This is a genomic window from Dyadobacter bucti, from assembly GCF_005869225.1.
Lineage (GTDB): Bacteria > Bacteroidota > Bacteroidia > Cytophagales > Spirosomataceae > Dyadobacter > Dyadobacter bucti.
The window spans coordinates 576,717-634,387 of record NZ_SWFP01000001.1; the positions used below are offsets into that span (position 1 = coordinate 576,717).

The 57,671-nt window shown below is 47.9% G+C and carries 49 protein-coding genes and 1 pseudogene (2 of these 50 cut by a window edge); 30 read left to right on the forward strand and 20 right to left on the reverse strand.

What is annotated here, in order from left to right; translation table 11 throughout:
- A protein-coding gene (locus tag FBF61_RS02120) for a gamma-glutamyltransferase family protein (RefSeq protein ID WP_138475513.1) crosses the window boundary here: on the reverse strand, window positions 1-1,070 show its 5' portion. Its footprint begins 799 nt before the window's first position; the window shows 1,070 of its 1,869 coding nt (coding positions 1-1,070); its start codon is at window positions 1,068-1,070; the stop codon falls past the left edge of the window.
- Between the two features lie 540 nt (window positions 1,071-1,610).
- Between FBF61_RS02120 and FBF61_RS02130 the strand changes: the two genes are divergently transcribed.
- The 4 genes from FBF61_RS02130 (at window position 1,611) to FBF61_RS02145 (ending at window position 12,164) form a co-directional block, all read left to right on the forward strand.
- Window positions 1,611-5,786, forward strand: coding sequence for a hybrid sensor histidine kinase/response regulator transcription factor (locus FBF61_RS02130; RefSeq protein WP_229214882.1), 4,176 nt, complete (start codon window positions 1,611-1,613; stop codon window positions 5,784-5,786).
- 221 nt (window positions 5,787-6,007) lie between these two features.
- Window positions 6,008-9,196, forward strand: a complete 3,189-nt coding sequence (locus FBF61_RS02135; protein WP_138475515.1) for a SusC/RagA family TonB-linked outer membrane protein — start codon at window positions 6,008-6,010, stop codon at window positions 9,194-9,196.
- A gap of 14 nt (window positions 9,197-9,210) precedes the next feature.
- Complete coding sequence (locus FBF61_RS02140) at window positions 9,211-10,812, forward strand: SusD/RagB family nutrient-binding outer membrane lipoprotein (protein ID WP_138475516.1); 1,602 nt, start codon at window positions 9,211-9,213, stop codon at window positions 10,810-10,812.
- A 5-nt stretch (window positions 10,813-10,817) separates the two neighbouring features.
- The gene (locus FBF61_RS02145; protein WP_138475517.1) at window positions 10,818-12,164 is read left to right on the forward strand and encodes an aryl-sulfate sulfotransferase; all 1,347 of its coding nucleotides are present in this window, start codon (window positions 10,818-10,820) and stop codon (window positions 12,162-12,164) included.
- A 2-nt stretch (window positions 12,165-12,166) separates the two neighbouring features.
- Here the strand turns inward: FBF61_RS02145 and FBF61_RS02150 are convergent, their stop codons facing one another.
- The 3 genes from FBF61_RS02150 to FBF61_RS02160 are packed head-to-tail and all read right to left on the reverse strand — an operon-like array spanning window position 12,167 to window position 14,025.
- Complete coding sequence (locus tag FBF61_RS02150; RefSeq protein ID WP_166444385.1) at window positions 12,167-12,334, reverse strand: hypothetical protein; 168 nt, start codon at window positions 12,332-12,334, stop codon at window positions 12,167-12,169.
- A 5-nt stretch (window positions 12,335-12,339) separates the two neighbouring features.
- On the reverse strand, window positions 12,340-12,879 hold the full coding sequence (locus tag FBF61_RS02155) for a hypothetical protein (RefSeq protein WP_138475519.1): 540 nt from the start codon (window positions 12,877-12,879) through the stop codon (window positions 12,340-12,342).
- 51 nt (window positions 12,880-12,930) lie between these two features.
- The gene (locus FBF61_RS02160) at window positions 12,931-14,025 is read right to left on the reverse strand and encodes a tyrosine-protein phosphatase (protein ID WP_138475520.1); all 1,095 of its coding nucleotides are present in this window, start codon (window positions 14,023-14,025) and stop codon (window positions 12,931-12,933) included.
- A gap of 385 nt (window positions 14,026-14,410) precedes the next feature.
- Here FBF61_RS02160 and FBF61_RS02165 point away from each other — a divergent pair, with 385 nt between their 5' ends.
- From FBF61_RS02165 to FBF61_RS02200, 9 genes are all read left to right on the forward strand, one after another.
- Entirely contained in the window at window positions 14,411-14,983 is a 573-nt protein-coding gene (locus FBF61_RS02165; protein WP_205748212.1) for a hypothetical protein, read from the forward strand.
- A gap of 105 nt (window positions 14,984-15,088) precedes the next feature.
- Complete coding sequence (locus FBF61_RS02170; protein WP_138475521.1) at window positions 15,089-15,880, forward strand: hypothetical protein; 792 nt, start codon at window positions 15,089-15,091, stop codon at window positions 15,878-15,880.
- Window positions 15,881-15,895: 15 nt separating this feature from the next.
- On the forward strand, window positions 15,896-16,246 hold the full coding sequence (locus FBF61_RS35000) for a hypothetical protein (protein ID WP_229214883.1): 351 nt from the start codon (window positions 15,896-15,898) through the stop codon (window positions 16,244-16,246).
- Window positions 16,246-18,603, forward strand: a complete 2,358-nt coding sequence (locus FBF61_RS02175; RefSeq protein ID WP_229214884.1) for an MSCRAMM family protein — start codon at window positions 16,246-16,248, stop codon at window positions 18,601-18,603. The genes FBF61_RS35000 and FBF61_RS02175 overlap by 1 nt, the downstream gene beginning before the upstream one ends.
- On the forward strand, window positions 18,600-19,145 hold the full coding sequence (locus tag FBF61_RS02180) for a hypothetical protein (protein ID WP_138475522.1): 546 nt from the start codon (window positions 18,600-18,602) through the stop codon (window positions 19,143-19,145). Before FBF61_RS02175 ends, FBF61_RS02180 begins: the two co-directional genes overlap by 4 nt.
- Window positions 19,145-19,399 (forward strand): hypothetical protein, encoded by a 255-nt coding sequence (locus FBF61_RS35005; protein WP_229214885.1) that lies wholly within the window; start codon window positions 19,145-19,147, stop codon window positions 19,397-19,399. Before FBF61_RS02180 ends, FBF61_RS35005 begins: the two co-directional genes overlap by 1 nt.
- A 368-nt stretch (window positions 19,400-19,767) precedes the next feature.
- A complete protein-coding gene (locus FBF61_RS02190; protein WP_138475523.1) occupies window positions 19,768-20,145 on the forward strand; it encodes a hypothetical protein in 378 nt (125 codons plus the stop codon).
- A 102-nt stretch (window positions 20,146-20,247) separates the two neighbouring features.
- Entirely contained in the window at window positions 20,248-24,609 is a 4,362-nt protein-coding gene (locus FBF61_RS02195; protein ID WP_138475524.1) for a CusA/CzcA family heavy metal efflux RND transporter, read from the forward strand.
- Between the two features lie 10 nt (window positions 24,610-24,619).
- Window positions 24,620-25,768 (forward strand): efflux RND transporter periplasmic adaptor subunit, encoded by a 1,149-nt coding sequence (locus FBF61_RS02200; protein WP_138475525.1) that lies wholly within the window; start codon window positions 24,620-24,622, stop codon window positions 25,766-25,768.
- Window positions 25,769-25,859: 91 nt separating this feature from the next.
- On the opposite strand, the gene FBF61_RS02205 is transcribed toward FBF61_RS02200, so the two are convergent.
- The 4 genes from FBF61_RS02205 to FBF61_RS02220 all read right to left on the reverse strand — a co-directional run bounded on the left by FBF61_RS02205 (window position 25,860) and on the right by FBF61_RS02220 (window position 27,877).
- On the reverse strand, window positions 25,860-26,426 hold the full coding sequence (locus tag FBF61_RS02205; protein WP_138475526.1) for a DUF4256 domain-containing protein: 567 nt from the start codon (window positions 26,424-26,426) through the stop codon (window positions 25,860-25,862).
- Between the two features lie 202 nt (window positions 26,427-26,628).
- Window positions 26,629-27,009, reverse strand: a complete 381-nt coding sequence (locus FBF61_RS02210) for a DoxX family protein (protein WP_138475527.1) — start codon at window positions 27,007-27,009, stop codon at window positions 26,629-26,631.
- Between the two features lie 6 nt (window positions 27,010-27,015).
- Complete coding sequence (locus FBF61_RS02215; protein ID WP_138475528.1) at window positions 27,016-27,483, reverse strand: SRPBCC family protein; 468 nt, start codon at window positions 27,481-27,483, stop codon at window positions 27,016-27,018.
- 43 nt (window positions 27,484-27,526) lie between these two features.
- Window positions 27,527-27,877 carry an ArsR/SmtB family transcription factor gene (locus tag FBF61_RS02220; RefSeq protein WP_138475529.1) on the reverse strand — a complete coding sequence of 117 codons (351 nt, stop codon included), beginning with the start codon at window positions 27,875-27,877 and terminating at the stop codon, window positions 27,527-27,529.
- Window positions 27,878-28,071: 194 nt separating this feature from the next.
- Between FBF61_RS02220 and FBF61_RS02225 the strand changes: the two genes are divergently transcribed.
- From FBF61_RS02225 to FBF61_RS02235, 3 genes are all read left to right on the forward strand, one after another.
- A complete protein-coding gene (locus tag FBF61_RS02225) occupies window positions 28,072-28,368 on the forward strand; it encodes a hypothetical protein (protein WP_138475530.1) in 297 nt (98 codons plus the stop codon).
- 140 nt (window positions 28,369-28,508) lie between these two features.
- Window positions 28,509-28,802 carry a hypothetical protein gene (locus FBF61_RS02230; protein ID WP_138475531.1) on the forward strand — a complete coding sequence of 98 codons (294 nt, stop codon included), beginning with the start codon at window positions 28,509-28,511 and terminating at the stop codon, window positions 28,800-28,802.
- Between the two features lie 303 nt (window positions 28,803-29,105).
- Window positions 29,106-29,834, forward strand: coding sequence for a hypothetical protein (locus FBF61_RS02235; RefSeq protein ID WP_138475532.1), 729 nt, complete (start codon window positions 29,106-29,108; stop codon window positions 29,832-29,834).
- A 132-nt stretch (window positions 29,835-29,966) separates the two neighbouring features.
- On the opposite strand, the gene FBF61_RS02240 is transcribed toward FBF61_RS02235, so the two are convergent.
- The 4 genes from FBF61_RS02240 to FBF61_RS02255 form a co-directional block, all read right to left on the reverse strand.
- On the reverse strand, window positions 29,967-31,403 hold the full coding sequence (locus FBF61_RS02240) for a hypothetical protein (RefSeq protein ID WP_138475533.1): 1,437 nt from the start codon (window positions 31,401-31,403) through the stop codon (window positions 29,967-29,969).
- The gene (locus tag FBF61_RS02245) at window positions 31,387-31,926 is read right to left on the reverse strand and encodes an RNA polymerase sigma factor (RefSeq protein WP_138475534.1); all 540 of its coding nucleotides are present in this window, start codon (window positions 31,924-31,926) and stop codon (window positions 31,387-31,389) included. The genes FBF61_RS02240 and FBF61_RS02245 overlap by 17 nt, the downstream gene beginning before the upstream one ends.
- A gap of 57 nt (window positions 31,927-31,983) precedes the next feature.
- Entirely contained in the window at window positions 31,984-32,754 is a 771-nt protein-coding gene (locus FBF61_RS02250; protein WP_138475535.1) for a hypothetical protein, read from the reverse strand.
- A gap of 149 nt (window positions 32,755-32,903) precedes the next feature.
- Window positions 32,904-33,887 carry a ScyD/ScyE family protein gene (locus FBF61_RS02255; protein ID WP_138475536.1) on the reverse strand — a complete coding sequence of 328 codons (984 nt, stop codon included), beginning with the start codon at window positions 33,885-33,887 and terminating at the stop codon, window positions 32,904-32,906.
- Window positions 33,888-34,246: 359 nt separating this feature from the next.
- On the opposite strand from FBF61_RS02255, the gene FBF61_RS02260 reads away from it, so the two are divergent.
- The 4 genes from FBF61_RS02260 to FBF61_RS02275 are packed head-to-tail and all read left to right on the forward strand — an operon-like array spanning window position 34,247 to window position 37,660.
- A complete protein-coding gene (locus FBF61_RS02260) occupies window positions 34,247-35,161 on the forward strand; it encodes an ABC transporter ATP-binding protein (protein ID WP_138475537.1) in 915 nt (304 codons plus the stop codon).
- Window positions 35,158-35,931: an ABC transporter permease gene (locus FBF61_RS02265; RefSeq protein ID WP_138475538.1), complete on the forward strand. Its 774-nt coding sequence runs from the start codon at window positions 35,158-35,160 to the stop codon at window positions 35,929-35,931. Before FBF61_RS02260 ends, FBF61_RS02265 begins: the two co-directional genes overlap by 4 nt.
- A 20-nt stretch (window positions 35,932-35,951) precedes the next feature.
- Window positions 35,952-36,980, forward strand: a complete 1,029-nt coding sequence (locus FBF61_RS02270) for a sensor histidine kinase (protein WP_138475539.1) — start codon at window positions 35,952-35,954, stop codon at window positions 36,978-36,980.
- Window positions 36,977-37,660, forward strand: coding sequence for a LytR/AlgR family response regulator transcription factor (locus FBF61_RS02275; protein ID WP_138475540.1), 684 nt, complete (start codon window positions 36,977-36,979; stop codon window positions 37,658-37,660). The genes FBF61_RS02270 and FBF61_RS02275 overlap by 4 nt, the downstream gene beginning before the upstream one ends.
- 4 nt (window positions 37,661-37,664) lie before the next feature.
- Here FBF61_RS02275 and FBF61_RS02280 read toward each other — a convergent pair whose 3' ends face one another.
- Window positions 37,665-40,184 carry a phosphocholine-specific phospholipase C gene (locus FBF61_RS02280; protein WP_138475541.1) on the reverse strand — a complete coding sequence of 840 codons (2,520 nt, stop codon included), beginning with the start codon at window positions 40,182-40,184 and terminating at the stop codon, window positions 37,665-37,667.
- Between the two features lie 354 nt (window positions 40,185-40,538).
- Here FBF61_RS02280 and FBF61_RS02285 point away from each other — a divergent pair, with 354 nt between their 5' ends.
- The 8 genes from FBF61_RS02285 to FBF61_RS02320 are packed head-to-tail and all read left to right on the forward strand — an operon-like array spanning window position 40,539 to window position 46,412.
- Window positions 40,539-41,012 (forward strand): hypothetical protein, encoded by a 474-nt coding sequence (locus FBF61_RS02285; RefSeq protein WP_138475542.1) that lies wholly within the window; start codon window positions 40,539-40,541, stop codon window positions 41,010-41,012.
- 46 nt (window positions 41,013-41,058) lie between these two features.
- Window positions 41,059-41,859: a hypothetical protein gene (locus tag FBF61_RS02290; protein ID WP_138475543.1), complete on the forward strand. Its 801-nt coding sequence runs from the start codon at window positions 41,059-41,061 to the stop codon at window positions 41,857-41,859.
- Window positions 41,849-42,544 carry a hypothetical protein gene (locus tag FBF61_RS02295; protein ID WP_138475544.1) on the forward strand — a complete coding sequence of 232 codons (696 nt, stop codon included), beginning with the start codon at window positions 41,849-41,851 and terminating at the stop codon, window positions 42,542-42,544. The genes FBF61_RS02290 and FBF61_RS02295 overlap by 11 nt, the downstream gene beginning before the upstream one ends.
- Before the next feature lie 6 nt (window positions 42,545-42,550).
- Window positions 42,551-43,180, forward strand: a complete 630-nt coding sequence (locus FBF61_RS02300) for a hypothetical protein (RefSeq protein ID WP_138475545.1) — start codon at window positions 42,551-42,553, stop codon at window positions 43,178-43,180.
- 15 nt (window positions 43,181-43,195) lie between these two features.
- The gene (locus tag FBF61_RS02305) at window positions 43,196-43,903 is read left to right on the forward strand and encodes a hypothetical protein (protein ID WP_138475546.1); all 708 of its coding nucleotides are present in this window, start codon (window positions 43,196-43,198) and stop codon (window positions 43,901-43,903) included.
- A gap of 12 nt (window positions 43,904-43,915) precedes the next feature.
- Window positions 43,916-44,587 (forward strand): polyprenyl synthetase family protein, encoded by a 672-nt coding sequence (locus FBF61_RS35245; protein WP_138475547.1) that lies wholly within the window; start codon window positions 43,916-43,918, stop codon window positions 44,585-44,587.
- Window positions 44,502-44,945 (forward strand): polyprenyl synthetase family protein, encoded by a 444-nt coding sequence (locus FBF61_RS35250; protein ID WP_138475548.1) that lies wholly within the window; start codon window positions 44,502-44,504, stop codon window positions 44,943-44,945. Before FBF61_RS35245 ends, FBF61_RS35250 begins: the two co-directional genes overlap by 86 nt.
- A 3-nt stretch (window positions 44,946-44,948) precedes the next feature.
- Window positions 44,949-46,412, forward strand: a complete 1,464-nt coding sequence (locus tag FBF61_RS02320) for an NAD(P)/FAD-dependent oxidoreductase (RefSeq protein WP_138475549.1) — start codon at window positions 44,949-44,951, stop codon at window positions 46,410-46,412.
- A gap of 279 nt (window positions 46,413-46,691) precedes the next feature.
- Here FBF61_RS02320 and FBF61_RS02325 read toward each other — a convergent pair.
- A pseudogene (locus tag FBF61_RS02325) lies at window positions 46,692-47,147 on the reverse strand (Panacea domain-containing protein); the annotation flags it as partial.
- Between the two features lie 135 nt (window positions 47,148-47,282).
- Window positions 47,283-49,436: an alpha/beta hydrolase family protein gene (locus tag FBF61_RS02330; protein WP_138475551.1), complete on the reverse strand. Its 2,154-nt coding sequence runs from the start codon at window positions 49,434-49,436 to the stop codon at window positions 47,283-47,285.
- Window positions 49,437-49,712: 276 nt separating this feature from the next.
- Between FBF61_RS02330 and FBF61_RS02335 the strand changes: the two genes are divergently transcribed.
- Window positions 49,713-50,177: a hypothetical protein gene (locus tag FBF61_RS02335; RefSeq protein WP_138475552.1), complete on the forward strand. Its 465-nt coding sequence runs from the start codon at window positions 49,713-49,715 to the stop codon at window positions 50,175-50,177.
- A gap of 6 nt (window positions 50,178-50,183) precedes the next feature.
- On the opposite strand, the gene FBF61_RS02340 is transcribed toward FBF61_RS02335, so the two are convergent.
- A complete protein-coding gene (locus FBF61_RS02340) occupies window positions 50,184-50,897 on the reverse strand; it encodes an MBL fold metallo-hydrolase (RefSeq protein ID WP_138475553.1) in 714 nt (237 codons plus the stop codon).
- Between the two features lie 51 nt (window positions 50,898-50,948).
- Window positions 50,949-51,524: a hypothetical protein gene (locus FBF61_RS02345; protein ID WP_138475554.1), complete on the reverse strand. Its 576-nt coding sequence runs from the start codon at window positions 51,522-51,524 to the stop codon at window positions 50,949-50,951.
- A gap of 161 nt (window positions 51,525-51,685) precedes the next feature.
- Here FBF61_RS02345 and FBF61_RS02350 point away from each other — a divergent pair, with 161 nt between their 5' ends.
- Entirely contained in the window at window positions 51,686-53,113 is a 1,428-nt protein-coding gene (locus tag FBF61_RS02350) for an L-serine ammonia-lyase (protein WP_138475555.1), read from the forward strand.
- Window positions 53,114-53,160: 47 nt separating this feature from the next.
- Here FBF61_RS02350 and FBF61_RS02355 read toward each other — a convergent pair whose 3' ends face one another.
- The 3 genes in view from FBF61_RS02355 to FBF61_RS02365 are tightly spaced (at most 50 nt apart) and all read right to left on the reverse strand, a layout consistent with a single transcriptional unit that may run on beyond the window.
- Window positions 53,161-54,147, reverse strand: coding sequence for a nucleoside hydrolase (locus tag FBF61_RS02355; protein ID WP_138475556.1), 987 nt, complete (start codon window positions 54,145-54,147; stop codon window positions 53,161-53,163).
- Window positions 54,148-54,197: 50 nt separating this feature from the next.
- A complete protein-coding gene (locus tag FBF61_RS02360) occupies window positions 54,198-55,934 on the reverse strand; it encodes a RagB/SusD family nutrient uptake outer membrane protein (protein WP_138475557.1) in 1,737 nt (578 codons plus the stop codon).
- A 29-nt stretch (window positions 55,935-55,963) separates the two neighbouring features.
- Window positions 55,964-57,671: the 3' portion of a SusC/RagA family TonB-linked outer membrane protein gene (locus FBF61_RS02365; RefSeq protein WP_138475558.1), read on the reverse strand. The gene runs 1,376 nt beyond the window's last position; 1,708 of the gene's 3,084 nt are visible here — the last part of the coding sequence; the start codon falls outside the window, past its right edge; it ends in the stop codon at window positions 55,964-55,966.

Here is a 57,671-nt window from a genome sequence, read left to right on the forward strand (position 1 = left end):
TCCGGGCCAAAAGCAGGGTCTCCGTAGTAAAAATCACGGTCGGCAAACGCCAGGTTCATGACCTGGTATAATGTATGGATGTAACGGGAAGAGTTGTAGCCCATGCTTTTCAGGTCTATGTTTTCGAGCATGTTCAGTGCCTGCAGCATGACCGGCCCCTGCGTCCACTGCTGCATTTTGTATACATCAATACCCTTGTAATTTGTCATCAGCGGCTCTTCGATCTTCACTTTCCAGTTGGCCATATCGGCCTCCGTGATCAGCCCCCCCTGTTCCTGGCAGCCTCGTGCGATCTCTTTTGCAATATCACCTTTATAAAAGCGGTCATTGGCCGCATAAATCGCTTCTTTCCTGCTCCTGCCTTTTTTAAGAGCCTGTTCTTCGGCATCCACCAGTTTTTGCAGAGTGGCCAAAAGATCCTTTTGCACAAAGATCTCCCCGGCATCCGGCGCCTCCCTTTCTTCTCCTGCATGTGGCAGGAATACCTTTTTGGAATACGGCCATTCTTTAATTCTATTCTTTTCTTTTTCGATGGAATTGGCAGTTTGCGCTTCTATAGGGTACCCCCCGGCCAGCTGCATAGCGGGTTTCAAAACTTCTTTCAGGCTCATGGTGCCATATTCCGCCAGCATGGTCATCAGTCCCCCGGCGGTTCCAGGTGTGGTAGCTGCCAGCGGGCCATATTCCGGCGGATATTGCATTCCTTTATTTTTAAAAAAGTCGGCGGTTGCGCCCGTCGGAGCCACACCCATCGCATTGATCGCGATCACTTTTTTGGTTTTCGGATTGTATATCAAAGCCTGCGTTTCGCCTCCCCAGCTCAGTACGTCCCACATGGTACAGGTAGCAGCCAGCATTGCGCAGGAGGCATCCACTGCATTTCCGCCCTTGCTGAAAATCATTGATCCCGCCGTGGCAGCCAGTGGTTTTCCGGTAATCCCGATCCAGTGTTTCGCATGAAGCGGCGGTTTTTGGGTGGTTACCGGGAAGTTATTAAAAGACTGGCCCACTGACCGCAGATGGGTGGCTATCGTTAATACCGAGGCAAATACAAGGAGCTTTACATGCATATTTTGTCAGAATTTTAATGTTGCAAATAGTAATGAGGTCGTGTTTTACAATTTCGGTTTTTATTCTGAGAATAGGAAACGGGACCGGCACGAACAGTCAGCGGTTTCGCAGCACGCCAGGCATAAATGGCCTGAGAACCGCAATGGGTTTCTGATCGGGCGATCAGTTTCAATGTAATGAAACGACCCAGCGAAATTGTTTGAAGCCGCCAGGCGGATCATCATGCTCAATTGCTAAAAAATAGTCAGTTGCCTTTGTGACACAGATGGATTCAACGAAAATTTACTGCTCTTGCCGGTCACCGGCCTTCGATCTGATGTAGCTGGAAGCTACGCCGAACTTGCATGATCAGTAGCAGATTGACAAACGAATCTTACCCTCCGAGTCAGCTGAGTTTTGGTGTCACTCATTCAATCATTCACTCATTCAATCATTCACTTATTCAATCATTCACTCATTCACTCATTCAATCATTCACTCATTCACTCATTCAATCATTAACTCATTCAATCATTCAAAAAAATCCCTATTTTGCCTGAATGAACAAAAGCCCCTCCCCCATGCTGGCGAGAGCACTGCTTCTTACGGTTGTCTTCCTCTTGGTTTGCGGCCGCGCCTCAGCCCAGTCTACCGAGTACAGGTTTATGAAGCTGAATGCCAACGATGGCCTGTCCAATAACCAGGTGACCTGTTTTCTGAAAGACAGCCGGGGGTTTATGTGGTTTGGAACCATATCGGGGCTCAACCGGTACGACGGACGCAATGTGAGGGTTTTTCTGAACGACATGCGCGATTCAACTTCGCTGCTCAACAACAATGTCATCAAGCTTTTCGAGGATCCGGATGGAAAGATATGGGTGACGACCATCGAAGGAACGACCATATACGACCCTCACAAAGAAAATTTTATCCGCAATACCATCAGCTATGTCCAAAGGTTCGCATTGCCCGACGCTTCCGTAACCGATATAATCAGGGATAAAAAAGGAAATTACTGGTTTGTACATGATACACAAGGCCTTTATCGCTATCAGCCGGGGAGCAAATCGGTTGCCAAAAAGACCACCCGTATTGTTTTTGCAAAAGGCAACCAGCCTGAAAACAACCAGATTGCATCAATAAAGGAAGACAAACGGGGAAATATATGGGTAGTCCATAAAAACGGGACACTGGACAGGCTGCGTGCCGATGGCCGCAAGCTGCTTGCCCGAAACACATTCCTTAAAAACCGTAACAAAGCCCAGCAATTACTTTACAATTGCGCTATTGACCGCGACGGCGACCTCTGGCTGTATGTACTGCGGGCCAATCAGGGTGTTTTTTATTTGAATGCCAAAACCAACACTTTTGAAAAAATTGGTGAGAAAAAGGGAAATTCAAGGCTGAACTCTAATATTATCCAGGGCATCGTGGAAGACAACCGCGGTCTGATATGGATTGGCACCGACCACGGCGGCATTAATATTCTTGACAAAAAGACGTGGAAAATAACCTACCTGCTGCACGACGAAGACAACAACAAAAGTCTGAGCCAGAACACCATCAACAGTTTGTACAAGGATAATTCCGGAATAATCTGGACGGGGACTTACAAGGACGGGATCAATTACCACCACGAAAATATTTTCCGGTTTACCTTATATGAAAACAACAGATCGAAACCGGAAAGCCTGCCTTACAATGATTTCAACAGATTTGCGGAAGATGAAAAAGGCAATCTCTGGCTGGGCGGAAACGGCGGCGGCCTGATTTATTTCGACCGGACTAAAAACACCTACACCAGTTATGTCAGCAAACCCGGCGATCCGAACAGCCTCGGCAGCGATGTGATCGTAAGCCTGCTGATCGACAGGGACAAAAAGCTCTGGGTAGGAACCTATTACGGCGGTCTGAGCTGCTTTGATGGCAAAAATTTCAAAAGCTACCGTAACAAACCTTCCGACAAGAACAGTATTTCCGACGACAGCATCTGGGAGCTTTTTGAAGATTCGCGGGGGTACATCTGGATCGGCACCCTCGACGGCGGCCTTGATCGTCTTGATAAAAAAACAGGAATTTTCACGCATTTCCCCAGTGGAGCGCCGTATTCCATACATGCCAGCTATGTGAGCGAAATCCGGGAAGACCGGCAAGGCAACCTCTGGATCGGCACTTCCTACGGACTGGAAAAGTATGACTACAGAACCAGCCGGTTTACGCATTACCTCAGCGATGCAAAAGATCCTAATACATTGAGCAACAACCTGATCCATACGATTTTTGAGGACAGCCGCGGCATGCTCTGGATCGGTACGCACGAGGGCCTCAACCTGCTCGACAGGGTTACCGGGAAATTCAGGACGTTCCGCAAGGAAGACGGGTTATCGCATAATACAATTTTATCCGTGGCGGAAGATCGGTCGGGTAATATCTGGTTTGGCACGCCCAACGGTATCAGTCGTTTAAAAGTGAGCGGACAGGATAAAAACAGGCTTTTTCAGTTTAGCACTTATGATGAATCGGACGGTTTGCAGGGTAAGGAGTTCAACGAAAATGCCGCCCTCGCCACCAGCCGCGGCGAGATGCTCTTTGGCGGATCAAAAGGCTTCAACCTGTTCAATCCGGGTGAAATTACCCGCAACAATACCGCCCCGAAGGTGATCCTTTCCAATCTTTTTCTCTTCAACAAAAAAGTAGGGATCGGGGAGAAATTTGATCATAAGGTTATTCTGGGCAAAGCTGTGAACGAGACCCGGGAAATTACCCTGAAACACAGCCAGAACGTATTGTCGATCGAATTTTCCGCCCTGAATTTTTTCCATGCCGAAAAAAACCAGTACCGCTATATGCTCGAAGGTTTTGATAAGGAATGGCGGACGGAAATCGACGAATCCAGGAAAGCAACCTACACGAACCTTGATCCGGGAACCTATATCTTCAAAGTAAGAGCATCCAATAACGACGGCTTGTGGAACGAAAACGGTGCTGAGCTGAAAATCACGATGCTGCCACCGCTCTGGAAAACCAACCTTGCGATCACGGTCTATGTAATTCTGACTATTCTTATCCTGTATTTTTCAAGAAAAACGATCCAGAAAAGGGAAAGGCTGAAATTCCGGCACCAGCAGGAAAGAAACGAGGCGAAGCGCATGCACGAGCTGGATCAGATGAAAATCAACTTTTTTACCAATGTAAGCCACGAATTTCGCACGCCGCTCACATTAATCCTCGCCCCGCTCGAAAAGCTGCTCAAAAATGCGTCCGACCCGCAGGCGCACGGTCAACTGAACCTCATTTACCGCAATTCAAAAAGGCTGCTTAACCTGGTCAATCAGCTGCTAGACCTCGGGAAACTGGAATTTCAGGAGATCAGGTTTAACCCCACCCAGGGCGATATCCTGAAATTCATACGCGAAACTAGTTTTTCATTCTCAGACCTTTCCGAGAAAAAGCATGTGAAACTTTGTTTTGAATCAGAGGTCAAAGAGCTGACGACATATTTTGACGAAGACAAGCTGGAAAAAATCCTTTTCAACCTGCTTTCAAATGCCTTCAAGTTCACACCCGAAAATGGCATCGTGAAAGTTTCAACCAATATCATCGGAAATCCTGGTAATCAGCAAAATACCTTCCTCGAAATCAAAGTGGAGGACACCGGCATTGGTATCCCGATGGAAAAACAAGAAAAGATATTCGACCGCTTTTTTCAGAATGAGCTTCCGGCAAGCATGGTGAACCAGGGCAGCGGTATAGGGCTGTCGATCACCAAAGAATTTGTAAAACTGCACGGCGGGAGCATCAGCGTTACCAGTTCGCCCGATCAGGGAAGCTGTTTTTTCGTCGTTTTACCCATTCAAAAAACGCTGACAACTGCTGCTTTACGGCCGGCTGACGAGCGTCCCGGCGAACTGGTGACGGAAGCGAAAAATGAAGCAGTTCAGATGGAAGTCGGCGAGGAAAGAGCAACTATTCTGCTAGTAGAAGACCATGACGACTTCCGCAACTACCTGAAAGACAACCTTTCAGACCTGTACCATATCTTTGAAGCCGTTGACGGGAAACAGGGCTTAAGAACAGCACTGCACGAAATCCCCGATCTGATCGTAAGCGATGTGATGATGCCGGAAATGAACGGGATCGAACTTTGCAAGAAGCTTAAAGACAATGCACAGACTTCCCACATTCCTGTTTTGCTCCTGACAGCCCGCAATTCGGAAGAACACAAACTGGAAGGGTACGAAACCGGGGCGCAGGATTACATTGAAAAACCATTCAATTTTGATATACTTCAATCCAAGATCAAAAGCCTGCTCAAACAGCAAAGTGCCGCCCGGAAAGCGTACCGGCAGCAGATCACAATCAAAGGAAAAGATGTGGCGATCAGTTCGCTGGATGAAAAGCTGATCCAGAAAGCAATTTCCATAGTTGAGAAAAACATTGCGAATGCTGATTTTTCGGTGGAAGCTTTCAGCAGGGAGCTGGGCATGAGCCGCATTCATCTGTACCGCAAACTGCATACCCTCACCGGAAAATCGCCGGTCGATTTTATCCGCTCCATCCGCCTCGACCGGTCGCGCCAGCTGCTGGAACAAAGCCAGCTTACTGTGTCCGAAATTGCTTACCAGGTAGGATTCAACAATCCGAAATACTTCGCCAAACACTTCCGTGAACAATTTGGCGAACTGCCTTCCACCTACACTTCCCGCAAGAAAAGCGGTGGTACCCCATCGGTTTAACTGCCTGATACCAAACTGTCGATTTCTCGGAATTTTTAAATGTTACACGCACCAGGTAACAACTGATAACGCAATATGTAACATTTGAATACCCCTCCCGAGCCTTTATCGGGCTAGTTTTGCAGATGTATTTTACAAAACAAAATACCTGCAAACTTTTCCTTTGACCAACTACTCTTTTACCAATCACATCTACTACAAAATTTTATACTGACAACCGCATGAAAAGAATCTCTCCTCTCATCTTCTTTCTGTTGCTCGCATTTCAGTTGCATGCACAAACCGTGTCTGTAAAGGGGACCATCAAGGATTCCGAGAGCAACGAACCGCTGCCGGGTGTTTCAGTCCTGATCAAAGGCACCACCCAGGGTACAGCCACCGCCTCCAACGGAACCTATGCTATCGATGTCCCGAAAGGTGGTGTACTCACTTTTTCCTTTATCGGATATTCGCCCCGGGAAGTAACCGTCAACGGACAGACCGTGGTAGACATTTCCCTCGACCCGGACACGCAGGTGCTCTCCGAAGTGACCGTCACGGCGCTCGGTATCAAACGTGAAAAGCGCGCGCTTGGTTATGCCGTATCTGACGTTGGCGCCGAAAACATTGCCAATAACGGGGAGACGAACCCGATTGCATCCATTGCCGGAAAAGTAGCGGGCGTAAGCATATCCTCCACCACAGCCGGGCCGACAGGTTCCAGCCGCGTGGTGATACGCGGTATACGTGAATTACAGGGAAGCAACCAGCCGCTATATGTCATTGATGGCGTTCCAGCTGTGAACGGAAACATCGGCAGTGCCAGCCAATGGGGTGGATTTGACCTCGGCGACGGGCTTTCGGATGTAAACCCGAATGATATCGAATCGATTTCGGTACTGAAAGGCTCGGCGGCGGCCGCTCTTTACGGAAGCCGGGCATTGAACGGGGTTATCCTGATCACTACCAAAAGCGGGAAGGCAAATAAAGGCATAGGCGTGGAACTGAACAGTAATTTCACAATCGATGAGATCTCCACGCGCATGGATGAGCGCCAGAAAACTTACGGACAGGGAAACGACGGCGTGTTTCCTACCGACCCGCTGCAATCCAGAAACATTACCAGCAACTGGGGGCCTAAATTCACTGATTTTGAGACCATTACACAGGCCGACGGAACGGTGCGCCCGTACCGGTACATGGACGAGAATATCCAGGATTTCTTTCGTGCAGGTAAAACTTCCATGAATACCATTGCGGTTTCCGGCGGGAAAGACGATAACACCGTCCGGATTTCCTATTCCAATATTGCCAACAGCGACATTGTTCCGAAAAGTGGTTATGATAAAAACATATTTGCGATACGCGCTACTTCCAAGGTCACCAGCAAACTTTCGGTGGACACCAAGATCAACTACATGACCGAAAAAGTAAGAAACCGTCCGGCGCTCACAGATGAAGTGAGCAACATCGGAAACGGGCTGCTGGGACTTGCGGCAAATTTTGATCAGGCATGGTTGCAGGATTACATGAACCCGGACGGCACCTACAAAAACTACACGGGTAATATTTACCGCGCCAATCCTTACTGGACGCTGAACAAGACTTTCAACAGGAGTTCAAAAGAACGCGCCGGCGGGTATATCAATGTGAATTATACGCTGAACAGCATGTTCAGTCTCAATTTGCAGGCAGGTACCGATTTCTTTTCTTTCAGCAATGACAACTTTTATGATAAATACACCCCGGCTTACGACGGAGGCGCATTGAACCAGCTTACCATGAATACCAATGAAACCAACTTCCAGGGTTTGTTGAATTTTAACAAAAATCTTGGAAAGGACTTCAAAGTATCGGCTATGCTCGGGGCTAACGTGATGAAATACAGAAGCAAAGGAAACAATATCAACGCGACGCAGATCATCCAGCCTGGAACCGCCAATCTGGTCAATTTCTCCGAAAAGCTGATCCAGCCTTTTGACAACAGAAAGGAAATCCAGTCGGTATTTGCGAGTGCGCAGCTGAGTTTCCGCGAGTATCTGTTTTTGAACCTTCAGGGAAGAAACGACTGGGCTTCTACCCTGCCGCCACAGAACAATTCATTCTTCTATCCCTCTGCGGACGTGAGTTTTGTAATAACCGACGCATTTAAAATTGAATCCCCGGCATTGTCATTTGCCAAGGTAAGAGCTTCCTTCGGTCAGGTAGGAAGTGATTTTGATCCATACAAAACCACTTTCGCCTACGGACTGACCGGCCGCTCGATCAGAGGCCTGCCGATGGGGGAAATCCTGGGCGGTTCCATCCCGAATGCAAACCTGAAACCACAGATCAAAACATCTTTTGAAGTAGGTACGGACATCAGGCTTTACCACGACCGCGTAGGCATCGACTTTACTTATTATGATGAAGTAACCAACGACGTGCTCCTGGACATTACCGTTCCTGAAACCACCGGCTTCAATACCGCTTCCCTGAATGCTGCCAAGCTGAGAAACAGAGGGGTTGAGATATTGCTGAACACCACACCTGTTAAACTTGCGAACGGTTTTCAATGGGATTTGTCTCTGAATTTTGCCAAAAACGTGAACAAGGTGGTAGAACTGAGCGAATTGCTCGAAACATTCACAGTAGCCGAAGCACGCTGGGCAGGTGCGACCATTATCGCTGAAAAAGGAAAACCTTTCGGTACCATTATGGGGAACGGCTTCCTGCGTGATGCCAACGGAAACCGCGTTTTCAACAGCAGCAACGGCGAACCGCTTCCAACTACCCAGCCCATACCACTTGGCAACACCCTGCCCGACTGGACCGGTGGGCTGATCACTTCGGTTGCTTACAAAGGCCTGCAACTGAAAGCATCACTTGATGTAAGAATGGGCGGAGACCTGTTTTCAATGACCAATATGACGATGCACATGAACGGCTCCCATGCCAATACCGAGGAAGGTCGGGAGTCGTGGAATGAGTACCAGCGCGAACGCCAGCTTGCCCAGGCATCAGCACAGGCAGCTGGTGCGGAGGCCAATCTGGATGATCCCACCAGCCCTTATTATGTGGACCGTGCGAACCGGGGCTTTATCGGCGCAGGCGTGAACCAGGAAGGTGCGCCCAATACCATTCCGATCAGTCCGGCTGCCTACTGGCAGAGTATCGGGAACAACATTCCTGAGCCTTTTATCTATGATGCGAGCTACATCAAGCTGCGCGACCTGGGCCTGAACTATACTTTCTCCAATGCCCTGCTCAAAAAGACACCTTTCAAAACTATCACATTGGGTGTGATCGGACGTAACCTGTGGATTATCAGCAAGAAAACGCCAAATATCGATCCGGAGTCCAACTACAACAACGGCAACGGACAAGGATTTGAGTACGGTTCTCTTCCGGGACGTAAAAGGTATGGTTTCAATCTGGTGGTGAAATTTTAAATAAGATATCAAAAATGAAAAAGATCATATATTCATTGGCTGCGCTTGCCATGCTCATGCAGGGCTGCACCGAACATTTTGAAGAACTTAATAAAAATCCGGCAGGGTTCCCGACCATCTCTCCGGGCGTGCAGCTGACCAAAGTGCAGGCTGACCTTTCGGGCCAGCGGGAAGATGTGTGGCGGTATGACCTGGCGATCAGCTCGCCGCTGGTGCAGCATTTATCCGGCTCGTGGTGGACGCAGCATGGAGGCCAGTACCGTATCCTGGACAAAGGACAATGGTATACGCTTTGGGAAACGACCTATCCGCGCGACCTCAAAAATATCCAGGATCTGGTGGACCGGACTGCGAACGATCCTAACCTGGTGAATATCAATTCTGCCGCCAGGATTATGCGCGTGTACATTTTCTCCCGTTTAACAGATCTGTACGGAGATATTCCCTATTCAGAAGCGATCAAGGGCTATACCGAAAAGATTTTCCTGCCCAAATATGATACGCAGGAAGAGATCTACAACAGCTTCTTTTCTGAACTGGACGCGGCCGTCAAGGCGATGGACGTCACAAAGCCAACCGTGGAAGGCGATGCATTTTATGATGGCAATGTTGACAAATGGATCAAATTCGGCAATTCCCTGCGTTTGCGGCTGGGTTTCAGGCTGACCAAAATAAAGCCGGATGTTGCAAAACAGCAGGTAGAAGCGGCAATTGCAGGCGGTGTCATGACTGATAACAGCTTTTCCTGCATCATGAGGCATGAGGCGGTAAACTATACTTTTGGCGAAAACCGCGGCAACGGACGCTCGCAGGTTTTCCAGGCCGATGTGTCTTCTTCCGGTTTCAGGCTGGCCAACACGCTGGTTGATTACATGAAATTGACGAAAGATCCGAGATTGTCTATTTATGGAGGGACTTACCTGCCCGTTAACGGCAGCGAGGCCATTGATAATAACAATAACCTGGACATCACGCCTTATTTACAGGAAGGACTTGCCTATGGCGCCATGTCGTGGAATGTATGGATGCCCGACCAGACCATCGTGCTGGCTTCCGGACAAAGTGTGGTGGTACCGACTGCCTACCGCCGGATGCAGCCCAGCAAATACGTAGCTGCGTTCAATGCACCGTTTTTCCACCTTACCTATGCCGAGGTAGAGCTGCTGCTGGCAGAAGCCGCGGCACGTGGCTGGGGCGGGCAGACTCTACCGCAGGATCATTTTAATAAGGGAATCCAGGCTGGCTGTGAAATGATGGCCAGCTACCCGGGCGCGCCTGCTATTTCCCAGGCGGCGATCGATACGCTCAAAGCTACTTACAAAGTATTTCCGGCCACACTCGAAGGCCGCATGAAAGTGATCCATGAGCAGATGTGGGTGAACTTCTTCCTGAACGGCAGCGAGGCATATTCCAACTACCGCCGCACGGGCTATCCGGCTTTGGTACCGTTCAAGTCGGTAGACTGGTACACCAGCGGCACAAACGGTGTGATCCCCCGCCGGTTCTTCTACCCGGAATCAGAAGCGGTACAAAACCCGACGAATTACAAAAGCGCAGTGAGCAGGATCGGCGGCGCAGACGATTGGTTAAAAAGAGTTTGGTGGGATAAGGAATAATTATAATGTCGGGAAAAATACAGTTTTATACATTCATCATTTTTGCAGGAAGCATTGTTTCCTGCAAAAATGATGCGGTTGATCTGCCGCCGCAGGTACAATCGGCGACGGTGATCAACAATGAAATTTCCGCCCTGACAGCCCGTATCAAATTCGGTCTTTCCAGGGAGTCAGACGCGGTGGTCGAATACTGGCCGGCGTCGGGAAGTGAAGGCGAAGCATTGAGGTCCGCAGTTTCCGCGTCCAAAATCAACCATTCCGTTGCACTGTTTCAGTTAAAGGAAAAAACAGCTTACAATTATAAGGTGCTGATAGCCGACGAAAGCGGTAACCGCGTCGCAGCGGGGGATGTCAAGACCTTTACTACTGCCGCAATACCCGACTGGCTGAAAACATTTTACAGCGAAAGTGAGAATAGTATTCAGGAAAGTTTGCCTGGATATTACTTCGTAGTTCCTTCAATCAAACCGAATGGTCTGTTTTTACTAGATAAAACGGGCAAAATCGCCTGGTACTGGTCGCCTCCTGCCAAATATGCGATCAAAACCGCCCGCCTTACTCCCAAAAACACGGTATTGATGCTGCTGGATGAAAACGGCACCCCGTTCGGCGATGGCAACATTATTCTTGAAACCTCGCTTGCAGGCGATACGCTTTCCTATTTCAGAATGGGCGAAAAGGGTTTTGACAAATCGGTGCACCACGACCTGCAGATGGATGCAAAAGGGAACATTGTAGCAATCACAAATGAGTTCCAGAACAACCTGCCCGGCGATGGCCTGCTAATGCTCGACAGCCAGGGAAACAAGGTTTGGGAGTGGTCCATTTTTCCAGAGCTGACCAACATTGACCCTTCCAATTTTGCTCAGCCATGGGGAAATTCGCTGGTGATTGATAAGGACAACAATTATATCGTATCGTTCCGCGCGTTGTCGCAGGTCTGGAAGATCCATGCAATTACCGGGAAAGTGATGTGGAAGCTGGGCCAAAACGGCAATGTAAAAATGCCGGAAGGAAGTCATTTTATGTTCCAGCACTTTGCCCACCGCAACGGAAACAACGAGATCATGCTTTTTGATAACGGCGGCGCCGCGAGGCCCAGCACCAGAGTCCTCTCGTTTGCACTGAACGAAACCACCCTCGAAACAACACCGCGTATCAACATTCCATTTTCATCAACACTGTATTCGCCGATTATGGGAAGCACCATGCTCCTGCCCGACGGAACTATCCTGTCTGCCAGCGCTACCAACGGCAAGCTGGTCAAAACGGATAAAACCGGAAATATCATCTGGACATTAAAAGCGGCAGGCCCGATTTACCGGGCTGAATATGTGGAGGGGTTGTTCTAGGATTATGTAGGCTGAACCTTGCCTGTTTCTTGCAGCGATTCTTGTTTGATTTTTGCATTACGGCTTTTGATCTCCTGCATAATCTTCCTAAACTCAGAAAGCTCCTGTTCCGTCCAGGGCTCCGATTTAGTTGAAAAGTCAATATCTTTTGGTTCTTTTATGAGTCCCATAATTTTCAGCATTTAAAGTAACGTGAGATCAGTTTTGTTGCAGCATTCGTTTCAATAAACATTCTTAGTCCACGAAAATGAGTAGCATGAAGCGTTTCTTCATAGTGCTTAATGTTCATAGTGCTTAATGAGGGCAGATTTTGAGTCGAAAGCGACAAAACCTTCAAAACCCTTGTCAACTGACTGTTGCAGGCGAAGGCAATTAAGTTTCCTGGAACTCCATAATACACTTTTTCTTTTCCTTTGTTGAATTTGGCGCTTTCAATAAGGTGCATAAAAATGTGATCCTTTTTGTCCTCAATACTGAGAAGACCCTGTATAATTGTCGGATTGTTGACTGTTGTGAGTCTGTAGACTTCTTTTGTTTTATCTCGCAACTCTTCAACCCAATCAAACTGCCAGTCTTTCGGCTTGATTTGTGCAGAATCATTAAGACCTAATCTCACAACTTCAGTATCAAACACTTCTCCTGTCAAAGTGTTCTCAATAGAATTTGTCAGTTTATCAATAATAAAATCAAGTCCTTCCGATTGCCACTTTTTCACTAAATGAATTTACGAAAAAACGGCAAGCCTTCCAACATTCAGTAGACGCCATTAGTAGGTGAACCGCCCCACGATCCCTTCTCTTGAAGCATCATCAATGCCAAGCTGGTTTTGGGTAAATTTGTCGATGCCGCCGTATTCTTTATCGATGACGTCAAAAACCGCACGGATATAGCTTTCATCCACGGTCATGAAAACTTCAATGGCTTTAAGATCCATTTTCGGCTTGATGACTTTGGCCATTTTTGCTTTACGCAGTAATTTTTCAGTTTTGGCGCGCCGGTAGTAATTGGACAAGAGATATTCTTTCACAATCGTTTCCCTGTCTACACGAAGTACCGACAGGATCAGCGCGGAAACGATACCTGTACGGTCTTTTCCCGCCGAACAATGATACAACACCGGCTCATCGGAATTGACGATCTGCAGAAGGGTCGGCTTAAGGGTAGGAAGATTCACCGTCACGGTTTCCTTGTAAAACGACAGTGTCTGTGCCCTGGCCTCCTCCTCGTTGATCTCCCCTCCTATCACTTTTGCCCGCAATTGGGCAATCTGCCCTTCATTGTCGGCCACTGTGGGAGCGTGTACATATCTCACACCAGCAGGAAGATGATCTTCTTTTCCCTCGATTTCATGGTTGGTCCGCAGGTCATACACGGTCTTAATGTTCAAATCATTGAACTTGTCAAATTCCCTGCTTTTTATTTTGGACAAATTGTCGGAGCGGAAAACCTTTCCCCACCGAATCGTTTTTCCATCCATGGTTTTGATGCCGCCGATATCCCTGAAATTGACTGCTTTTTTAAAATCAACCCTGCGATTGGTAATGATACTTGAATCCCCACCGGACACCAGTTCAAAGTAAGGCCGGGTTTTCCGGTTATTCATCTCGATCAAATCTCCTACCGGCTCTGACATCGGGGGCGAATCCGCAGCTTCCCTGACGAGGATTCCCGAAATGTCCGATTTGTCCGTCACGTGAAGCGCGTAATCATTCCCGCTATTCTCCACGAAATTGTTTTCGGGAAGTGATTTTTGATAGTAGTGGTCGGAAAGCTTTACGGAGCAGGAATCCAGGAACATCAGACTGAACGCAGAGGCAAGAAACAGGCAACTAATTTTTTTTATTCTACGGGGAGGATACATAAAGATTAAAGTTGACACTACGTAAAAAAATATTTTTTCAGGGCCCAGAGTCCCGGTGTATCTGTTCAACATTTTTTCAAGGCATAAGGTTTTCACCTAAATGTGCCTGTATCAAACCCTGTGGCCATTTTTGTGTAGAATATAATAATTCCGTGTAGTACACAAAATCCACAGCCCACCGCTATTATAGGATAAGTACAATAAATAATGAAATGTGCCAAATTGGCGAAATTTGGCACATTTTACATTACTTCACTCTTTTACAGCTAATTATGTAAAAATTGCTTTAATAAATTTTTTTTATTTGTAAAAATACTTCTACATTTGTTGTGTAGTTGAAATTATTAGTAACACAATCATTTTATCAACAATTTTTAAACTTTCTATGAGAACTAAACTTACGGGTTCGGCATCTGTATTAGTGTTCGTTTTGACCGCCGGGTCATCTTTCTCCGTGTTCGCACAAGACACAAATACGGATAGTCATCAAATTACGGTTGAAGTCCCGGTAGTGGCTTTACTGGATCTGGAAACATCATCAGGTTCAGAAAATTTTACCGCTGCCTTTACCCAACCTACTCCCCTGGAAGCGGGCGAAAAACTCACCGCTCCGACCGACAATGCTACTTTGTGGCTCAATTATTCTTCCATTCAGACCGCCTCGACGCCAAAGCATGTTGATGTGAGCGCCAGCGCGGTTATCCCGGGCATCAACGTTCACGTAGTGGCCGGGACATCTGCCACAGGTTTTGGTACCAAAGGAACGCCTACGGCGGGGTTCAACCTCACCACTTCTGCCCAGTCGCTGATTACCGGTATCGGCAGCGCCTACACCGTCAACGGGCCCAATAACGGCCACTTGCTTACCTATTCATTTACTGCCCTGGATGCAAACTATGCCAACCTCCGCTCAGGAAGCACAACCATAGACGTTACTTATACCCTGGCGGACAACTAAGATCCGGGAACAGGTATTATTGGATTTTCTTATTGTGGTTATCAGCCGGGCTCTGTCATTTGACAAAGTCCGGCATTCCAGACCAATCTAAAAAACTCCGGAATAATGAAACTTAACTTCATCATCAAACCAGCGTGCATCCTCCTCTTCTCCACCAGTCTTCATGCATCAGTAGTTATCGTCAACGGGCTGACACACGCACACACGCTTTCTGCGACAGATCCTAAAATTCAGGGATACATAAAAGTCAGAAACGATGGTACGAAAGAGTCTCGTATAGTGGTATACCGTCAGGACCTCACATCTGATTGCGGCCAGTCATCTTCGTACCCCGAAACAGGCAGCCACAACCGCTCGCTTGGAAACGCTCTTCAAACCAACGTGGATGAAAAAGTAATGGGCGCCAGTGAAGAATATGATCTCCGCTATTCCATCGATCTCGACAAAGAAAAATCATCCCCCGGAACCTATTGGGCCGTGGTGATGGTGGAAGTGGCCGAGCCTGTGCGCGAAGAACCCAAAAACGGTGTGCAGGTCAATTCCAGGGTGCGGTATGCGATCCAGATCATAGTGGACGTAGGCAGTTTCGAAGGCCCGGCGTTAACCTACGAAAACGTAGTGTTTGACAAAGTTTCAGATCAGCACTCGGTATTACGGATTATGCTGAAAAACAACGGCACTTTCGGGGCACGCACCAGTGTGCTGCTGGAAATTTACGATCCGGCCGGTAACAAACTGAAAACGACCGAACCAAGTACCAGAATGCTCTATCCGGGCAACTGCGGCACATTCGAAATCCCGGTAGCCGATCTTCCCAAGGGGAAATACGATTGTGTCATCATAGCAGATACAAAGAAGGATCTGTTTGGTTCAAACATTGCTTTACAGGTTGAATAATTCACCCGGAAGAAATTGATCCGCTTCATCTTTACATTTCTTGTCGCGATAAATCTGAAAGGATTTTGTCAGCCGCAGGGGCCAGTCGTTACATCCAATTCGCCGGGAAAGATTGTTCCGGGGGGCCATTTTACTTTGTTTTTCGATATTAAATCAGAGTCGCCGCTTCCTGAACAATTGCATGAAACCATCAGCCTGCCGGAGAAATGGACCCTGCTCTCGCAACGCAAGCCGGAAGTTACATCCGGACAAAAAGCACGCAGGTATATCTTTGTGATCAGCACTCCCGCTGAATCCACAGCAGGGACGTATCTGGTCAATTTCAGATCAATGCGGGCCAGGGCCAGCTCACGACACCCCTTTTGATGACGATCGAAGAAGTCAGAAAAGTCGACATTATCGTTGTCTCCCAGCCTGAATTTGTCAAAGAAGGCGATACTTTACGTGTGGAATATATGGTTCAGAACTCGGGCAACAAAAAAGAAAAGCTTGTTCTTAAAACCAGCCGCGGGTACATTGAAAACAGCAGGGACAGTATCACTCTGGACCCGAATACAAAAACAACAGTGACCGTGGCGCAGATAATACCTTTTACAGAAGGAAACGCGTGGCAGAGTGCCTCCGACCTTACTGCGGAAATGACCGGCGGTAAGGATGCTGCCTATCAGGCCGCGTCAGTACCTGTTTTTTCTTCCAAAATCAAAAAAATTGACCCTTACTACCGTTTCTCGGTGGAGATCGGCGGCGGTTACCTGTCGTATATGTATGGAAATCAAAGCAACATTGCTTACCAATACAGCGCGCTGGGAAAAGGTTTTATCGATCAGAAGGAAAAGCATTATGTCGATTTCACCGTCCGCGGCCCGAACCAGTTTGTGTTCCCCGCAGTCGGCAGCTACGACCAGTATTCCCTAGACTACACATACAAAAGAAAAACTTCCGTTTCGGTGGGAGATTACGTGATGCAACTGAACAACCTGATGGAATTCGGCAGGTTCGGACGGGGCGCACGACTGGAACAGCAGTTCAGAAGGATCGGCTATACGGTGTTTTATCAGAAATCCCGGTTTTATCCCAATCAGAAAGAAGCAGCCGGAGGAAAAATCACCTTTAAATTAAATGAATCATCGAGTGTAGGGCTTCATTATGCTTCCAAAAATGTCGCTTATTACCGTCAGCAGTTTTGGTCCGGTCTGCTCGGTATATCAGCTCATGTACGTACAAAGGATATTCAGCTGGAAACGGAGCTCGCCGCAGGGAGCGCCAGGGGAACTAAAGACTACGGTGCGTTTCTGAGGCTGCAGGTTAATAAAAAATGGATGAGCGTGGCGAGCAATGTCATTTATGCCGGAAAGAATTTTTACGGTTTTTATAACAACAGCAGGCTCATTAACAATAATGTGGGTTTCAACATTACCAAAAAGCTGACGGTCGGTCTGGGAAGCAATTTTTCAGATGTAAATCCCAGCCTCGACGCCACTTTTTACAGCGTTTCACCCAAAGACAGAAGCTACCTTGCCTACATCGCATATCAGCAAAGCAAAAAACACCGTTTTTTTGTGTTCTATTCCACGCAGGAAAGGCAGGACAGGCAAAAACCGGTGGATTTTCATTATGCAGAAGAATTCGGGAACATCTCCTACAATTACAATTCCGACAAATTTACGCTGTCCTATCAGGGCCGGTACGGACTTTCCCAGAACCGCCTGGTTGCCGATAATACGGGTAAAAAAGAGTTTTTTTCAAATCTGGCGCAGCCTACGGTCAGAACCACGCGCTGGCTCTGGCTCGGCGGCTATCTCGAACACCAGCATACGAGCAAGTTCTCGTCTGCCGATATCATCGAAAACCTTTTTTTCTACGGTGGCAATGCCAGAATCGCTATTAAGCAAAACCTTCACGCGAATTTCCTCTACCGTAACAACTACGCACCGGATGAACTTTTCGAAAGAAGAAGCTACGTGGACGTTTCTGTGATGCTCGACTTAAAAAAGCACCGGTTTTCACTGGCGGGCGGACGGACCTATGTACCCAACCTCCAGAACACCAACAAGAACACTTTGTTCCTGACATTAAAATACGCGTTGAAACTCAACATTCCACTATCCAGGAAGAAAAACCTGGGGAGCCTGAAAGGCAGACTGACGGGGGCCGGCTTTGCCAAACAGGGCAACCTGATCCAGCTCGGAAGCCATAAGTTCATGACCGACAGTACAGGGACATTTTCTTTTGAAGGGGTGGCTCCCGACAGGTATTACCTGAGCATCACCCAGAACGATACCAAAAACGAAGGTGTGATCCCGATCGTCAAAATGCCCATGCTATTGGACGTGAAGGCCGACAGCCTGAAAGTAGTGGAAATTCCTTTGACGCGCACCGGCAACGTTGTAGGGAAAGTTGAGTTCTCTGCGAAAAACCAGCAGGGCGTATCATCCGCGTTGACCGAAAAACCGATAGTATTGGTAAAGCTCTCTAACGAAACCTGCAGTTTTCTGACGGAGCTGAATGAAAAGGGGGAGTTTTCATTTAAAGAGATGATCCCCGGAAACTGGAACGTATCAGCTTATATTCCCGGCAACCAGGATCGTTTTATTATTGAAGAAAGCAACAGACAGGTCGATCTTGCTATCAACAAAACCATGAACATTGTTTTCAGGATGCGGCCGAATGAAAAGCGGATCCACTTTTCAGAAAGAAACTTTGAGGTATCTGTCAAAAAATGAGATCTGTATTTGTCATATTGATGCTTGCAAAAAGCCTTGTTGCTGTGGGGCAGAAAACCGCTAATGTCAATTTAAGCCTTACAATGCCCTCTGTGGCACTCATTGATATACTTCCCAGCGCCACATCGACGGTTGCCCTTAAAATGACTGCTCCCACCGAAGCCGGGTCGGCGGCAGGCGTAGGAACTTCGAATTCGGGCAACTGGCTGATACTTACTTCGGCGGTTACAGCTTCGGGGTCCAGGAGCGTGAAAGGGGATGTGGTCGGCACCCTGCCGCCAGGCATCCGGCTCAGGCTCGATGTGTCGCCCTACACGGGCTCAGGCCAGGGATTTACCGCAGGAACCGGCTATGTAACCAGTAATGTTTACCTCACAAATACCGCCAATAGTTTTATTGAGAATATCAAAGGTGCATATACGGGAACCGGCTACGGCACCAATGGTTTTAAATTAAAATATTCGATCGAGATCGCGAATTATGGCAATATCCGGAGCGGCACCGCAAGCCTCACCGTTCGTTATACCCTGGCAGACAACTGATGAAAAATCTCACAATGCTCTTTCTGACTTTTCTGGCCTACCCTCTCTCCGCCCAGACGCTCACCATCAACAACGGTAGTGCTGGCGCCAACTGGACATTGTCGGCACCGTCGTCGACCATAACAGCTGCAGGAAAAAACTACGAGCACATCGAAACTACCGGATTAGCCCATACACTCTTGAAAGTGAATGCAGCGCTGGTCTGGTCGGTGAGCATCCAGCAAAGCGGGACTGCAACTGGGACCCTGCGCTGAAAATATATGTAAGAAGAACCGGAGAAGGTACCGGAGGGGCCATCCTTACCGGCAATACCAATTATCTCCAGCTTACGACCAATGCTCAGACATTGGTGGGAGGGCTGCTCGGACTGGGTTTCAGCCGCGACGACATTCCTTTCCAATACAAGATCGAAGGCCTTTCGGTATTGCTGCCTGTAAAAACCTACACAACCACCATTTTATTTACAGTTTCCGGATTATAGCCCTGCAGCCACACCAGACACACACTTGATAATTGGTAAGATCTGACGAATACGCTGTGCAAAAACATGTTTAAGCCCGTTTTCTGACCTAACCTGCCCTAAACCTTTGTAAAGTCAGGCGTGGTGGCTTATTTTAGCAGTGTGAAAAGGCTTTTTCTACATATCATCCTCACGATTGTAATTCTTGATACGACATCCCTGTATCAGGTTTTGAAGTTTCCTGCCCTCATCAAACATTTTATCGAGCACAAAACCCTGAACCAGAATATCAGTGTCCTGGATTTTATGGCCATGCATTATGGCGGGAATGATCTGGACGATAATGATGATGAAAAAGACATGCAGCTGCCTTTCAAGAAAGTAGAAATACAGCACGCCAACTTCCTTTTCATCCCGTTTACTACCACTTTTACTTTCAAAAATACTTTCTGGCCGGTCAAAGCTGACTATGGCCCCGATATGCCTCAGGTGCAGTACAATGCTTCCCTCGGCTCTCTCTTTCGCCCGCCGCGAGTGTAAATACATATCATTCCGACAGGACAATTCTGTTCTGACCAACTATGACTGCATGAGCTCATGCAGTCATGGCCTATTTGCTATGTATTTATTTACCAACTCGTTATGCTCAATAAAATCATCCGGTTTTCAGTTCAGAACAAACTGATCATTGGCATATTCATGCTGCTGTGGGTCGCCTACGGCGCGTATGAAGTAAGCCAGCTCCCCATAGATGCCGTTCCCGACATCACCAATAACCAGGTACAGGTGATCACCACTGCGCCCTCACTTGGGGCCGAAGACGTGGAACGCCTCATTACCTTCCCGATCGAACAGGCGATCAGCAACATTCCCGGTCTTCAGGAAAGCCGGAGCATGTCGCGTTTCGGCCTTTCGCTGATTACCATTGTTTTCGAAGACGGTTCAGACGTATACTGGGCCAGACAGCAGGTTACCGAGCGGCTTTCGCAGGTAGAGATCAATGAAAATGCCAGTACACCGCAGCTCGCTCCGGTTACCACGGGTCTCGGAGAAATTTACCAGTACGTGATCAAGCCCAAAGACGGTTATGAAAAAAAGTATTCGCTGGCAGATCTGCGTACCACCCAGGACTGGATCGTACGCAGGCAGCTGCTCGGCACAGCCGGCGTAGCCGATGTTTCGACATTCGGAGGGGATCTTAAACAATACGAAGTGGCCGTTAACCCGGGCAGCCTCAAAGCACTTAACCTGACGATCAGCGACGTATTTACCGCCCTGAACCGGAACAACCAGAATACCGGCGGCGCCTACATTGAAAAGGGCCCTGCGGTATTGTATATACGGAGTGTAGGCCTCGCCAGGTCCATGGAAGATATCGGCAAGATCGTCGTCAAAAACAATGGTGACGGCACACCTGTCCTGATAAGCCACATAGCCGAAGTCCGGCTGGGTTCGGCGATACGATATGGTGCACTCACAATGGCGGGCAAAGGCGAGCTGTCGGGCGGGATAGTGATGATGCTGAAAGGAGGCAACTCTTCGGAAGTCGTCAAAAACGTTAAAAACCGCATTGCGGAAATTCAGAAAACACTACCGGAAGGGCTGGAAATCGAGCCTTTCCTGGACCGGACCAAAATGGTTAACAACGCCATCGGGACGGTGGAACGCAATCTTCTCGAAGGTGCTCTGATCGTTGTATTGATACTCGTTATTTTTCTAGGTAACCTGCGCGCCGGCCTGATCGTAGCTTCAGTAATCCCGCTTTCGATGCTTTTTGCCATTGCTATGATGAACTTTTTCGGCGTAAGCGGCAACCTCATGAGCCTCGGTGCGCTGGATTTCGGGCTGATCGTGGACGGGGCAGTGATCATCGTCGAGGCGATCCTGCATCACATGCATTTTTCTAAAAAGTATGCAGATGTACATTCAGTGTCCCAGCAAGAAATGGATGAAGCAGTTACCGGTTCGGCCTCCCGCATGATGAATGCGGCTGTATTCGGCCAGATTATTATTTTAATTGTTTATCTCCCGATCCTGTCGCTTTCCGGCATTGAGGGCAAGATGTTCAAGCCTATGGCCCAGACGGTTGCATTTGCCGTGCTCGGAGCTTTTATCTTGTCACTTACTTATGTACCGATGATCAGCTCGATGTTCATCAGCAAAAAAATCCCGCACCAGCCCAATATCTCCGACCGCATCATGACGCGACTGGAAAATGGTTATCAAAACCTGCTTACAAAGGCATTGCGGATCAAGAAGACCATGGTACTTTCTGCTTTCGCACTGTTCGCGGTAGCAGTATTTTTATTTACACAAATGGGCGGAGAATTTATTCCCCAGCTCGAAGAAGGCGATTTTGCAACCGAAACACGGCTGCTTGTGGGCACCAACCTGAGCACAACGATCGACGCTATCAACCGTATTTCCGAAAGACTGAAATCAGATTACCCGGAAGTTGAAAAAGTGGTTGCAAGGATCGGCAGTGCCGAGATACCGACAGACCCCATGCCTATTGAAGGAGGGGATATGATCATTGTATTAAAAGACAAATCGGAATGGACGAGCGCGCAAACTTTCCCCGAGCTGGCCGGCAAAATGGCCGCCACCGCCCAGAAAGTCACGCCCGGTGTTACCACTGGGTTTCAGTATCCGGTGCAGATGCGTTTCAATGAACTTATGACGGGGGCAAAACAGGATGTGGTCTGCAAAATTTTCGGAGAGGACCTCGACAAACTGGCCGCCTATGCCGAGCAACTGGGCGATATTTCCAAAACTGTAAAAGGCACCGCCGACTGGTATGTGGAGAAGGTAACAGGTATGCCGCAGATTGTTATCGAATTCAACCGGGACGAGATCGCGAAATACGGGCTGAATATTGACGATGTTAACCGCACGATCAACGCCGCATTTGCCGGTGCCGCTGCCGGGCAGATCTATGAAGGTGAGAAAAAATTTGACCTTGTAGTCCGGGTGGGCGAAAAAGGTCGCAGGAATATCAGTGATGTGCGGAACCTGCCGGTTTCGACACCCGGTGGCGTGCAGATCCCTTTGTACCAGGTAGCCAGCATTCAGGAAATAGAAGGCCCGAACCAGATCCAGCGCGAGAACACGCGCCGGAGGATCATTGTCGGTTTCAATGTAAGAGGCAGGGACGTTCAATCGATCGTTGAGGAATTGCAGGGAAAGGTTGATGCGAAGATCAGATTTGAAGCCGGGTACACCATCACTTACGGCGGGGCTTTTGAGAATCTGCAGCAAGCCAAATCCAGGCTGAGCATAGCAGTACCGGTAGCTTTGCTGCTGATTTTCATTATGTTATACTTTGCCTTTTCTTCTGTCAAAGACGGTATGCTGATCTACACAGCTATTCCTTTGTCCGCGATAGGGGGCGTGTTTGCCCTTGCTTTGCGCGGGATGCCTTTCAGTATTTCGGCCGGGGTAGGCTTCATAGCACTTTTCGGCGTGGCTGTGCTCAACGGGATTGTGCTGCTTTCTGAGTTTAACAGGATCAAAAAGGAAGGCATGGTCCGGGACGCTCTTCAATTGATTATGACCGGAACAAGAAACCGGTTAAGACCTGTATTGATGACTGCCGCTGTGGCCTCTCTTGGTTTTCTCCCGATGGCACTAAGCAATGGTGCCGGAGCTGAAGTGCAGCGGCCTCTGGCAACGGTGGTAATCGGCGGGTTGATCACGGCTACTTTGCTCACACTGTTTGTTTTGCCGGCACTTTACCTTTTGTTTGATGCTACACCCAAAATCAAAGCCCGTAAAAGCGTACCGGCTCTGCTCCTGGCGTTTTTGATAACACAAACAGGTATTGCCCAGTCACAACCGGTCGACCTGAACACAGCTATTAAAACTGCCCTCGAGAAAAACCTGCAGGCTCAAAGCTCCCGGCTCAGCGAAAAAGCCTCCGAGCGTTTGCAAGCAAGTGCATTTGATTTGGCCAAAACCAATATCAGCGCTGATTATGGAAAGGTGAACAGTGCCAACAACGATACCCGAATCGGGATCAGCCAGACATTCAGTTTTCCGGCAGTTTATTCCAGTCAGCAAAAAATGCTCGAAGCCAGCTTTCTGGCCTCGGTATCCCAGACGCGCCTGACCGAGCAGGAAATCCGCAGCAGTGTCCGACAACTTTTCTACGACTACGCAGCGTTGACGGAGCGTAAAAAGCTTTTGATGTATGCAGACAGCGTTTACCGGCTTTTTGAAACCAAATCCAATCTGCGTTTTGAAAAAGGGGCAGCCAATGTACTGGAAAAAACGGCGGCAGAATCACGGAGGCAGCAGATCACCAATCAGCTGAACCTCCTGAACAGGGACCTGAAAATTGTTTTGAAACAATTCAATTTATGGATCCAGGACGACCGACAACATGTCCCTGAGATCGCCGATGCCAGGATTGAAAACTTGCTGGATAGCCAAGATACCGCTGGGATCATCGATCAGCTCCCGCTCGCCGAGCTTGCCGCGCATCAGGAGCAAGCTGCACTTCATCGCTGGAAAAACGAAAAAGCCAGACTGCTGCCCGACATTACATTGGGCTATAATAACCAGAGTCTGAGTGGCTCACAAATAGTTGGCGGGCAGGAAACGTATTTTACCGGCAGGGACAGGTTCAGCTATCTCAGTGCGGGTATAGGCATTCCGATTTTCTTTAAGGCACAGTCTGCGAGGGCCGCAGCGGCGAAACTGGACCTGGAAAAAAATCAGAAAAATACCGAGTACGTGAAGCTCCAGTTGCTCACAGAGCTGGAAACTGCCTTTGAACAGGTCGCCAAATTCCAGGAAAGCCTTTTGTACTACGAACGCGAGGGGCTCAAAAATTCCGATCTGATCATCGCGACTGCGGACGAGCAGTTCCGGCAAGGTGAAATAGATTACCTGCAATGGGTAATACTTGTCGACCAGGCGATTACGGTAAAAAGCGAGTACATCCATGTGCTCAGCAGCTACAATACGGCTGTGATCCAGTTCATGAAGTTAAACAACCTATAAAATCATAAAAATGAAAAGATACATCATCATCTGCCTGAGCCTGTGGCTGTTTGCATCCTGCGGAAGCAAACCCGAAACAGGTGCATCCGCCGAAAAAACGGACTCTGTCTACGCCCAGTCTTTACAAATGGTATCCTTCAATTCCGAGCAGCTGAAAAGTGTAGGTATTGAAGTAGGTACGCCACAGCTTGAAAACATCAGCGGTGTGCTGAGCCTTCAGGGAGAAATAGACGTGCCGCCTCAAAGCACGGTCAGTCTCAGCTTTCCACTGGGAGGATACCTCAAATCCACCAAAATGCTACCGGGCATGCATGTTAAAAAAGGCCAGGTTCTGGCAGAGCTGGAAGATATGCAGTTCATCCAGTTGCAACAGGATTATCTGACAGCCAAAGAAAAATTCCTTCTTTCGGAATCGGAATACCACAGACAAAAAGACCTGAATGCCAGCAAGGCCAGCAGCGACAAAGTGTTTCAGCAGGCGCGGGCAGAAATGGAAACCCAGCGTATACTGATGAACGCGTTGGGACAAAAGCTGGAAGTGATCGGCATTGACCCCGCCAGGTTAAAAGCGGACAATATTTCCAAAAGCGTCGCTATCCTCTCGCCTATCAATGGGTTTGTATCAAAAGTGAATGTGAATGTCGGAAAATACACTTCTCCGACGGACATGCTTTTTGAGCTGGTAGACCCAAGGGATATACACCTTGCACTCCATGTTTTTGAAAAAGACCTGCATGCTCTTTCCGTGGGCCAGCGCGTGGTGGCTTACACAAACAGCGAGCCAGGCAAAAAATTCCAGGCCGAGATCATCCTGATCAGCAAAAACCTGGATCAGGACAGAATGGCGGAAGTACATTGTCATTTTGAAAAATACAATCCTTCCCTTGTGCCGGGGATGTTTATCAACGGCGAAGTTTCAGTGAACAGCAAGGAGGCACTTACTGTACCCGAAGACGCCGTGGTGCGCTGGGAAAATAAACATTACGTATTTACCGATAACGGAACCGGGAAATTTGAAATGCTGGAAATCACGCCGGGTGTCATCAGCAAGGGGAAACAGCAGATAGAAGGAACCGGAATCAGCAGCAGTACCCGGCTGGTTGTTAAGAATGCATATGCTCTTTTGATGAAAATAAAAAACACCGAGGAGGAAAGCTAAAAAAAGCCAATTCAGTGTTCCAAAGGCGGTGTCACCATCCAGTTCCTGCGCGGAAATGTCGGTGATACTGCCTTTCTTTTTGTTTCAAAATTCAGACTTTAAGCGAGCCACGGAAACCCCTGGCCGCATAGTAGGAGTCGGCACCGTTATGGTAAATAAAAACCCGTCCGAAACGTTGGTCGCCAAAGATCGCCCCCCCGAGTTTTCTGACGTTGGCAGGCGTTTTCAACCAACTCGACGTTTTCAGATCGAAATCTCCAAGGGTTTGCAGCTCCTGATATTCTTCTTCGGTCAAAAGTTCTATACCCATCTCAGCGGCCATATCCATGGCCGTGTTTTCCGGCTTATTTGCTTTCCGTGATTCCCACGCCTGGCGATCGTAGCAAAGACTTCTGCGATCTTTGGGGGTTTCCGTTGAACAATCATAAAAAATATATTCGCCGGTCTTCTGATCAAACCCGACCACATCCGGTTCGCCTCCGGTTGTCTCCATTTCATCGAGTACCCATAGTTTTTCAGGTTTCGATTCCAGCCTTGCCTGTACCTTCGCCCATTCAAGTCCCTGATGCCGTTTCATGTTTTTCTCAAAACGGGCTTTTAAGGTTTGGAGCAGTTCTTCATTTTGTTCTGCGGATAATTCTTTTTTACTGGTTTTCATGGTGTTTTGAGTTTAAAATTAATTTTTGATTTATTTCTATTTTCGGGAAGATCGGGCTTATCACCAAGTTCGGAAGTTGGGCGTAGTTTTCAACTACCTCCGAGTGTAATCGGTCGCCGACCGAAAAAAAATTCAATTAACTTACTTAAAATCCTCTGCCTTGTTAAAACGCGGCCTGTGGCAGCGTGACACTCCGAGGTAGCTATAAGCTACGCCGAACATTCCGAGACTCCGGCCTGAAATACCAGGATACCACCGTCAGAACGATCAACAATACCGGCCCAAAATATTCTTTCGCCCCGTCGCCGACCGCCAGGTGTGAAAATACAGCGCCCGACATGACAAAAAAGAAACCCGCATAAGCCCATTCTTTTACCAGGGGAAACTTAGGAACGAGGATTGCTACTACACCCAGGATTTTCCATACACCGATTATTGTGAGAATATAAACCGGATAACCCAAATGTTTCATCATCGTTACCTCTTCATCCATTTTGATTAATTGCACGATCCCGGTAGACGTCATTCCCAGTGAAAGCCACACGGTAGCGATCCAATAGATAATCTTATTTCTCTTTGTCATGACCTGTTATTTTAGTTTGGTTACAATCTCCTGTAGTCGGTTGTGCGCCATATTAATGCCCTGGGTAAACGGTAATTTCAGCATTTGATCTCTGAGCTCCACAGATTTATACACGATTTGCATTGTCAGCTTGCTGGTATCTTCGGTCAGTTTTTCAAATTCCAGAAATTCCAGCTGAACGGCAAAGGGCGTATTCTCCATTTCAAATGTCCGCGTGATTTTCCGGTTCGGGACAAATTCAGGAATTACGCCATTCATCCGGAGCACTACATTCCCCTTCGGATCGGACGTTTCAAACTCATAAGCCCCGTGCTTCCTGTTTTCAAGTTTCAGCACCTTCGTTCCCATCCATTGCGCGACAATTTCAGGGTCTTCATAGGCTTTAAAAAGTAATTCAAGAGGCAAATCAAATTCGCGCGTGACGACTATTTCCTGCTTGCCGGTTTCCGCGCTGACCTTTGTTTTTCGTTCCATATTATTCTGTTTTATTAGTAGCCTTGTTATTCCCTCCTGCCTGCTAATCACTGTCACGCTGAGCGGCAGTCGAAGCACCAGGTTTATAATTCTTCATGATCGCTTCCAGCTTGTTAAACCTGTCGTCCCACATGTCCCGGAAAGGTTCGATGAAGTCTGCTACTTCTTTCATTTTTTTTGCATTGAGATGATAGTAAACTTCCCTGCCGTTCTGCTCTTGTTTCAGTAATTCACATTCCGTGAGTATTTGCAGATGCTTGGAAACAGTCGGCCTCGCCGTGTCAAAGTTGGAAGCTATCGCTCCCGCGGTCAGTGATTGCGAAGCAACCAACAGAAGTATCGCCCTTCTCGTCGGGTCCGCTATGGCTTGAAATACATCTCGTCTTAAATTCATTGCGTAGTTATTTGACTACAAATATATATGTAGCCAAATAACTACGCAAATTTTTATATGATTTTTTGTATGGTTTTTTGCGTTTCGCCATGTACAGCCGCTAATATTAAGAAATCAACAATTATGCTTTGCAGTCCTTACAGCCTCCTTTTTCATTGATAACTTTGTGGCCAATAAGAATTGAATGAAACAAAATGGCTTACGAAAAGTATATTACCCTGGACTCCGGAAGAGAGATAAAACTGATCATTGAAGGGTCGTTCAACCCAACAAAGAGTGGAATAGTCACGGAAATGGAAGTTTTAATAAAAGACCCGAAAGAAGAACATTTTCATCCACCCATCGAGATCAGCCACCCAAAGTACTGGAAACTGAAAAACATGCTCCCTGAGCAATCAAAACAGCTTCAGATCAAATACAGCGGCATCCCTGACAAGCAGATCCGAAAAGCACTGAGGGAATTTGAAAAAGCATTCGCAACCTTTGCCTGACAAACCGGCAAACAACATTGATTTTCACTCCTATTGCATTATTTTAAATTATTAATAATGAGCACATTATAAAACTTAATATTATATATGCATAATCATATCCTAGATTTGCATAAGTATTTTATACGTATACAAATGTTATGAAAGGGAAGAAAAAAGAACTGGCGAATCAGATTGCCGCAGCGGTGGGTAATACGCTGAATGAATCCGGAGAGTTGTCGAAAACGGTTAAAAAGGCAGTTGAAAAAGCCGCAAAAAAACTGGCTGATAAACTTAAAAAAATTGAAATAAAGGCTGACAAGAAACTAAAAACTGCTGCGAAAGAAAAAAAGCCGGTAGTAGAGGTAAAACAAAAAGAGCCTAAAAAATCAAAAAATGAAGACGGTTTGAAATCGACCGCCGTTTCTGAAAGCGAAATGCTGGCCGCAAATTAAGAGCCAGAAACCCTCGCTTCTTGCCTTGTCTGCTTTCGGAGACTCATATAGCAACCGGTCTGCAGCTATGATCTTGAACTCCGGGCAAAAAAGTTACCAGGAAAGAAAACTCATTAAAATCTCGATCGCGATCGGTCCACTCCTACCATTGTGGGCCGAAGCGGTTGGGATTCTCGTCGATTCCATGATCTGACCGTTTATAAATATGGTCGGATTTAATTTAATTTTATTCCGGTTACAACGCTTTATCTTCTGATAATGTCACTGGATTTGTAAAAGTCCATTTTCATAAACCGGAAAAAGATGAAAAGAACGCTATACAATTCCGCATGGATGCTTTTGCTGGTTTTGGTATTCAGTTGTAGCAAAAAGAACACTGAAGTCGACGGCAAAGAGGGTTTCTCGCTGTACTGGCACCATGAAGTTTTCGGAGATAACAGGCATTTACTGCTCGCTTTCACACAAAATGAGGCGCTCCGTCGCAATTATGATCTGCATTTCGAGTATAAGATCGATAACAAGGAGATCACCGTCAGGCTTGTGGGTGCTACCGACAGGGGCGAGTGCCCTAAATTCCCGATGCCATCGGGGACTGCGGATCCCGACTTATGCAACTCTGACGGCGTCATACGCATTCCGGATGTAGAATTGCCCGCGGGTAATTATACTTTAAAACTGGTTACGCACAAGATGATGGCGGTGTCTCAACTAACCGTTACCACCGAAAAAATCTCCCTGAACATCCCTTCCAACTCCCTGCTAAGCAGCCAAATCCAGGAAGTATTTCCGATCCCCGCGAATATCCTGTTCGGGAGCATTCATTACACAGGAGCACACAATGAAAAATTTGCCAAAAACCTGATCAATGACCTGTCATTACTCGGACTAAACCCTGCCGAAGTAACAGATCATCCCTACCGCCACCTCGACGTCAAAACTAAGGTGCATTTATCACAGGAATCCTGGCAAAATGGGGAGCATTGTATCACGCTTCTTTATGCTATGACCAAAAAATTTCAGGCAGATCGTTGACATTGTTCAAAAACACTACTTACTGTCCGATCATCAGCTGAAATTAGGTCTGTACAGCAGCAACGGCGATCAGGCATTGTTGTGGGGTGGCAATGGCGACGTTATTGTTTATGCCAAATAAATTATAGCCCGTCACTTAATCCGGTAACGCAGTAAAACCTGCCCGTTCAAGGTTCTCAAAGATGTTTGGGTCAACGACAGATCGGTCAGGGGAATTACCAGATTAACCCCGAGCTGAAATCTTCCGGGCGTAAATGTCAGTCCGGTTTTAAAAGCAAAAAGACTGGTATGGATAAATTCTCCGATCTCTTTTTTCCTGACCGAAACCAGCGGGCCCGAATACACTTCACTTGCATGGTTTTGAAAATCTTCCCGAAACAACGCACTGCGTAAAGCACTATAACCAAATCCCGCCGAAAGCATACCCAGCGGGCTGAAATGGTAATTATATTGTACAGAAACATTAAAACCTGCTGCCTTCACGAGCTTTGTCTGCCGGTAACTCAGAGTAGAATCATTACCCGGAATCGAATCCTGCCTGATTTGTTTAAATCCTGCAAAATAAGGCTGATGAGCCAAAAGACTAAGCGTAACCGACTGATTTTTACCAACGCCCTTATTCAGCCACAATCCAGGAATCGCCAAAAGATACGGCCTGCTGACACTATCCGTTCCCGCAAAAATGTACTGCGTATTTCTGAACGACGAAGCCGCATTCCATTCCAGGCCAAAATGCAGCGTGCTGAGAAATGATTGAAAAGGGTTCAGCAATTTCTCTGTTTTTACCTGCTCACCCGGATTTGCCGCCTGACTGTTTATCCTTATTGTGTTTCCTAACGCAGAGAAACGGAAAGATTTTGGTTGAAGCAAATGCATGTCCCCAGCCCACCTGGTATCAGCCGTGTTTGCAATGCCTACCGCTTTTCCAGCAGCAGCTGCCTTCTCACTTTCAAAAGTCTTCGCCACCAAAAATGCCTCCCCCCCTTCCTCCATCCTCCCTACTCCCCTTCCTCCCTTTCTTCCCTTTCCTCCTTCCTCCCTCCCTGCAACATCTTTCGAAATATCTCCGTCTGCCTTGCCGTTTCGAGCCCGCGAAATAGCCGGTTTGCCCCTCTCAAAACCAGGCCTTGCTGCTCCGCCGCCGATAAGCTTTGTTTCTTTTCCGTCATTGATCTGAGGTAACGATCCGGCATCATTCTCCGCATTTTCGGTTGTACTAGATTGCTGTATTTTCTTTCCAGCATTTCCGGCGGCCGTTTTGGCCAAACCATGTTGCGCTGATTTATCCCTGCTCGAAGATTTTACATTACTTAATTCCGTTATTTTTCGCTCATCGCCAGACTTAGGATACAACAACCACACTACCAATATAATACCTGTCAAACTTATCAAAGCAGCGATGATTTTCAGTGTATGGTTCCCTTTGCTACCAGAAGACTTTCCATCAAGCATACCATTCATTTCCGCCCACGCATCGTCCGCGCTGACCTCCGGCTCGGGTAACGGGCCGTTAAGGTATTTCTGCAAATGAATGTCTTTCTTCTTCACAATATCAAAGGGACTTTTCAAAAATGATTTTCAACTTATTGCGGCTTTCGCTCAGATGCCATTTGATCGTGCCTTCGCTGATCGTCAGCGCTTCCGCTATTTCTTTGACCGAAAATCCGTCGAGGTAAAAAAGACTGCAAACCCGGCGTGTGGCCAGCGGCAGTTCATTGAGATAAAGGTCAATATCCTTATAGGCCAGTTGCTGAAACGGGTTCTCCGAAGCTTCAAAAACCATATTCTCATTAATTTCTTCGTAATCAAAAGATTTTGATTTTCTGTTCCTGAGCAAAGTCAGCGCTTCATTCCTGACGGTAGTATACATCCAGTTAAAGAATTCCCCTTTCGCGGGATCATACAGTTCGATATTTTTAAAAACCTTCATCATACCGTTGTTCACCGCCGTCAGGATCTCATGTTTATCCTCAAAAAAATTCCGGCACAGGGCAAAGAGGACCGGATAAAACTGACGGTACAGTTTTTCCTGGCTTTGTCGCTCTTTCCGCCGGCAGCCGGCTAGTATGTCCTGTAATTTCTCCGGGCTCATGCATTAAATGCCGGCAACGTTGAACACTTGCCGGCATCTTTTCGGGTAAGTTGCAATTTATAACGACTTCGTGGTCAGAATTACGCCGTCTGTGTGCGGCCAGTTAAAATTATATTTTGTACCCGTCCGCTTAAACGACCCACTATATGTTTTCCCGCCAAAAATAATGACCAGGTTATATTCTTTGTTGTCTTCAACCGGGCCGCTCAGATAAATCGGGCCTCCTGATTTAGAACTCTCTATGGTACAGCCCGCCGGATTGTTTACACTCTTGAAATCCAGTGTGAAAGTGCCTTCCCTCTCTTCCCTTGCATAAAGTAAGTGATTGCCGACGCATTTGTAAGTGTTTTTTGTTTCCGAAGAAAATTCCAGGTGAAAAGCCGAATCGGCCAGCGTGATCGGCGTAAGGCTCAGTACATCCCCCTCCGAAATCGGTTGCTGTGTGGCGACATTATCATCTCCGCCCTGTTGGTTCACAACGACATCCACTGAAACGGAAACTGATTCATTGGAAATACTATCGGTGGCTGTAACCGTATAATTGCCGGTTTCAGGAAAAACGACCGAAACGATCGTGTCATTTTTAATCAGCGTAACATCCTTATCCGGTGCCGCACTCCATTTAAAATTTCCTGCAAGCAAACCATTGGAAACGGTAAAAATAACCGATTCGCCCTGCTTGATTTCCGTCCGGCTGGCGACATGTATCGCTTCAAGTTTCGGGTTGTTCACACTTTCAGATATACTCTCGACGTCTTTTCTTTCACAAGCTGCCAGTTGCAAAAGACCCAGTAAAATCGTCAGGGCTACCCATTTGTTGTTTTTCATGACCATGTTAGTAAAAGTTTAAGTGATGGACGTGATATGTTCAGCGTCAATAAAATAAACTGCAACCTTGGGTACCGGGGTTGGGTCGGCCACAAAAAAATCCCCGGAAGACGAAATTCCGGGGATTTTTTTTATCGTTTTTTGAACGCTTAGTACGTCAGTTTCTTGATCGTTCCGTCCCCAAAACAAAGGAGGTAAAACTCCCTTTCGCCCGTACGGATGATGTCGGTCGGGTGCATCTGCAGATCCAGGAGCGTGTGGCCACTTTCGTCAACCACTTTTCCGGTGGATGGCGCGAAGCCCATGGAGAAATCGCCAAATTGCAGAGCCAGAACTTTGTTGCCAGCCGTCAGCACAAGATGTGTCAGGTTCGTGTAACCCCATTTGTAGTCGTTCACATTCCCGAATTGATCAACTTTAAAAATCTTGGCAGCTCCCGCAGCAAACGGAAAACCGCTCAAAGTACTCACGAACAGACTGGTACCATCATATACGATTCCGGTAGGTACCGCGTCTCCGCCACCTATGGATGGTATTTTTGCAAAAAGGCTCAGCTCTCCGTTGGACTGTTCTCGTTTGATGATTGCGTTGGAACCTGCATCCGTAATATACAAATGTCCGCCGGGCCCGAATTCGATATCAAATGCGTTCGAATTCAGAGGATCAGTTAGCCCAAGGCTGCGTACATATGTGCCAATGTCCTCCACAGCGAAATCGGCCAGGGTGAGTTCAGGATCTCCGTTTTCAAATTGGTTAACATTGGTCATATACAGCTTTCCGCTGATCCCATGGAGTACATAAATCCTTCCGTCTTTATAGGTAAGGTGGCTGACACCCTCCACAGCCTCAGGGCCTCCAATGGAAGGCAGGCCGGAGAAAACAGTCGTTTTCGTTCCGTCCGGCGCAATCATGACAATGCTTGCATCGTCTGCACCCGTACCGGCGTTGGTGACGAACAGCCGTCCCCTGTCATCCATCACGATACCGATCGGGTTTTGCAGACCGGAAACAAATGGAGAGGCAACCAGTGCGGTAGGCTCATTATTAGGCTCTGGGTCCGGGATCACGTGATCGGTAATACAACCGGCAACAAAAAACGTTAAGGTGGTAAGTAAAATAAGCGGTCTTTTCATAGAGAAACAGATTTGTTAAGAAGATAGGTATAGTATTAAAGATGCTTGGAAATTCAAGTAAACAAAACTATTGATTCGCTTCAAAACACGGGTATTAACCGACGCGATTTTGTCAAACTTCTTACTCAACGGTAAATAATAAGCACGAAGTAATTCTATAACCAAAAAGCCGGTGCGCCCCATTCTTTACTGATCGATGGACGTGCTAAACTTTCACATGTCAAAGTGTTAGAACGCGATTTCCGCACTGGCAGGATCAACCGGAGATTTTGCAGAGATATCCGCCGAGTTCGCATAATAAAACGAATTCTTTCCTGGTGCGCTGGTAGTTTCAGGCAGTAATCAAACTGCGCAAAACAATGAACATTCTTGAAACCCATCACCTCTCGCACCAGTTTCCGTCGGGTGAAAAGGCTGTCAGGGACCTTAATTTGAGGGTTCCGTCAGAAAGCATTTACGGCTTCCTCGGTGCAAACGGTGCCGGAAAAACAACCTCACTGAGACTGGTGCTGGGCCTTCTGAAAAAACAAAGTGGCGAGGTTACGATTTTTGGTAAACCCTTCGACCAAAACCGCGTAGCTGTGCTCAGCAAACTGGGATCACTTATCGAGAGCCCTTCTGTATACGGTCATTTGACAGCCGTCGAAAATCTGAAATTGTTTCAGAAAATCTATCGGTGCCCGACGAGCCGGATTGGTGATGTGCTGGCAATGGTGGGGTTGACGGGCACCGGAAACAAACCTGCAGGCCGGTTTTCGCTGGGAATGAAACAACGCCTGGGCATCGCCATAGCCATGCTCCACAACCCGGAACTCCTCATTCTGGACGAGCCTACCAACGGGCTGGACCCCAACGGCATCATCGAAATAAGGGAGCTGCTCCGGACACTCAACCGCGAACAGGGGCTTTCCATACTGATATCCAGCCATTTGCTTTCAGAGATAGAAAAACTCGTGACACATGTCGGTATCATTCACCAGGGAACACTGATGTTCCAGGGCACTTTTGAGGAGCTGATGAATAAAAAACGGCAAACCGCCCGGGTCGTTGTCGAAACCGGCGATATGTCAAAAGCATTGGAAACGCTTACCGCCGGAGCGTGGAAGCCAACGCCGGCCGGTGAAGGGATCATTGTTCCCTTTTCATCCCGGTCAGATATTGCGAGGATCAATCAGCAGCTGGTTGCAGCTGATATTGAAGTATATGCGATCAGGAATGTTAGCCGGGACCTGGAAACGGTATTTATGGATTTAATCAAAACCCCCTCAGCATGACGCAGCTCATCAACAGTTTCCAAAGCGAATGGATCAAAAAAAGACGGAGCTCGGCAGCCTGGCTTACGATCTCCGGTGCATTTTTAATCCCCGCAATCTTGACGACGAAACGGGTCATCCAGTCGGAGACACTTGCAGCAGCGAACTCTTCCCCGAAGATCTGGCGCCTGCTTTACGGGCAGAACTGGCAGTTCATGTCTGTTTTCCTGCTGCCGATGGGTATCATCCTCGCCGCCAGCCTCATAGCCCAGATCGAATACCGCAACAACGCCTGGAAACAGGTGCACACAACGCCTCAGAGCCTGACAACCATTTTCCTGGCGAAGTTCGGCGTTACTGTCATTATGCTGGTCGAATTTTTTCTGCTGTTCAATGTCGGGATATGTCTGACCGGCATCGTACCTGCGATGCTTTTTCAGGATGTCCCTTTTCCAACCAGCGATTTCCCTTTTGTTCCATTTTTACAGGGCAATTCCAAGTTTTTCGTGTATTGTCTGCCGATCCTTTCGTTTCAGTACCTGCTGAGCATTCACATCAGGAATTTCATGGTACCGATCGGAATCGGTTTTGCATTACTGGTCGCATCGCTGATCGCGGTATCATGGAAATACGGCTATTTGATCCCCTACACTTATTGTTCGATGCAATTCCTGATCCATGACAACCGCATTGATCCCAGCGTCAATATCCTGTTTTGGTCGACGGGCTATTTCCTTTTCTTTACAATATTGAATTATGTCCTTTATCTTACCAAAAGAAACAAGGGCTAGTACCGGAAACCGCTTTAAAAATGCCGAAATCAATCAAAACCCTTTTACAGATCGGCTACTGGCTGCTTTATTTATTGCTACTGCTTACGCTCATTTTTCTCCAGACTTCTTTTTTTCAGAAAAAACCCGATTTCCCCGGCTGGCTGCGGATCATGACCGGCTTTGCGATTGTACCTGGCATGATCGGTTTCTATGGATTTTATCTTTTCCTTTTTCCCAGATATCTCAAAACCAAAAAGTTTTTCCAGCTGCTGGTTTCCGCTGTCCTGGTGTCAATGGGCGCAGCAATCGTTGGGATGGCCGTACTTGCAATATTGATCAATACCAAATTCCTGACCAACGACCGTTATGCTGTTTTCATCATCGGCGGCATGCTTACTTTCATTGCATTTGTAAACGGCACGATCGGCCTCATCATCAGGGGTTTCATTTCATGGTTCGACGATTTTAAAATCAGGGAGGAACTCCACAGCCGTAACAACGAGATGGAACTGGCCCTGATCAAATCCCGGATCGATCCGCATTTTCTTTTCAACACGATCAACAACATTGATATACTCATAGAAAAGGAAAGCAGTAAGGCTTCCTCATACCTGAATAAATTATCAGATATCATGCGGTTTATGCTGTACGAAACCAAAACAGACCGTATCCCCCTGACCAAAGAACTGGATTACATTGAAAAATACATTGCCCTGCAAAAAATCCGGACAAGCAATGCTGAGGCAATCCGTTATGCTGTCGAAGGTTTGCCGGCTAACCGGATGATCGCGCCTATGCTTTTCATTCCTTTCATTGAAAATGCTTTCAAACACACCGCGATCAAAACCAAAAATTCCGTTTGCATACATTTGTCTGTACTTGCGGCTGAGATCGTTTTTGTCTGTGAAAACCGGCTTGAAGAACCCGTGAACCCGGATATACAGCATGGCGGGCTTGGCAAACCGCTCATCGAAAAGCGCCTGGAACTGCTGTATCCGGGCAAACATCAACTGACAACTACGGCTGACAACCAAACCTACAAGGTTATACTGACCATTTACGCATGAAAATAACTTGTATCATTGTCGAGGATGAGCCCCTGGCTTTGGAACGTGCCACCGAATATGTGCTGCGCCTGCCTTTGCTGAACCTACTGGCTACTTTTGATAACGCCCTGGATGCTTTTTCTTTTCTGACATCCAGCCCGGTGGACCTCATCCTTCTGGATATCAATCTCGGCGCACTTTCGGGGGTACAGCTTCTGGAATCGACCCGGATAAATAGCAGCGTCATTATCACCACGGCGTATCAGGAGTATGCGCTGAAAGGTTTTGACCTGAACGTAACAGATTATCTTCTGAAACCCTACACCTTTGAACGGTTCCTTCTCGCGGTGGATAAGGTGAAAATCCGGCTGACGCCGGAAGAAAAGAAATTTATTTTCGTAAAAACAGAAAACCGCCTGGAGAAGATCAACCTGAACGAAATACTGTACATTGAAGGCATGCGCGATTACCGGAGGATACATACCCTTCACAAAAAGATCATGACCTTACAAACTTTCACCGACCTCGAAAAACTCATTCCGCCGCACGTCATTGCCCGTGTGCACAAATCCTATATGGTTTCGATCGAGAAGATCGAAACCATCGAAAAGGAGGCAATAAGGATCAATAACGTATATATACCGATCTCAGCCACTTATAAAAGTCAGTTGTTTGATCTGCTGAAAAGTAATATGGGCTGAACCCTTAACCTGCCATCAAAGGATCGGTCACACTTTCAAAACCCGTCTCAACATGCCCGGCGAAACGTTTTACTACCCCGCTTGGGCCGATCTGCACGTTGAAATCATACCAATTGTAACTTTTGGCAAGCGACACAACGGGGCGTGTCACACCCGGCGCGACCGTCAGTTCCATGGTTTTTTGCTGATACGAATTATCGGCGATAATAACAGTCTGCCCTGTTTCCCCCTGGTTGTTGATCAGTAATTGCATATCTCCGGTCGGCTTGCCCTTTTTATCCAGCGCATAGGAACAATGCACCTGAACATGCGTATCACTTCCACTTCCCGAAAACTCCCTGAAAAATCCGTTGGGGCCATACACCCGCAAATGGTATTTTCCTCCCTCAAAATCGGAAAGATTCCAACTTTCGGTAAGCTTGTCACCCGCCCGCACCGCATAGTTCCATACTTTCAGCTCTTCTTGCTGATATTTGTTCATGGCGTAAATGATAAACGGAGCGCCCGCCGACTTTTTGCCGAACAGCTTATTTCCTGCCTCCATGCTGATGGTAAAAGTGCGCTTGTCGGCAGACAGGTTTCCTGCAACGTATAGCTCATACGGTAAGGCGCACGATGGCCGCGTTCCGGGTTCCTGCCTGGGCAGAAGGTCTGCTCCCCTGCTTTCATTGACCTGTGCAATTTCGCTGGCCGAAAACGCTTTGAAGTTGGCGGGTGCTTCCCTGAACTTTGCCTTGTGGATAGCAGCGACAATTTCATCCCGGTTCACGGGTGTCGGCTTTTTATAGGCGGAAGCGTCATAAGGTTGAAAAACCGTGCTGATATTGCCGCATATCGTCCGGCGCCACTCCGTAATATTCGTTTCCCTGACTGCTTTTTTCGATTTGTGACTTGCAAATTCTTCCAGGAACTGAATGATAGAAGTATGGTCAAAAACCTGCGAGCAGACCTTTCCTCCCCGCGACCACGGCGACGCAATAACCAGCGGAACCCTGAACCCCAGTCCGATGGCACCAGCCCGGGCATTGGCTTTGGGAACCTGCGTGTGGTCCTGTTCCAGGGTCACATACTCCGCTTTGATATCGATCCCGTCGGACACTTTTCCTGAATTGGTATCAAAAGGATTCGGTATCGAAAATGGCGGCACGTGATCGTAATAGCCGTCGTTTTCGTCATAACATAAAATAAAGATCGTTTTCTTCCACACTTCAGGGTTTTTGGTCTGGATATCCAGCGTTTCGGACACGTACCAGGCGCCGTACCAGGGAGCAGACGGATGATCGGAAAAATTCTGCGGGGCAGCCAGGTAGGACACTGCCGGCAATTTCCCTTCATTCACATCCTTTCTGAACTGGTAAAATATGTCGCTTTTCGGTACCTCCAGTGTCCTTTTTTCTCCGGCATCTTCATAAGATATGGTACTCAGTTTAAGATAGTCCGGATCGTTGCGATTAGTGATAAATGCGCGTCTGTGGATATTTTGCTCCGTTACCGAAAGCTTTTTAAAATTTTCCGCGGTATACTCGGCGGCATCCGCCTCGTATCTTTCCAGCAGGGCTGTTTTGGTTTCCAGAGATTTTGTCAGCTGGTCTTTTTCCGCACCTGCCGCTATACTTACCTTGTTTCTCAGGCCGGGCAGTTCCGCTTTCAGTTTTTCTATTTCAATTTTGATAAAATGAATGTATTCCTTCGAAAATTTGGCATGGTACTGCGCATAACGTTCCAGCGGATTACATCCGAAATTGCCCAGCCAGGAGCCGCCTACCGGGTTATCGGCCGGGTTGAACTGCATGACCGCGCTGATTTCGTTCTGATAAAAACCCCACGAAATACCTGCTTCTTCCAATCTTTCCGGAAAAGTTTTCCACTTAACCGGCTTATTGACAGAAAAATAACTATTGCGAACCACTGCCAGCGAATCAATGCTCGGCTTGTCGCGGATGGTTCCCGACCACAAATAGTACCGGTTGGGGTGCGTGGGCGTCATGGAAGAACAGAAATTCTGGTCGCAGACCGTGAATGCATCGGCCAGGGCATAATAAAACGGGATATCCTCCCGGTCGTAATAACCCAGCGTGAGCGGCATGTCCGAGTATTCCTTGTGACTTGATTTTTTGGAAGATAGCCATTTGTCGTATTTGCCCCCATTGTAAGCATCCACCTGAGACTCGCGGGAGTGCGGCAGGTCGTGCATCCAGGTTGCTTTGGTATCCTTGATATTGAGCCGGAAAGGCGCATACGTATCATCTTTCGGGTCAGTTTGCAGCCAGACTTTATTTTTATTGGGTAAAGAAATGGCGCGCGGATCGTTGAAGCCGCGTACACCCTGCAACTTTCCGTAAGTATGGTCAAACGAGCGGTTTTCCTGCATCAGGATCACCACATGTTCTGCATCCAGATAAGTGGTACCCGGAGCAGGATTGATCGCCATAGCCCTTTGCACCGACTCAGGTAACAGCGCCATCATGCCCGCGCCGCCGGATAACAGTGCCGCTTTTCGTAAAAATTCTCGTCTTGAATCCATTGGTACCGGGTTTAGTTTAATGCGTTCTGATCCCTTTTGAGAGATCTAATCACAAGATTTTCCGGCGGCAAACTTACTGATGATTTTGTATCTTAAATCATTAACAAAATGTTAAGAAAAATGTCTTGCCCCAGCTGACGGAAAGATATCCGCATCAGTTTCCGGAAAGAGAAAAGGCAGCTACCGTTAAATTAATTTTCTTATAATGTATTGGTTATTATCATGTTATAACCTATATTACATCACACAAGTAGATTTGAGAGAAGTACAAAAGTTGCCTGACAATCGTTTTGCAGTCCTGCGAAACTGAACCATACATTGTTAAACACCTGTAACGCCCAAATGTACTAAACCATGAGCGCCCCAACCATTCCCCAAAACTACAGCCACACCATTATCCCCGACGGAGGAGCTTTTGAAATCGATTCGACGCTCGACGGCGGGTTCGATGCCAAGCTGTCCGGCTCTTTCGGGGCTGTTCACTCCGGAAGCCTGGAAACCAAAGTCAGCGGCCGGCTGGAAACCGACAGTGTGCTGAAACTAAAAGGCGACAAGGATGAACCAGTAGCGACCGACAGCAAAATCGAGATCATGAACCTGCCGCGGTTTACGCTTCAGGATATTAAGGACATGATGAAGGTGCGGGTGCGGATACCCAATTACTCCAATGTATGTTTCAAAGTGCTGGGTGTGGAACTGTTCAGCGTATGCATGAGCGGTGAAGGCCAGGTCATCACCGAACCCTACATCCCCAATGCGGCAGAACGCTGTGAAACAGGTTGCTGCGAACCTGATACCCGCCCTTTCCCGGAGCCTAAACATCAGTAAGATGTGTGTTTGTTAAGGTGATTTTTCCAAAATAAACTTTGTGAAGATGGTGACTATCAATGCGGACGCATCTCATGAAATGCTGGATGTCGGAACCGAAGAAATCATTCTGAACGGACCTCCTTCCGATCTGAGGGGGCATATCCACCTGGGAAACAAAAGCGGGGATACATTCAGGATCAAAACCCTTGCCTTGGAATACCTGAACAGGCGGAACAATTTCCTGGGCAGCGGAGCCCCGCTCCACTTTTCGTGCAGACTTCGGCCCGGCGAAGAAAAGATACAGGGCGTATCCCATAAGCTGCCTCCCGACACCCGGCCCGGTACCTATGCCAGTGAACTGATCATCGGTGGAGAAAGGCGATCCGTAAAAATTGTCGTTCAGCCGCATATTGACGTAAAGATCTACCCCGTCAGGTTCAGCTTTCAGGGTAGCAATCCCGACAGGACTCATACCGCAGCAATTACGATCACCAATCTTGGCAATGTTCCTTTTCAGATCCCGCAGATCAAACATGCTACTGTGCTGGATATGGATTTCCTGTGCCGGGCTACTTCCCTGGCGATCCGGGACAAAGGAGCCGAAGGTTATATGCCCATGATGGACCAGCTGACGAAGAATATCCAGAAAGATATGGCGGGCTGGCTTTCGATCAGTCTGGAAGAAAGCGGCCAGGTTCTCAGTCCCGGCAAAAGCCTTGTCGCAAATTTAACGATAACGCTGCCCGCAGATATTGACCCGAAAAAGGATTACAGCGGGGATATCCGGCTCTGGGACCAGAGTATATCCTATGTTATCAAATCGCATACTGATGATTCACAAACAAATGATCTTCATGGAAACTAAGTCCGACAACTCTGCGAACCTGCCGCAAATGATCGCCGACAACCTTCAGAAACTGACCGACGTTTCCCTCTCGGCCATGCAGCCAATGATGGAGGGGATGATAGGCAATATCTCAGCTTTAAGCCAATCCATGCTGGCTGGTGACAGTCCGCTTATGAAAATCCCCACACTAAAATTCCAGGGCGACGACTGCTGCCCGCCCAAGAATACCTGTCCGCCGCATTGTATCCTCAGCATTTCCCGCAATGCGCTGGCTGGCGAGCGTATCATTGTACCGTTTTTCGTAAAAAATACCTGCAGTCATGCCAGAACATTCCGCATAGGCGTGCGGGATCTGAAAGACAGCGACGGAAACATGGCACCGGCCCAGCCAACTTTGAACAAATATTCCGTAACATTGGAACCCGCACAAAGTGAACGGGTTATGATGACGATCGACCTGGCCAATTTCGCCAGTGGCCTTACTTATGCTACCGAAATCGTGCTGAGAGAAAAAGATATCAACCAGAATATATGTTTTACACTTACCACAAACGGCGATAAAAACCTGCCTGTGGCAGCACCCCTCGATGAGCAGAAATACCATCTCCGCTGGCAGGACTGGAAAAGTCATTTTTACTGCGAACCGCCGGTTGCAAAACCGCAGACACATGCGGTGGCGACAGGCGAAAACATTCATTCATAACTCCACATGATGAGCGACACAAAACCATCCCTGATGAAGGACATTGAAGAACTGGTCACCAGATCGATGGAAGCTAACAAGATTTTCATTACCGAAAGTCCCAAATTATTCAGGCAGCTGAGCGGCATTGGCAAGAGCGGTCAGGCGAGCGGGCGGACGGAAGTGATCAGCAACATTTTTAATGCTTATATGAAACTGGGCGTACGGCACATGCACGATATGATCGACCTCGGGCTTTCACTTCTGACGGAGATCTCGGCCGATGCAGCCGAAAACGGGGATGAAGCTGTTACGGAAAAGCCGGAACCTGCGTTTACACTAAGCGGTTCGGCGATTGCGGGCGGAAAAGTATCTCTCCAGTTTATCCTGGACAATGAAAAAAAGGAATCCGTATCATGCCAGCTGGTCAACAGTGATTACTATCACCAGGCCGACCCGGCTGTTACCAAAATTTTCAAAACTGTGTTTTCCCCTCAGTCTTTTATATTAAATCCAGGTGCATCCCAGACCGTAAAAATCGATGTTGGCATCCCGAAAACTGCCATCCCGGGAAACTACACATGTGAAGTCCAGGTACGGGGGTTTGAGCCGGCCTATTTCGCGATACAACTTTCCATTGACCCGATACGGTCTTAACCCGCAATCTCCCGTATGGCGACAAGCAAAGCGAACGGCGCTGACCAGCATCAGAAAAGAAAGAAAACGCCCAAGGATGATTTGTTCAATTCGCTGAACCCGAATGAAATGCTGTCGAGTGCCCAGCGCGTGCTCAGCTCGGCGGTAAATGTGCTGGAAGAGGAAATTGCAGCGGGTATTCTGGCAGCCAAAAAAATTGAGAAAAAGATCATAGACGTTGAGGATATCCGGAGCGACCCCGACGATCTGATGAACCGGATCCGGCGGGATACCCACGAGGCACTGGACATTTTCCTCGACGCGCTTACTGCCATCACCCGGCAGGTGAGCGTTCTCTCCGACAGCATTACCAAAGAAAATAAAACGAAAGTAAAGGAGGAGCCCGTGAAAACGACTACCTCCATTTCTGTCATACAAACTGAAAAACCCCTGAAACCCTCACAGACCGGCATTTTATACATGTCTGTGGAAGGTGATTTAACCATAGGGCCGGTAACGATAAACCTGCGGAAAACCGATCTGACCGGGCCGGGCGGACAAAAGATCCCGGCCAAAAATATGATGTGCAGACCTGCGTCATTTTCCCTGAACCCCGGAGAAGTAAAGGAAGTGGCGATCCACGTGAAAGCACCCGCAACCTGCCTGCCGGGACGTTACAAGGGACTGTTATGTGATGATCAAAATTCTGATATACAAACAGTTATTAGCATTGAAGTAATCTAGATCTGATTCATTATGTCGGAATTGCTCATGCGTTCTATGCTGGAAGAATACGGTTCCATTGTAAAAAAGGGTATCCGTCATTTTATCCCGGACAAGGAGCCGCGCAAATACCTGTACGATCTCATCGCCGATTATCCCAACCGGGGCGGCAAAGGTTTCAGGCCGGGCCTGTGCTTTGCCGCCTGCATTGCACACGGCGGCTGCATAGACCTGGCACTTTACCCTGCCATCACGCTTGAACTGCTGCATAACGCTTTCCTGGTTCATGATGACGTGGAAGATGAAAGCCTGTCGCGACGCAACAAACCCACCATGCATCAGTACAATAACCGCGCGATGGCGATCAATGTGGGCGACGCAATGAATGTTCTGGGCCTTGCGCCGCTCCTGAAAAACAAAGAAAAGATCGGCCCCAGGCTCGCGCTGGATATATGCATGGAAATCCAGCACATGGTCATCGAATGCGTAGAGGGGCAGGCACTTGAACTGGGCTGGCGGAAAGACAATGTCTGTAACCTCAATGAAGACGATTACCTGCGGATGATCCTGAAAAAAAACCTGCTGGTACACTTGCATCCATCCGATCCGCATTGGTGCGATGATCGGAAGCAGCGGCAAAGTGAATCCCGATATTTTCAACCGCATGGGGTATTTTATGGGTACTGCATTTCAGATCCAGGATGACATACTAAACCTTGTGGGCGAAGAAAGCAAGTATGGAAAAGAAATCGGCGGCGATATTATGGAGGGCAAAAGAACACTGATGCTGATCTACCTGATGAGCCATTGTAACAAAAAAGAACTCGCTTTGATCAGGGATTTTCTTGCCATACCCATTGCGGAAAGAAGCCTGGAAACTGCTGCGGCATTGTTTGAAATGATGAAAAAGTACGACAGTCTGAACTATGCACGTAACATTGCCAAGTTTATGGCGGGAGCTGCTTTGAAGGAATTTTACACCATTTTTTCCCGCCTCCCCGACACCCGCGACAAGGCATTTATCGAAAGCATTATCCTGTACATGATCAACCGCGATTACTGACAAATGATCACCATAAAGCCACGTTTCCAGTTTGATTGCGATGTATTGATTACCGGCGGCGGACCGGGTGGCAGCGCATTGGCATACCACCTCGCCCGGAAAGGCCACAAAGTGATCGTGGCAGAAGCTGAACAATTTCCGAGGGACAAGGTATGCGGCGACGGGGTAAGCCCGATCGCTATCTCCGAGCTGCACGCGATGGGCATTACCGGTACGGAAAAATTCCGACAGACGAACGAGATCAAAAAAGTCGGGTTATTTATACAAAATGACAAAGTGATCATCGACCTGTCCAAACCTGAACATTTGCTTTTTCATGCGCACATTATCCCGAGAATTGAGCTTGACCATTGGATATATGAAGCCGCCAAAAACGCCGGGGCGCAGTACTTTGAAAAATGCAGGGTAACAGATTATGTTGTGACTGACCAGGGTGTCAATGTCTCTCTGACGCAAGAAAAACGCAATTTTCAGATCAAAACCAAAGTGATCGTCGGCGCCGACGGTAGCAGCTCAACCATTGGGAGGAAAATGCGCGGGACCAAGCCGGGAGAAGAATTCCAGCTGCTCGGCCTGCGGGCCTATTATGAAAACGTCCATGGCCCTACTGACCGGGTAGATATTTATTTCAGCGGAGAAAGCTTTCCGGGGATTTACTGGCTTTTCCCCAAAGGACCCGACGGTGCCAATATCGGAATGGCGATGGTATCTGCCACGATCCCGCAAAACACCAGGCATATCAGCAAAATGCTGACGGAGCATATCGGTAACAATGCAGATATCAAAGAGCGGATCGGCCCGGGAAAGATCAGTGGAAAAATAGCCGGGTGGCCGCTGGTATTTTACAATTCGGAAAGCCGGATCACCGCAAACCGGGTACTGCTGGTGGGCGACGCAGCCGGACTGATCAACCCCCTCAGCGGCGATGGTATCCAATATGCGCTCCTCAGCGCCCGATGGGCATCGGAGACGCTGGATGCTGCAATCACAAGAAACGATTTTTCAGAGGCGCGGCTCAATACTTACCGCGAAAAGGTCGATCAAGAACTCGGCTTCGATTTCGCATTATCGAATATGCTGGTGCAATTTTCCCGGAACAAAACCCTTACCCCTGTCTGGATGAGCATTCTCCGGATCATGATCGCACGTTCCAAAGACGACCCCGCCTATGCCGATACAATTGCAGGTATTTTTGAAGGCACCTACCCTTCCCACCAGGCCCTGAATCTGCCGTTTATCCTGAAAACATTATTGCAGGGCGGAAAAGAAATGGCGGTGGCGCCGCTTTCGGAGCTATGGAACAATCCGGCAGGTTTTGCCAGAAGCAAGTCCGAACTTTCCGACACCGTCATGCAGTTTCTAAAAAACATCAAAAACGATCCAAAAGACCAGGCCCGCTGGCTCCTGAACGTAACCCGCAGCGGCATTTCGGTTGCGGGGCATATTTTGGGGAGTTTGGGGAGATGAAGACTGTAACTTTACATTAACCCGAACCTACGCTTGTCCGCAACCGAAATGGTAGTCGCAGAATAAAAAGAATGCAGTAGTTTAGTCAGTTCTGTTATGGTAAGTTTTCCTCGCACAATACCCGGATCATTCTGAATTTGAGACTTGATCGCCGTTATTTGCTTCGCCCGTACCCGTGAACAATCTGCATAACAATCACAGTCAAATAACTTTCGCCCGTCGGATTTCATTAAGATCTGTAACCGAGAAAGGACTGGGTTTCGGAGTATAAAACCTACCCTACAACGAGAAATATTCGCTGTTTTCAATTCCTTCTTCAATGTACCGGATGGTGTCCTCGTCTGCCCCGCCTGCACGTGCAATCTCTGAAACAGGCATTTGGCCATGCAAACTCGCGCCAGCCCAGGCGCTGTCGTGAGATAAATCCGTAAGGCCTTCAAAACTGACTGACCTGCAAACTTTTATGGCGTCGTCAAGACACTCCACTTCGGTTTCTGCAAGAAAATCCAGATCCGCCTTTTCCAGCGCTTTCAAATGGTAAGGCGGAACTGCCTCGATGTGGGAATGGACAAAATGAATAAACTGCTCGCTCAGCGGCAAACCGTTGTATTTGCCGCTTGCAATTTTGACAATATCATAAACCTTGGAAGGAACCGGGCCATAGCCCATTTTCATAAAATCATCGCCCAGTAGGGAGGCCCCATAGTCGACCAAATGCTTCTTTTCGGCAAAATAAAGTGTCTTAAAAACCTTGTGGTAGGTAGTCTGTTACGCCAAGGTTTTCAATCACGTACAGCAGTGCATTTACCGCCTTTTCTGAATTAAAATGATGTGTCTGCATAGTTATAGGTTATCATAAATATACAACATTTACTTCACCCAATCCACCACCGCCTCAAAAATCCCTTCTGCTTGCAACCCATTCACAATGCGAAAAACTTCCGGCTTGTTCTGTTTCAATGCCAGGTTGAAAACGGCTTCGCTACGCTCCTGTCCGATCTCCTTTTCGGTGGCTGAAACCGGATTGATCATCAACAAACTTTGGGACGAAAGCGTAGTGACAAGGTCAGGCAGGTCGTAAGCAGGTATCGCGCCTGGAACTGCGGAAAGGGCGAATTTCGGTTTGTAAAACTTCTCCTCGGTGATCGACTGGTAGGAAACCAGCGGGTTGATCAGAACCAGCTTTTTAAATGGATTATTAATCGTCGCGGCGTGCAACAGATCCGAGGTTAATGTGCCGGATGCAATTGCAGTGACAGGCGTATTTTGCGGGTTGGCATTTTTTACAAAATCAGACAGAATACCGATTTCCTCTGCCCGCACGGCTACGAGGTTTCTATGTGTCAGAATACCTGCGAACCATAGGTTCAGCGGAATATCGTCAATGATGGAGTCGCCTCCTTTGATGAATCCGCTGCCCAGCTCACCGACGCCGCTCAAATCGGGAACCACGACTTCAAACCCTTGACTTACCAATTGTTCCGCCATCCCGCCCTTTTGCGCGACCGCGGATTTTCCCCGTTCATCAAAATACAGGATCGTATTTCCGGTGGAAGTTTTTGGTTTCAACCACAGCACCGGCAGATAATAATCCCCGCTGCCTTTCACCAGGTATTTTTCAATAGCATAACCGGCCTTCTGTATCCTGCCGGAAAATACTACTTCTCTTTTTGCATCGGGCTTTTCATAGCCTGAAATAGAAATCACTCTTTCCCTAAGGTTCTTGTGATAATCCGCGCCGGTTTTCCTGTTTTGTTCTCTTTTTTCAGCCAGTCTTTCCGCGTACCTTTTGTTCAGGGAAAACATAGTTTCACTTTTCAGAAACGGAGCTACCTGACCGTCCGGCGTCACGTACAGTTCTTTATCCGTCAAAATTTCCACTTTCTGGTCTTCCGGACTGCCGGGATTACCGAGAAATTTCTGAAAAAATGCATAGGACGCCTCCCTGTTTTTGAGTGTGGAAGCATGTCCGGCATCGTCTTCTGTCAGCTGCATCTGATCCGGTTTTCCCAAAGTCTGATATGCTTTCCGCGCCTCCCCAAATGCATCCCGCGCACCCTGTATCGCAAAAATATCCCTGGTCGTCGCTACGATCAGCGCCGGTTTCGGTGCCCGCACTTCCAGAAAATCAGACATGTCTATGCCGTTTTCAATGCCATACATCAGGTTTTGCTCGGCATCCTGCGGACCGTTGGAACGGATCAGTTTATCAAAAGTGGTAATGTAACATTCCGGGGCGGCGGCCAGTATACGCTCATCCATTGCGGCAATGTAAGCACTTTGCGTCCCCCCGCCCGACCGGCCCGCTATACCGATCCGTGCCGGGTCAACTTCCTTCCGGGTGAGCAGGTAGTCCACGGTGCGGATACCGTCCCAGATAAAATAATTGGCCGGCGGCAGGCCAGACACAAACGACTGAACGCCTCCATAAGAATGCTCATTCACCGCGCCTTTTTTCAGCTCCGTTCCCGCATACTGGATCCGTTCACCCTGCCCGATCGGGTCGAATGCCAGGACGATAAAACCTTTTTTGACATAATTGAGCATAATATGCTGGTAGGCCTCTGCCCTGAAACCGTTTTCACTGTGTCCGCTGCAATAGATGATCGCCGGTGCTTTTTCCTGTCTTTGGTCGGGTATGAACATGGCCGCAGTCACATAGTAACCCGGACGGGATTCGTAATATAGTTTTTCAACCGTGTAACCTTCCTTTTTCAATGTTCCGGTGATGACGGGATTTAAAGATGTTTTTTCAGGAAAAGGGCCGACTGCTTTCATCAGCTTCGCCCGGACTTCCGCCTGTCTTTTTTGCCAGTCTGCCTTTGTCTTTAATTTTTCAATAACTGCTTTGCGTTTTTCAAGCTGGGAAAAGGCCCTGCTGCTGAGTTGTTTATAAAAAATGGAACCCGGTGTGCCTTCGTAATATTTCCAGTAGTCGTAAACCGAAAGCTCGTCCTGGGCAAAAACGACATTGGAAAAACCTAAAAAACAGCCGGTCAAAAGAAGCAATACATTGAATTTCATTCTATATTTCAATTTAGCGGGATAATCAGGGCAAGGATTTTGTGCAAATTTCGGATTGTCATCTATTCCCCGGCCGGAACAGGCGCCGGGTAGTTACAATATTGAAAAGTTGCAGGCGGGAACACTCTACTTTGCGTACACCATTTTCAAAAAAAACCTGCCGGATCAACGATTACCTGTCCAAAGTCATTTTTAAAAACCGGGAATAAACGCATCTTGGCCTGAATATTCATCATAAAATACCGTTCAGGGTATTTATAAAAACAACAAAAAATTATGAAAGTCCCGTACAATCAGCTGTTTTTGCTCGCGTCGGTCACACTATTTCTGGGATCCTGCAACTGGAGCCCCACGCAGAACTCGGCCATCAATACCAAAAAATCCGGCTCCGACAGTACATTTAATATCTGTTATTCCTCCGTGGTCAAAAAAGACACCGTGCTTTTGAATGCGCTGGTTTACGGGGACAGCATACGGGGAAGCCTGGGTTACAAGCTCTATGAAAAAGATCAGAACAACGGCTCCATACTCGGAACCATGCAAGGTGATACGCTCCGGGCAATGTACACTTTTGTTTCCGAAGGCACAGAGTCGGTGCGGGAAGTGGTATTTCTCAAAAAAGACACTTTGCTCGTTGAAGGCTATGGCGAACTGAAAGACGACAAAGGCAAAGTGGTTTTTGAAGATATAAAAAATATAAAGTTTAGCGGAATAGTGTTGCAAAAGGTACCTTGTAAATAAAGCCCTTCACCTCCACTGCATCAGAGCCGAATTCAGCGCCTCTTCGACCCTTATTCTGGGTTTGTGAAAATAGGTCAGACCGTGTCCCGGGATCATGATGTCCATGTCTACTTTGGCAAATTTTCTCAGGGATTGTATGTAAATGCTTTTGTTGAAGTCTATCGAACCGCTCCATCCGAAGTCGCCGCCGAGCAGCGTGCCGATCACGTCGCCGCTGAAAACGATATGTCTTCCTTCCCACTGCAACGAAAATGCGGTGCATCCCATACTATGTCCGGGGAGCTGCATCACGGTGAATTCCAGGCCCAGGATATCGATCTTTTGGCCGTCGGAAACGGTCTGGTCGACGGTGAAAGGTGTGAATGTTTTGTGGTACAAATAGCCGCAGCAGCGTTCATCGCCCGAGGCCACGGCGCTGGCCGTTTCGTCGCAGGCAATTAATTTTACGCCCCTTTGTTTCAGCAGATGGCCGCCGCCCGCATGATCGAAGTGTGCGTGAGTAAGCAGACAGTACCGGATATCTTCCGGGCGGAGGTCCCAATAGAGCATGTTATCGAAAATCTGGTCCAGCGTGTCGCCACAGCCGCAATCGACCATGATAAGGCCTTTATCGGTTTTGATAATGTATGAATTCCCATCGTTCCAGAGGGCTCCCTGGAGGTCAAAAGTGATACCATTCAGGTCGCCGCCCACCTGGAAAATGTTTTTTAAAAGCTGCATTGGGTAATTGGTCTGATATAGGGTTTGGTGTCAGAATAAAGCTGGGAATTGTCAGGAGATCTCTTTTTTCTTGATTGGCCTGTCGGCTTTGTGCAGAGATTCTAAATAACTGACGTTGCCGCGCAGGTCGATAAAAAAGCAGTGAACATTGATATTGTAATAAGCATCCTCCTCTCCTTCCTTAAATGCCGTGTATTCCTTTTCATGTATTTCTTTTGCCAGAGAAACCGCAAATTCCTTGTGACATTTTTTTTCGTCCTCCTTTAATTTTTTTTCCGTTAAAAAGGCCTTATAAGCTCCACAATCAGCATGTTCAACAATGTATACATCGCGAATATCATGCAGTGTCCGAGCTAGTTCCAAGTGATCGAACAAAGTTTTTCTCCAATGTTCAAAATTTCCATTATCAGAAAGCATCTTCGGAATAAAGTGCTTTCTGTTTGTTTCAATAGTAGTACAAAGGGAGGTTCCCGCCAACGCGAAATGGTCGTAACGGTTGGTAAGATTGTCAAAATGTAAGAAGTTAAGTAGATTATCAGTTAATCGCAGATCAATACAGCTGATCACCAGCACATTCTTTTTGGGCAGCTTATAGGTTCCGACCTCCGGATATTCGAATGTTGACATAGCTATGAGTTTAAGGTGAGGTTTAAAGCCAAAATATACAAAATCAGCCGAAAATCCCTTTCACAATCATTATTTTTAACAGCCACCGTAACAATCACCTCTGTCCGCGAACTTTGATTAATATTGTCATTCCAAATTGCTGTTTCCTGACCCACATCATCATGCAAAAAGAGTGTATTTCGGTTTTTGATATTTTCAAGATCGGTATCGGGCCTTCCAGCTCCCATACCCTCGGCCCGTGGCGGGCAGCCGAACAATTCCTGAAAGCCCTCGCAAAAGCCGCCCCGCTCGCATCTATGGATTCCGTACAGGTTCATTTATACGGATCGCTTGCCAAAACCGGCAAGGGTCACGGGACGGATATTGCTGTGATTCTGGGATTAAGCGGGCACGATCCCGTTACTATCGACTGTACCAGAATTGATGGGTTTCTGCACGAAATTGCCTCGACAAACAAAATGCTGCTGCAGGGAAGGGAAGAAATTGCATTTGACCCCAAAACGGACGTAACATTCCACATGGCAGAGTCCCTGCCATTTCACCCCAACGGCCTCACTTTTGTTGCCCTTGCAGGAACCGAGACATTCAGCGAAACATACTATTCTATCGGCGGCGGGTTTATTATACAGGAAAATTCCGCCGACAACAATTCCGCCGAAAATACCTTTCAGCTGCCCTACCCTGCCGACTCGGCCTCTGATATTTTAAAATGGCATCAGCAGACCGGGATGTCCATCTGGGAAATTGTGCTGGAAAATGAAAAAGCGTGGCGGGATAAAAATGACGTCCGTGCCAATCTGATACATATCTGGCATGTCATGCGCGAAAGTATTTTCCTGGGCTGCCAGACCAAAGGAACGCTCCCCGGCGGCCTGCATGTGAAACGCCGGGCCGCGGAACTGAACCAAAAACTTTTACAGGGCCTCGATTGTGCGGATTATGACCGCTGGCTTGAACTGGTCCGGGCCAGTGGCGACGGCTTCAAATATACCCTCGACTGGGTAAGCTGCTTTGCATTGGCCGTGAATGAACAAAATGCATCTTTCAGCCGCGTCGTGACAGCTCCGACCAATGGAGCGGCCGGTGTTATTCCGGCTGTACTTCAGTATTACGTTGCGTTTTGCAATGGGCAGGAAGAAGACATTTTCCGGTTTCTTTTAACTGCCGGGGAAATCGGGAGCATCTTTAAAAAAGGGGCCACGATTTCCGCAGCCATGGGCGGGTGCCAGGCAGAAATCGGTGTATCGTCGGCTATGGCAGCAGCCGGGCTGACGCAGGTATATGGGGGCTCGGTGGAGCAATGCCTGATGGCAGCGGAAATCGCCATGGAACATCACCTGGGCATGACTTGCGATCCGGTCGGTGGGCTGGTGCAGATCCCCTGCATCGAACGCAACACCATGGGCGCGATTAAGGCAATTACGGCTTCCCAACTTGCCCTTCAGAGCAACCCCGGAAATGCCAAAGTGTCGCTCGATAACGTCGTCCTGACCATGTGGCAAACTGCCCTCGACATGAATAACCGTTACAAAGAGACCTCCGAAGGCGGACTCGCACTGAATATTCCGATCAGTCTGAGCGAATGCTGAACAGGCCCGGCATACATCAGCAATGCAAATCCGGGCCTGTACTTTCACTATTTTTTTTGATGCATCATCAGATTTTCAATGGTTTCGGTGATCTCCTCCACCGGTCTTTTGAAGGTCATGTAAGCATGCGGGCCTTCGGGATCGTCGCGCCACGCATTGTTTCCGCCTTCCGGAACATAATGTCCCCGCTGCAAGCCAAAATAAGGTTCAGCGCCTTTTACTGCGATCAGTACGGCTGTCTGGTCCCAGCTCATTCTGCCCAGGCTGTCTCCTTTTGAAAACGACATCGCTTTCGCATAAACATCCTTTACAGGTGAGTTCAGTGCAGCGTTATGGATCACCCGCTGACCTGTTACAACCTTCATACCAATTTCAAAACCGCTGAAAATGACTTCGGTAGGCCATTGTGTAAATACTTTTTCCGACGCCACAGAATCTACGAAAACATTGTATTCCCGCCCTTTGGGAAAACGGCCGGCCATGGAAACCAGCCGCTTTACTTTTTGTGTAACCAGTTCCTTGCCCGAAAGCTTGGAGTTACTGTCCGCCGGCGATTCCAGCAAAGCAGCCATGTTTGTCAGAAACCCCACCGTCACGATCGTAACGCTGGTATCAGGCTGGGCCGACAATATTTTCCGGTATGTTTCCACGGCATCCGGCGCATCAGCTGAAGATTTGATCGTATGCGGATACTTTTCTGCAATCAGCTCCGGCCAGCCCTGGCTTGCCTTGGCATAGGGAACGCCTTCGCCTTTTGGCGCGCCGGTCGGCAGGTCGGGGCGGCCAAAGTAGGTATTGAGGATGTTGATGGCGGGCACCACCAGTTCATGCGAATTACTGGCTATCACCGCCAGCGGAACAACCTGCCCACTATCGGCCAGCGCGTGCAGCACCGCCATCGCACCCACGTCGTCATAGTCGGGCCCGATGTCGGTATCCAGAATAACCGCGGGCAGCCTCTCCTTGTTTTCCTCAGGCGAAGAACAGGCGGTGACCAATAGTGCAAATGCTAAAACAAGCGGAAGATTTCTCATAATGGATGATTAAAGGTTATTTGATAATACGATAAAAAGTACCGGATGCATTAGTTCCAGCCATTGTTTTGTTTGTAAATGCTATTGCTGCGTTGTATCTGCTGCTCGGGAACGGGCAGGTATTCGTCCCGGCCCTTGGTGAAATTGGCAGCTGACAAATGTGGCACGCGCGTTTTCTCGGTTACAAAATAATTGTTCATGGTTTCGGCAGCTATCCCCCATCTTACCAGATCAAAAAAACGGATACCTTCCAACGCAAATTCCAGCCTTCTTTCCCATCTGAGCGCGGTGGTTGCATTGGCTTTGTTCCAGACAATGTTCTCGCCCGGCTTGTACACATCCATACTGTAATTGGACATGAATTTCCCGTTTGCGTTTTTGAGCAGGTTTGTCGAGTTTTTTGCCCTGGCCCTGATCTGGTTGATCAGCGGCAGCGCCTCGTCAATCCTCCCCACTTCTATCAGCGCTTCGGCTTTCCATAATATCACATCGCTGAACCGGATGATGCTACTGTTTTTCGAGCTGGCCGGATAGGCGTAAGTTTGGGCGGTTGTCAGGCAGGGGCAGCCCAGTTGCTGCACTTCTTTCATGGCCGAGTAAGGCCCGTAAGTACCTGGTTCACGGGTAAATGTAGCGGCACGATAGATCACATTCTGCTGGTATTTATACGGATGTGACGGAATCCCTACCGAATGGTCGAGTCTCGGATCGATGGTATTTTTGATAAAATCAACTGAATCTTTCATCGATACGGTATTAAAATCATTGAACAGCGGCAAGCCTTTGTCCGAAGTCCTGAACGAATTGACCAGGTTTTGGGTCGGGCGGTGGAATGAGCAACAGCCGTAGCCGGGGTACATCGGATAGTTCAAAGCGGTCGACATATCGATCCGGCCGATGGGGGTACCGTCGTCCTTGGATCTTTGCACGGCAAAAACAGACTCTGACCCATTGTCATAGTTCCACAGGAAATTTTTACCTATATCGTCAAAGAGCGAGAATTCTCCCGAATTGATCACCTCCGTGGTCAGTGAAATAACCTCATTCATGTATTCCTGATTGACCGAAGTCACGCTGTTCTGGTTATCCTGCATATATGCCTGGTACAAGCGGGTTTTGGCAAGATAAGCCTTCGCGACAGTCTGGTTGGGCCGGCCGGCATCTGTTCTGGGCGCAGGTAAATTGTCTGCCGCAAACCTGAAATCGTCGGCTATTTTTTGCCAGAGATCATTATCGCTCAGTTCGTCATTGGAGAGTTTTTCAATGTCGTCGGCTTCCAGCCCGTCCGTCACGTAGGCTATTTTTTTAAACAGGATTTTCAGCAAAAAATGGTAATGTGCCCGCAAGAACCTCATTTCGGCTAGACGTCTGGTTTTATCTTTGAAACTGGCCTCATCCAGTACATTCAAGACCTTGATCGCCGCATTGGCCCGCTGAACTCCGATATACAGTCTTGTCCAGATCCGGTTTCCTTTGTCCATGTCCGCCCGGACCGTGGAAAAGATCTCATACTGATGGTATTCTCCCTGATCGGCCGCGCCCAGCCCGCCTTTGTACGCATCGCCGGAACGCACATTTCCATAGGGCCACATACTGGTATACGGTTCGTGCCAGTGGTCGTTTCCGAGGGTTGCATAGGCCGCAACCGCCAGTTTTTCAGCGCCGACCGCATTCTGAAGATCTTCCTCATTGGCCACTCCCCGCGGAAGAACGTCCAGGAAACTGTTGCAGCTTGCACAAAACAGCGCAGCCGCCAGTACTAGTTTATATGATAAGAACTTATTCATTGCTTGCAGAATTGATGGATTGCTATGTGTTACAGATTGATGCTCAGGCCCAAAGTGATGTTTCTCGGCCTTGGAAAACCATTCCCCGGATTTTCAGGATCCTCGGAAGTAAACGAGGAATGTTTGAACGTAAGCAGATTGTCGGCCGTCACATAAAGCCTGCTGCTTCTGATGTGCTTGATATCCGGCAAATTATAGCCCAGACTGATCTGTCTCAATTTCATGTAAGCGCCGTTTTCGATAAAATATGTGGAAAGCCGCCCTTCATTGTTATTGTCGACCAAGGTAACGGCGGGGATTGTTGAGCCGGGATTATCCGGCGACCAGGCATCCAGTGTCCGTTTTCCGTAGTTGATACCTGCCCATAAGGATGAGAAATCGGTACGTCTTTTGAATACGTTATTCACTTCCCTGCCGAACACGCCCTGGAAAAAGGCCGTAAAATCGAAATTCTTATAACTCAGGTTCAGGTTGATACCATATTCATACCTCGGTGTCGATATGCCCAGGTATCGCTGGTCGAGGGTATTGATGGTGCCGTCATCGTTCAGGTCTTTGTATTTCAGCCGCCCGATACCTTTTCCTGGCTGGATGGCGTGCTGGTCCACTTCCTCCTGATTTTTAAATATACCGTCCGTAACGTACCCGAAAATAGAGTTCATAGACCTTCCCAGAATGTTCTGCTCCACATTGCCCGGGTACAAGTTCAGCACCACCTTCGGCAGCTCCGTGATCTTGTCGCGGTAATGTCCCAGATTTCCTGTGACCGAATAATTCAGCTTTGAGATCGCATCCTGGTAGCCCAGCAGGATTTCGAACCCCTTTGTTTGCATGGAAGCGCCGTTCACATACCTGTTCCCGCCTTCGCCAATGGCCGCAAGATAGAGCGGGGATATGAGGATATCCTTTGTATTTTTTACAAACAGATCCAAAGACCCTGTGAGTTTATTGGCGAAAAAGCCCAGGTCAATCCCTGCGTTCATCTGCCCGCTCTGCTCCCATTTCAGGTTATTGTTGCCGGTCTGCGACTTTCTGAAACCTGAAAGCAGCGAACCGGAATCGGCCCCGTAAATATCGTATGCAGTACCATTGTCGGAATTGAATGCAATCGCCGATTCGCCATAGTGCGTCATATAGGTGGTAAACCGGGCGGTATTGGAAATCTCCTGGTTCCCGGTAATACCCCACGATCCCCGCAGTTTCAGTTCGGAAATGGGTGTTGCCGCGTTTTTCAGGAAATCCTCCTGGTCGATGCGCCAGCCCGCGGACAGGGACGGGAAGAAACCGAACCTGTTGTTTTCCCCGAACCGCGACGAGCCATCATATCTTCCGGTGGCAGAGAAGAGATATTTGTCCGCATAGGCGTAATTGACTTTACCAAAATAAGACAGCAAACTATATCCCGAACTGGAACCTGAAACAATGTGCCGCCCGCTGCCGGCGTCTTCAGTAAAGTAATCGAATGTTTCCAGCGCGAAGTTTTCCCGGTAGCTCGAACTTTGGCGGTAGTTGTTCTTGATCGCCTCGGTCCCCACCAACACGGTAGTATTGTGTTTGCCTTTCGTAAGATTGTAATCCACCGTCGCATTCAGTACCCAGTTGAAATTTTCAGAGTTCAGGTTCCGAACGGAATTCATTAAACGTTTCTTGATGCCGGTATCAAAAATCCTTTCAATATCCCGGTCAAGTCCTTTCTGCCAGTCGATACCGAAGGTGGATTTGAAGTTCAGATTTTTG

Bases quoted from the DNA above. Each gene is read 5' to 3' on its own strand.
- FBF61_RS02165 (WP_205748212.1), top strand. From the start codon at position 14,411: ATGAGAACTAAACTTACGGGTTCGGCATCTGTATTAGTGTTCGTTTTG.
- FBF61_RS02350 (WP_138475555.1), top strand. From the start codon at position 51,686: ATGCAAAAAGAGTGTATTTCGGTTTTTGATATTTTCAAGATCGGTATC.
- FBF61_RS02245 (WP_138475534.1), bottom strand. From the start codon at position 31,926: ATGAGCCCGGAGAAATTACAGGACATACTAGCCGGCTGCCGGCGGAAA.
- FBF61_RS02135 (WP_138475515.1), top strand. From the start codon at position 6,008: ATGAAAAGAATCTCTCCTCTCATCTTCTTTCTGTTGCTCGCATTTCAG.
- FBF61_RS02200 (WP_138475525.1), top strand. From the start codon at position 24,620: ATGAAAAGATACATCATCATCTGCCTGAGCCTGTGGCTGTTTGCATCC.
- FBF61_RS35250 (WP_138475548.1), top strand. From the start codon at position 44,502: ATGATCGGAAGCAGCGGCAAAGTGAATCCCGATATTTTCAACCGCATG.
- FBF61_RS35005 (WP_229214885.1), top strand. From the start codon at position 19,145: ATGAAAAATCTCACAATGCTCTTTCTGACTTTTCTGGCCTACCCTCTC.
- FBF61_RS02305 (WP_138475546.1), top strand. From the start codon at position 43,196: ATGGCGACAAGCAAAGCGAACGGCGCTGACCAGCATCAGAAAAGAAAG.
- FBF61_RS02295 (WP_138475544.1), top strand. From the start codon at position 41,849: ATGGAAACTAAGTCCGACAACTCTGCGAACCTGCCGCAAATGATCGCC.
- FBF61_RS02160 (WP_138475520.1), bottom strand. From the start codon at position 14,025: ATGTATCCTCCCCGTAGAATAAAAAAAATTAGTTGCCTGTTTCTTGCC.
- FBF61_RS02145 (WP_138475517.1), top strand. From the start codon at position 10,818: ATGTCGGGAAAAATACAGTTTTATACATTCATCATTTTTGCAGGAAGC.
- FBF61_RS02195 (WP_138475524.1), top strand. From the start codon at position 20,248: ATGCTCAATAAAATCATCCGGTTTTCAGTTCAGAACAAACTGATCATT.
- FBF61_RS02355 (WP_138475556.1), bottom strand. From the start codon at position 54,147: ATGAGAAATCTTCCGCTTGTTTTAGCATTTGCACTATTGGTCACCGCC.
- FBF61_RS02285 (WP_138475542.1), top strand. From the start codon at position 40,539: ATGAGCGCCCCAACCATTCCCCAAAACTACAGCCACACCATTATCCCC.
- FBF61_RS02360 (WP_138475557.1), bottom strand. From the start codon at position 55,934: ATGAATAAGTTCTTATCATATAAACTAGTACTGGCGGCTGCGCTGTTT.
- FBF61_RS02210 (WP_138475527.1), bottom strand. From the start codon at position 27,009: ATGACAAAGAGAAATAAGATTATCTATTGGATCGCTACCGTGTGGCTT.
- FBF61_RS02230 (WP_138475531.1), top strand. From the start codon at position 28,509: ATGAAAGGGAAGAAAAAAGAACTGGCGAATCAGATTGCCGCAGCGGTG.
- FBF61_RS02170 (WP_138475521.1), top strand. From the start codon at position 15,089: ATGAAACTTAACTTCATCATCAAACCAGCGTGCATCCTCCTCTTCTCC.
- FBF61_RS02205 (WP_138475526.1), bottom strand. From the start codon at position 26,426: ATGAAAACCAGTAAAAAAGAATTATCCGCAGAACAAAATGAAGAACTG.
- FBF61_RS02270 (WP_138475539.1), top strand. From the start codon at position 35,952: ATGCCGAAATCAATCAAAACCCTTTTACAGATCGGCTACTGGCTGCTT.
- FBF61_RS02150 (WP_166444385.1), bottom strand. From the start codon at position 12,334: ATGGGACTCATAAAAGAACCAAAAGATATTGACTTTTCAACTAAATCG.
- FBF61_RS02275 (WP_138475540.1), top strand. From the start codon at position 36,977: ATGAAAATAACTTGTATCATTGTCGAGGATGAGCCCCTGGCTTTGGAA.
- FBF61_RS02260 (WP_138475537.1), top strand. From the start codon at position 34,247: ATGAACATTCTTGAAACCCATCACCTCTCGCACCAGTTTCCGTCGGGT.
- FBF61_RS02340 (WP_138475553.1), bottom strand. From the start codon at position 50,897: ATGCAGCTTTTAAAAAACATTTTCCAGGTGGGCGGCGACCTGAATGGT.
- FBF61_RS02300 (WP_138475545.1), top strand. From the start codon at position 42,551: ATGATGAGCGACACAAAACCATCCCTGATGAAGGACATTGAAGAACTG.
- FBF61_RS02180 (WP_138475522.1), top strand. From the start codon at position 18,600: ATGAGATCTGTATTTGTCATATTGATGCTTGCAAAAAGCCTTGTTGCT.
- FBF61_RS35245 (WP_138475547.1), top strand. From the start codon at position 43,916: ATGTCGGAATTGCTCATGCGTTCTATGCTGGAAGAATACGGTTCCATT.
- FBF61_RS02335 (WP_138475552.1), top strand. From the start codon at position 49,713: ATGAAAGTCCCGTACAATCAGCTGTTTTTGCTCGCGTCGGTCACACTA.
- FBF61_RS02175 (WP_229214884.1), top strand. From the start codon at position 16,246: ATGACGATCGAAGAAGTCAGAAAAGTCGACATTATCGTTGTCTCCCAG.
- FBF61_RS02140 (WP_138475516.1), top strand. From the start codon at position 9,211: ATGAAAAAGATCATATATTCATTGGCTGCGCTTGCCATGCTCATGCAG.
- FBF61_RS02265 (WP_138475538.1), top strand. From the start codon at position 35,158: ATGACGCAGCTCATCAACAGTTTCCAAAGCGAATGGATCAAAAAAAGA.
- FBF61_RS02250 (WP_138475535.1), bottom strand. From the start codon at position 32,754: ATGAAAAACAACAAATGGGTAGCCCTGACGATTTTACTGGGTCTTTTG.
- FBF61_RS02280 (WP_138475541.1), bottom strand. From the start codon at position 40,184: ATGGATTCAAGACGAGAATTTTTACGAAAAGCGGCACTGTTATCCGGC.
- FBF61_RS02235 (WP_138475532.1), top strand. From the start codon at position 29,106: ATGAAAAGAACGCTATACAATTCCGCATGGATGCTTTTGCTGGTTTTG.
- FBF61_RS02215 (WP_138475528.1), bottom strand. From the start codon at position 27,483: ATGGAACGAAAAACAAAGGTCAGCGCGGAAACCGGCAAGCAGGAAATA.
- FBF61_RS02330 (WP_138475551.1), bottom strand. From the start codon at position 49,436: ATGAAATTCAATGTATTGCTTCTTTTGACCGGCTGTTTTTTAGGTTTT.
- FBF61_RS02320 (WP_138475549.1), top strand. From the start codon at position 44,949: ATGATCACCATAAAGCCACGTTTCCAGTTTGATTGCGATGTATTGATT.
- FBF61_RS02130 (WP_229214882.1), top strand. From the start codon at position 1,611: ATGAACAAAAGCCCCTCCCCCATGCTGGCGAGAGCACTGCTTCTTACG.
- FBF61_RS02220 (WP_138475529.1), bottom strand. From the start codon at position 27,877: ATGAATTTAAGACGAGATGTATTTCAAGCCATAGCGGACCCGACGAGA.
- FBF61_RS02255 (WP_138475536.1), bottom strand. From the start codon at position 33,887: ATGAAAAGACCGCTTATTTTACTTACCACCTTAACGTTTTTTGTTGCC.
- FBF61_RS02345 (WP_138475554.1), bottom strand. From the start codon at position 51,524: ATGTCAACATTCGAATATCCGGAGGTCGGAACCTATAAGCTGCCCAAA.
- FBF61_RS02225 (WP_138475530.1), top strand. From the start codon at position 28,072: ATGGCTTACGAAAAGTATATTACCCTGGACTCCGGAAGAGAGATAAAA.
- FBF61_RS02290 (WP_138475543.1), top strand. From the start codon at position 41,059: ATGGTGACTATCAATGCGGACGCATCTCATGAAATGCTGGATGTCGGA.